Origin of the sequence: Pseudoalteromonas sp. NBT06-2, from assembly GCF_002276045.1 — a bacterium.
Lineage (GTDB): Bacteria > Pseudomonadota > Gammaproteobacteria > Enterobacterales > Alteromonadaceae > Pseudoalteromonas.
On record NZ_NQMR01000025.1, the window covers coordinates 1 to 57,671 of the forward strand.

Below are 57,671 nucleotides of genomic sequence, written 5' to 3' on the forward strand. Positions count from 1 at the left end.
GCACTTTTGCGAAGTTCAGCTCATAGCGAATAACGGCCGTTTAAAATTGTAATATCACCATGTAAAATACAAGACCTGAACCCATTTGAGTGTTCTCAGTTTTATGGGTTAATGATTTCTTTATTTAGCCACTGTTCGAAAAAAGTTAAAAATACATTTACCTGCATTGGCATATACTGTCTACTGGCATATATAGCTTGAACACCGACCACTTCGGTATCACTATGACTAAGTCCTCGTACATATTCATCTAGTAGCAATACGAGCTTGTTGTTAGATAGGTCTCTTTTTATGTCAATTAATGACTTAAAAGCAATGCCAAAACCTTGAACAGCCCAACGCCTAATGACCTCACCGTCTGAACATGACAAATGCGGCTCTACCTTTATTGATTGTCGTTTGTTATTAACTTCAAAATGCCAATCATTTAATGGTTGACCAGAGCGTTCGAGAATCAAACAACGGTGATGCAATAGGTCTTCTGGATGTCGGGGTGATCCGTTGTGTTTTATGTAGTCAGGAGAGGCGCACAACACTCGCCGATTTTGAACTAAAGGTCTGCTGATAAGATTACTGTCTGATAAGTTACCGAATCTAAAGGCAATATCAACGCCTTGATCAATGATGTTGATTAAGCCGTCAGATAACATTAAATGAGGAGAAATATTAGGATGGTTACTGGTAAATTCAGCAAGTGCTGGTGCAACATATTGTCGGCCGAAATCAGAAGTTGCGGATATTCGTAAGTGTCCTCGCAATGTGTTTTGCGAGTCTTGTATCATATTTTCAGTATTTTCGACTTCTTCAATTACCCTTAAACAGCCACTATAAAAACGCTCACCAGCATCGGTTAACGAGATACTTCGTGTATTTCGAGTCAACAACCTTGTGCCGTAACGTTTTTCAATTTGGTTAATGCGTGCCGTCATACTTGCAGGTGAAAGCCCTAATTTTCGTCCTGCTGCCGCTAGCCCTCCCGCTTTTACTACGTGAACGAACAACGCCATATCATCAATCTTCGTCATGATTCTTCAGTTTTTGTGAATAGTGATTTAACTCTACGAGCAATTATCAAATTAGTCAAAACAGTTAAACTGATTACATCGCTTTAAGGAGGTTGATATGCAATTAAATCACGCTTTACTGCTGGCATCTAATTTAGATGAAATGTCGCAGTTTTTAATACAGACACTTGGTTTGAAAGAGGGCCAACGTCCACCGTTTGGTTTTGCTGGTGTTTGGTTATATGACGAACTCAATGTGCCTTGTATTCATATTGTGGGGAGAAGTGACATTAACCCTGAGCAATCTTTTTATTTAGGACATGATAAAAAGCACAGTTCAACACAGAGCCTGCCAACGGTCGACCATTTAGCATTTTCCTCAAATGATTACCAAGGGCTTAAAGGTCGTTTGTTAACGTATAACGTGCCTTTTATTGAACGTGAGATACCCGAAGCCAACGAACACCAAATATTTATCACAGGTCCTGATGGCCTAAAAATCGAAATTCAATCTTCGAGAAACGACATTCATTAATGGGGTTAAGAATATGAAAAACGCATTATTTAACAAAGGCAAACTTGGAAACCTTAATACCAACAATAAAGTGGTGATGGCACCTATGACGCGTTCTCGTACAGCGCAACCCGGTGATATACCCACAGAGTTAATAGCTACTTACTATGCGCAAAGAGCAAGTGCTGGTTTTATAGTGTCAGAAGCGACACAAATTTCAGGGCAAGGTAAAGGCTACTCCTTTACACCGGGCATTTATACACAAGCACAAATTGACGGTTGGAAGAAAGTCACCAATGCTGTTCATGACAATGATGGCATTATTTTTTCTCAGCTTTGGCATGTTGGCCGGATGTCACACCCTGTGTTTCATCCTGATGGACTACCCGTTGCACCGAGCGCCTTAGCTCCAGATGCACAAGTGTGGGTAGTGGGTGATGATGGCATTGGCCGCATGCTCGACTGCCCTATTCCACGAGCGTTATCAAAACAAGAAATCAAAGGTATTGTTGAAGACTACCGCCAAGCGGCAGCTAACGCTATAGAAGCGGGATTTGACGGTGTAGAGGTACACGCAGGAAATGGTTATTTAATTGACCAATTTTTACGAACTACATCAAACAAACGCACTGACGATTATGGTGGAGGTTTAGAAAATCGCATTCGCTTTGCATTAGAAATAATTAAAACCATTAGTGATGAAATAGGCGCGGAGCGTACAGCGATAAGATTAGCACCATTTATTACCCAAAGAGGCATGAATGACCCAGAAGCAATCGATGCCATTTTGTTGTTAGCAAAATATTTTAATGAGTTGGGTATTGCTTATATTCACCTCGCCGAAGCAGACTGGGACGACGCTCCAACTGTAACAGAAACGTTTCGTCAGCAATTACGTGAAAATTTCTCTGGCGCAATTGTCGTAGCGGGTAATTACACATTAGATAAAGCGGACGAATTAATTAATAACAATTTAGTTGACTATGTTGCTTTTGGCCGGAAATTTCTAGCAAACCCTGATTTACCCTATCGACTAGCAAACAATTTACCACTCAATGACATTTCAGATCCAACTACCTTGTTCGGTGGTGATGATCGTGGTTACACCAATTATCCAGTTTATGGTAAGCAAATTTAAGGAGTTATCTATGAAAGCAATTGGCCTATATCGGTATTTACCGATAGAAAATGAGCAAGCATTACAAGACGTCGAAATCGCTAAGCCTTCAGCTTCTGGTTACGATTTACTGGTGAAAGTTAATGCTATTTCAGTTAATCCGGTTGATACCAAAATGCGAGCGCCTAAAGAAAAGCTTGAAACATCACCAAGAGTCTTAGGTTGGGATGCGGCAGGTATTGTTGAAGCGATTGGTGAGAAAGTAGGTAATAAAAAATAATAAAAAGGACAGACATAAAATTTAGCCGTCCAAAAAATGATTAGTCACAAAAATTTTGATCATTAATACCAATTAGGGGTGAAAACTAAGGAAGTTATTTTTTCATATCATGCTAATTTCAGTCAAAAGATTACTATAACTGGATTTTTGCCAACAAAACTCACCTTTAATCAAAAAGAGGGGAATATTTTTTGGTAGTATTAATTACTAACCTACGCCTTTATACCACTTATCTTTATGCTCATGTGCACATTTCAACAATGATGATCTTGAACCCGAAAAATTACCATATTGCCGCCTGAAAAACAAAATCGTATTTAACCAGCTATCTTGTTCAATATGCATCACTGTTAATATTTTAGGTTCACTCTCTGAAATTGAACCGCGTTTTTTTGGGTTGATCAGTCGCCCACTCCAATCTGCTAACTCTAAATAATCGTATAAAGTAAAAGGAATTGTACCATCATTCTGACTTGCCCCCTCATTCTGACTTGAACCAAATAGCAGTAATTTTAATGGTTGTTTAGGAACTGAAATTTCATTGTTTATATGCGATTTTTTTTCTTGTTTTTTAAAGGAAGCGAATTGCTTTATCCGCTCTTGAATCGATGTAAAATCGCTATCGGTCAGAGAGTTAGCCATTTTTGCCCTAATAGGGTTCAAATCAACATATATCATGCAACTCAGTATGGCTGTTTCATCTAGTAGTGCTTGTGACTTAAAACGCCCTTCCCAAAATTTACCTGTACAGTTATCTTCTTTATTTGCAGCTCTTGCAATGAATTCATTCAAGTTTTTCATAAACCAACTTATATCATAAAGTCGCTCCCGCCACTTTTGAACAAACATTTTAATACGATATAAACAAGCTGTATCTAGCTTTTCTCCTGCTAAATAGCGATTGACCAACACGTTACCATTATAAAGTTGGTACCAACGCTTAATAACTTCATCATCATCCCAGCTATTAGCTGCCAGCTTATTTACATTCAGAACAAGGTGATAATGATTACTCATGATAGCATAAGCTGCTATTTTAATTGAAAATACTGTTGAAAGGTGCTTGATACGATCCTGTATCCAAATACGTCTATGATCGAAGTTTTGTCCCGAATAACTATCATCACCGCATAAATACGAGCGACGTATACATCTGGAAATAACATGATAATAACTACTGGAAGTTAAATCTATTAAGTTACGCCTTGCTCTCGTCATGTTAGCCAACCAAACAAATTGAATACTATTCAATCATAGTTCAATATATCTAGATGGCCAAATTATATGCCTGTCTCTATATATTCTATTTAAAGAACCCCTCACCTTTTTTTAAGCTCATTTTTCAAAAAACTAGCTATTGAAATCAACCCTGCTTTATTTTTTATTTTATTCATTTCAGAAATAGTAAACCTTAAACCTATTAGTTCTGATTGCTTTTCAGCTTTTAGCTTAGGTTTTCTTCAAATTATACCTTTGATTTTGACATGTTTATGTAAATCCATATTTAATAAAGTTTGTTTTGAATTAACTTTAAAAGCAGCTAAATTATTTTTATTTGGCATATTTTGAATATATTAATTGGTAAATAGCATTAAATTGATTATTAACTTCTTTATATTGATATTTAGCTAATCCCGATAAATCCATTAATTGTGCTATAGACTTTTCTTGTTCAAAAATAACATCGAATACTGCAGAATATTTTAGAGGCAAAACTTTGATATCAGTTGAAAAGTGAGTTTTTATAGCATTTTTAATGTTTACTGCATCAATACTATTTCACCAATGGCTGAAATTATCTTTTTTACTTTTCTTTTTAAGCTTGGTAGTTATCACTATAATATTTTTATTTAACTGCATCACTTCAGCAATAGTGTTTAATCAAGCTTTTATTGACTTAACCTCATTATAAATAGGTATTAACACTAAATCTGATTGTTTTATTGCTGAGCTAATACTGAGAGATGATTTAGATATAGATCCTGCAAGATCAAATACTATATCAATATCATCAGGGATAAATGGGAATTCATCATTTAAATCTAAGCTTAGAAAATCTTCTTCAGGCAAGAAACCATCATAAATATGATAAGGCTCATTAGTCCCTATGCAGTAACCTTTATCTAAAGCAAAGTTTGTTGCTATAGGCGTTTTACCTGCAGATCACTTAGTACTATAAATTGTAATTTTCATAAAGTTGATTTTATTAAATAAATCACATTACTAGATATACTCAGAAATATTGATTTAGCAAATTAATTTATAAATATCAGTTGTTTTTGTTATTTCGAGTTACTAGAAATAATTGCTTTACTTGAATTTATAAAGTAGCTTACAATTTGTATTTTAAACGTACAAAATTATTTTATTATTGATAAATAAAGGACAATTACTCATGAGTAGATTAATTTTACCAATATTAATGTTCGCCTCCATTCCAGCCCTATCATTCGATATTAATATCTCCGCTACAACACCATTAGAAAATGAAAAGTATAAAGACAGTAAACTCTCAAATGCAACTCATGAGAATTTAACCTTAGAAGCTATTCATAACTTAAAAACAGAAACTTTAAACGGTAGAAATAAAAATGATTTATTGGAGCAAATTATTGCAGGAGTTCGTTGGAATGATGATCCCCAACGCCAATTAAAAAATCACAAACTAGACTCTCTTGCTTCATTTCTAGATTCTTGCAGTTCAAAAGTAAACTCAAAAATAGATGTTAATTGGGATATGTTTTATCGTTCTCACTGTGGGGATATGCAGTTTTTACATTCAATGGCCTCAAATAAAAATGAAACGGCTGATATAACAAAAAAACGCATGATGCTATGGGCTGAGTTTGCATATCAAATTGCCGTTGGCAGAATGCCTGATTCTTATCCTAAAAGGGATGATATGCCTCATGAGTTTTATTTCAAAAGTTTAGACTATATATTACCCGAAGATAGTGCTGCCCGATTAACCGATTTAATGATTAAACCTAATGGAGGTCGCAAACTTTGGAATGCGCGTTTAATGTTTTCCTTAGAATGTGATAGAGATTTAACCTTTTTCAATTTTAATAGCTGGACATCTGTTTCATGTGAACAAATATACTTAGATAAAGAAGAAGTTATGAATATGGCATTAGGTTCTCTTCTGCACATGATCGAAGATTCATACTCAAATAGCCATACTAAAAGACAGAATAATGCAATTACACAATTTGGATTTTATACAATGCAGAGTTCAAGTAAACATGGTAATGCCGATGAACAGTATTCAAAAGAAAATCATGGTAATAATTTAAATCAAGCTTTAATTAATGTAATAAATTTTGTTTTAAATGAAAGAGATTTTGGGGAAAAAAATCAATGGCCTAAATTACAAAGTATATTAAACAAAGTATTTGTTTTACATCCTAAAAATTATAAAGGTGAACCTAACCATCTCGGGTATGCTAAAAATTAATTAAGCTAATATATTCTAATTTTTTTTAAACTCATGTCTACCATGAGTTTTACCCTTATCAATATGACTTAATTGGTTAAGATCAGACTTTGCTTTCAATACTTTGATCTGCTTCGCTTCCTCTTGCGATAATAGCCCTAAAGATTTTGCTTCTTGGAGATCTGCGTAATTTAATGATTTAAATGCTTGTTTCAAGCTCTGCTCATTGATTTTTTGAGCTAGTTTTACTTCTTCAGATGTACCTAGTCTGTCAGACCATAGTTTATCATTATTATATTTAAGACTAAGCTCAATATTATTATTTGCATATAAAACAGATTTAAAAGCAACAATACGCTCTTCTAATGAATTATCTTTAGGATTAAAAATACTTGCTGAATTTGGCATAAACAAATATATATTGATTACTGTATAAACAATATTGAGCCTTTGCTAAGATAAATTCAAATACTTTTATTCTTTTTAATAAATATTTAGTGGTGTGATGGATCAACCTTTTTCAAAACAGCTTTGCGAATTGGCCGATAATATGGGTATTGCTCTTTACCAGCGATTTACTCAAGTTGAAGCTTCTCTATTTTTAAGGTGTCCTTTAGTTGAATTAGAAAACTTACAAAAGAAAAGAAAAATTGAGTTTATTCAAATAACAAATAATCAAACTGAGTTTTTTGGATATCAATTAATAGATTACGTACTAACGAATATAAAAGAGAAATCATCGCCTACAGGCCAACCATCAACTTCCGAGCGAATTCTATGCTCTAAAGAAGTTCAGGAGCTTACAGGGTTATCTCGAACTACAATTTGGCGATTAGAAAGAGCGGGGAAGTTTCCAGCCAGAGTTCCGTTACAATCAACACGAGTCGGTTGGCGAAACACAGAAGTACAACAATGGTTAATGCACCTAAAGTAACTTTTTGTAATTTGCTATTTCGATTTGTTAAATATGCCAGTCATAAGAATCGCCAAATTAATTAAGCAATCAAATTGCTTTTCACTTAATTTTTTGATTATAGTTGTACCTAATTCAACATGATCAAGGAACTTTCAAAATGAATAAAAAAAGAATAAAAAAATTAGTTGCCCTAAGTTTATTTTCATTTGCTACTAATCCTGTTTTCGCAGATGATTTAAAAATACCGAATAAAGAAGAAAGTCCTTCTAAAACAATCGAAGATAATGAAACTCCTGCAGAAAACACTACTTTTTTAAAAGAAATTGATTTTCTAAAAAGTATAACAACTAAGTCTACTCCATTAAATAAAGCGATTGAAGTGTTTGCTGATTATGCAAAAGAAGCTGTAGAAACAACCCGTGAAGATCAAGATAAAATTGAGGCCATGGCCAATAACCTTCTAAAAATCACTATTGAAATGCAAGGGTTAGATAATATAGATGATCTATTTATAACAAACATAAGGGCTAGATTACATTATTTAATCGATTGGTCATACAAGATAACACTAATAAAAAACAAAAAAGTTAGTAGAGATATTAAGACAAAAATGGTTCGTATGGCTACTTTAGCAGCAGAGCTAGTCGTTGCAGGAGAGAAAAATGAAACGCCTGAAAAGATAAAGTTTCGAAAAGAAGATTTCCAAGTTAATTTTGATAATTTCTCAACCTCTATCCTTAAAGCAAAACGATTCAATTTAAGTATAGGTGCATCATACTCATATATGCCTGATATTAATTTCAAACTTAATAACTCAATTGATTTATCAACCTATATGCCAGCAAATTCAAACTCAGAACAATTTCAATCATTGGATTTACACAGTGAAATAGTTGGTGCACATAACTTCACAAATGAAGGATATCTATCGATCGATTTTACTGCTCAAATACCTTATGCCGCTGTAGATATATCTATTCCACTCTATGATGAAAAGTTTAATACTAACTATCAAGTAAACTTGCATGACATGCCTAATAGTAATAAAAATTTGATGACAAAATCTGATGTAGAGACAAATATTAGCTTAAAGTATGACTCTCACATCAGGTTAAGTCTACGAGATATTTATCAACGTTATTGGCGAGGCAGTGCAATAAATCAGTTTGATTTTGGCTTAGGCTTAGGAGTGACAGGGATAGAAATAATCGAGAAAATTAAAACAGATGTTAAATTAGCCGATGATGGACAATCATTTCTAGACGTTACTGAATCTACTAAAATTGAATCTTCTTCAAAAAGAACTCTTACACCTTTTTATTGGTCGTTATTTACAAGGTTTGAAGTAAACGACGAATTAGAAGTTGGATTTGACACTAAATTTTATAATTCAGCATCTACAGAGGATTCCCATATTAAAATTGATGGGACAACAATGAGACTTTCTTTATCTTATTCATTTTAATTAAAATTGAATATATAGAGCTATTTAGTCGCTATATATTCAACTTTCGCTATTCATGCTTGTTTAGATAAAAGTCAAACCATGATAAAGTAATTTTTAGTTAACTTTTATTACAGTCAAACGTCCTACACTTTCACCTAATGGTGACAGAAACGGTGACAGATTTTAAAATCACAAGTTATAATTCAGTGTAACAATTTGATATATTGATAATTACTGACTCTAATCCATGAGCAGATCCATTACACTCCATAATAATCCGCTACAGCCCAGTAATACTGGGCTTTTGTATTTTAAACATCCAATTTCATTCAATTGATTTAGGGTAAAAACCGCAAAAAGTGGTAGCTCGGGTCACCAATGTCGTCCAAATACCCCTATTATTTTGGAGGATCTAAATGTTAACTGAATCTTTATTAAAATCTATCATCACAAAGGCTGGAATAGCCGATGAAAGAGTTCTATTTTTTTTCACTGTCTAAAGCCGACCATGCATACTTTAAATTTCGTTATCAAATAAATCTAAAAAGACCTTTAGATAACCGCTCTATCACTGATATTAATAGATTAGAAATTTCGGATATATTACAAAAGATCAAAAAAGGGATTCGTACACAAGCACCCCGCCCCTCAATTGCTAACAAATCTTTATATCTACTAAAAGCACTTTTTAAGCATGCAGTGAAACTAGATCTCATTCGACACAATTTGGCATTATCTTTTACCGCCATGGATGCTGATCAAAAGAAACCTATAAACAAGAAGTAACTTGCTGGGGTGTTAGTGCCACTATCAATGGTTCTGCAACATCTTACAGATTTTCATTCAAGTATTAGATTGGAGCATAAATTACGAGTTAGGAACTCTGCAAGGTATAGCAGAGTTCCCATCAGTTTACCTGCGTACTTAATCTCTTTTAGACAACTAATATGATCATACTTCTGCGATAACTTGCAGAGTTAATCCCAATTTAGTTTTACTTCTCTATCGCAGGATAACTAACTCTCTGCGAGGAATAATATGCAGATAATGAATTAGTCACAGTTAAGTTTTTATAGTAAGTTAGCATGCCTTTGTAACTATATAGAACGTTTTATAAACCTAGCACTGATTTTAAACCCTCCTGGCGCCAATAATTTATTGAGTACTGACAAGCGAGGATCTGTATTCCCTTTTTCAATATCACGTAATGTTTTATCTGAAACTTTAATAAATTTTGCATACTGTGTTTGAGTCATACCATATAATTCTGTGCGAATAGTTTTGATCACTTCACCATGGGAAATAGTGTTTTGTTCTAAATTACTTTCTAGCTTAGCTAAAATTTCTTTTCGTTCTGCAACAGATAAATTAGCCATCGTAAACTCCCATATCCTTTAATTTATTTTTTATGTTGTAAAAACCTATGGCTGGAAAATTTAAAATATCTTCAGGACAATTTAGCTTCTCCAACATAGTGGGTAGCTCAATCAATTTTTGGGCAATTGGCTTTATAAAATTAATCAATTCTGCTGGTTCACAAAAATCAGAAAGCTCTTTCGATACGTGTGCAAAGTTTACTTGCCCACTTCTTTCACAATCCTTTTCCCACTTAAATAAACGAGTCACTATTTCAGGATCTGCTTTCATTGGCGCAAAATCATAAATAGGAGCAAATTGGATATCGCCTTCTAATTTTAAAAACGAAATATTTCGACCATGATTATCCGAATTACCAAAAACTAAATTTAAAAAATCTCTCACGACATATTGCTTTGCAAATTCAGCACTAGTCATTTTTGTATCACTTTTTATTCGACTCCAAACTTTTTCCATCACCTTAAAATGATCATGATAGCTGCCTGGCCCTGCATTAATGATTGAGTAAATGCTTTCTAATCCAACTCTGGTTGCTTCATTATTTTCGACGCGAATATCAAAGCGAGGTAACCATAAGCTAACTTGTCCTTTATGTTCTAATATTTTCAATCTAGACACTTCAATGGTTTCAATTTCAGTCTCTAGTAAAATATCAGTTAAGACTTGATAATAAATACCTTCTGCTTTTAATAGATTATTATCCCTAGACGTTCGATTATTTCTCGCAAATTTGGTCAAATAAGGTGTAGCCGTTAATGACTTACCGGCAAAATCACCCTCTATATAAACTTCCTCATCTTCTAACATAAGTAATAACTTAGGTGCTACTCCACCAGCACCAGTTGCCCCACCAACTGCTGCCCCTTGCTCATTGGCATACTCAAGAAAGTCGTGCTGTAATTGAATTACATCATTTATTGGAAAGCGAAAGTTATTATCTGCAAGCTTCTTAGGTACAGACTCTTTAACTCTAAGGTTACCCACTGGCGACATACAGGCATGTGTTAATAAAGTGAAATTTTGCTCAAACTCATCGGCACGGCTTACATTTAAAAACTTCAGCCACCAATCTCTAGATTTTCCTACAGGTAAAATATCATCAAGTAATGCAGGCCAATTCGGATATTCTGTTGGAATAATGCTGATAGGAGCGTTAATAGAACATGCCCAGCAATCTTTAATTTCATAACTAGCTACAGATGCAATATAATCAGGATAGTAAGATAAAGTTACACTTGAACTTACTTGTTCATATGTAAAACTTAGTTCAGCAGCATCCCACCACTTACCTTGATTGAATAATTGAAGTGTTACATTTGGCATATATCGACCAGTAGTTTGTTACCGTTAATATACAAATAGTAGCACAATAACGGTAGAGTACTACCGTTTAAATTAAAAACACCACCAAAAAACGGTAACAAACTACCTTTATTTGTATCAGCTATTATGGGAATAGTGAGCAACCCTCAAAACTATATAGTTTTACTTATCTTTTTAACGACTTCTTATAGCTTCTGTATTTAAACTTCTTACAGGTTAATTAACAGCGGGAATAAGATGAAAAACTTTACCGAAATAAAGCGAATCGCAATCGCTATTTTTTTAGTAACAAAGGGCGTTAAAAGTGAAGAACTGGAACCTCTAGGGATAACAAAAAGTCTGAAGTGGTCAAGTAAAATTGGCCACTTCATTGCCTCTGTTACAGGGTCTATTCGTAAAGAAAATAAAACAAATAAACTTGAGTTAAATTAAAACTCAATCCCTTGCTGCTTTAAAATAGATTGTGCTTCAAGTGTATTGTTTTGATATTTTTTCCAACGCCCTAAAGCTTTTTGATTAATTGGTTCTCGCACTTGTACTTTACTGGCTGTAGAAACAGGTGCTTTATTTGTATGAAATTCAAGACAACTCTCTTGCCATGGTAAATCACAAAAATCTATAATTTTTTTAATTTGACTGGTTGGTTCAGTAACTAAATTTTCATAGTTTAGCAACATGAAATTGGCGTTTTTTTGTGATTGCCAATGATGTACTAATTTATAAAATTCAGTATAAAATTGTGCGGTAATATTAAGATCAAGTGAATAACCATAATAGGGGTTATTTATAGTGAATAGCTGCCTGAAATTACCGATACAAGTATCCATTGGATTACGTAATAAACAAATAATTTTCGCATTAGGTAAAGCACGTTTAATTAAGTCGACATAAAAAAAATTAAATGGCAGTTTGTCAATAAAATGAGGTGTATCGCCTGTTATTGTGCGTGTTCTAGTTAAATAAGTCTTGCCTAGTTTTTCAAAGTCTAAATTATAAGCCGCTGTAATTGTTTCACTATCTAACACTTTATTAGATTTTGTTTGCGTGAGCTCTTTGATACTCATACCAAAATCTTGAAGTTCTCCAGCTGAAGTCACTAGGTCATGACTTGAAATAATACGTTCAGCAAGTGTTGTACCTGAACGTGGCATACCTAAAATGAAAATAGGTTCTTTGGTATCTGCGCCTTTACTTGTATTTTTTTGTGTACTGATAGATTTAATGTGATGAAATAGTTTTTGATATTCTAAAAAATCATAATGACTATTTTTTAATTTGTTATTTTTGCTTTTTTCTAAATAACTAAATGCATTTTCATAATCACCTAAACATTCATACTCTTTTGCTAATGCATGACCTAAGTGTAATATAGCATCGGGATGAGTTTGTTTATCAAATGCGACTTTTAACCGTGAAATATGATTTTTATTTTTGGAAATATTGCCTATATCACTTAAAGCAAAATGTGCCTGATAATGTATAGGATTAATTTCTATGGCATTTTCAAAAGCTGATTCAGCAGTTTTAAAATCACCAATAAACTTACAAGATACACCATAATTATAATGAAATTGTGCTTTGGTATTATCTAGTTTTAAGGCGTGTTTAAAAAATAAAATAGCGCGTTGGTGATACTCTATATGGCTTAAAGCAACGGCAAAAGTATCTGCCACTAAAGCGGATTTTATATTTTGTATATCTACATCAATAGTACATTTCAGTGCCTTTTTTAAATCTCCAGATATAGCGTAACATTTAGCAAGTTGTGCCAAATATTCATCTTGTTTATCAAATGAAAGTGCTTTAGTAATTAATGCAATGGCTTTATTTAATTGACCAACTTGAAGATTAACCATAGCTAACAGAAAGTAAGCATCGGCATGGTTAGGGTTTAATTTTAATAAAGCAACTAAAGCACCATGTGCCGTTTTTATATCTGATTTGTTAAGTGCAACTTGTGCAGCACGATGAAGAGTTAAAATTTCTTGTGTCATTGCAAAAATCTTATATAAAAAGCCTGAAATAGTATTTCAGGCTTGGTATTTTAGAATTACAGTTCAAATTGATAGTTGAACTTTAGTCCTAGGGTACGAGGACGGTTTATAAAATGTCCATAATTTCTTTGAATTTGCGCGCCATTAGCTGATGTAATATCTGCATTGTCACGCCTAACTGATGTATAGGTATATTTATCAAATAAGTTATTTACATAAAAAGTGACAGCCCAGACATCAGCGGATATTTTTGCAGATAAGTTACTTAAGCCATATCCTGGTAATGTTTCTGCACTGTTACGTAAACCCACTTTAGTGATCACATCACTTTGTGCCGTAATACCGTAATTTACATCTAGCATTTTGTTATTCATCACTTCGGTTTGATAGTTTAACCCTAGTGAAAATTGGTTTTCTGCAGAGCCTGGTAATCTATCGCCATCTTGACCACCATCACTACCGTCTTTATTAAATAAATATGGCGCATCACTAGTAAGTTCAGCTTGTGTATATGCATAAGTCGCATAGGCTGTTAGATTATCGCTTACAATAGCGCGAGATGAAATCTCAACACCTTGAGCGTTTGCAGAACCTGCATTTGATGTTATAGGAAGCTGGCCTACATCTGTTACACCAGCTACTTGGGCATCATCCCAATCAACATTAAATACCGCGGCGTTAAAGTGTAGTTTATTTTTAAACCAAGTGCTCTTAAAGCCTAACTCATAGTTTGTCGTTTTATCTGGACTATACAATAAATCATCTGCGGTACCACAACCAGTTTGTTTATCTGGTAATGGATCTGGACACTGAGTAATACCATTTGAGCCACCAATTCTAAAGCCTTCACTGACAGTTGCATAAGCCATTACGTCATCTGAAAATTGATAGTTAGCATTAAACTTAAATAAATTACCATCATCTTTCGCATTGCTTTCAACAAATTCAAAGTTAATAGCATCTGGTGCAGCGCCACTAAATACTGTATTTGCTCATGGGAAGTCCTCATCTGATTCTGCCCATACTTTATATTCATAAAAACGCGCACCAAAAGTAATATTTAGCTTTTCATTTACCGCATAACCTAACTCTCCAAAAATGGCTTGTTCTGTGGTTTCGCTTCTGCTAATTGAATAATATTCTAGATCATCAGGTCGAGAGCCACCTAAAAACTCATCGTAATGAGGTGTATATTCTCGGCTAGAGGCATCGCTTTCATATTTGTTATAATAGCCACCAACAATCCAGTTTAAAGCTGACTCATTTTGAGATACTAAACGGATTTCCTGAGTGAAGGCCTCATCATCTGTTAATTCACGTGTAAAAGCTGAAAATGATGGAAATTCTTCATAACCATAATCTAAACGGATCAGTAAATCGGTTTGGTCCCGTTGGCCATCGGATTCAAATGTTGATAAACCTGTAGCTGAAACTAATTCTGCAAATCCAAGATCTGCTTTTATTTCAAGGCTTAATAGTGAATCTTCTTTTTCTCTTGGTTCTTCATAACGGTATGCGGATTCATATTTATCTAATACTGAGTTTAAACCATTATTTGGGTTTAATGCATTATGGTGAACGATGGATCGGCCTTTTGTATCTTGCTTTTGATAAAAATAATTTAAAGTGCTATCTAGCCAATCAGTTGGTTGCCAACGTACAGAAATACGGGCCGTAGTCGTTTGCTCACCGTTTGCATCTTTTACTTTTTTTAAGTTGTCATTTATTGCTGAATTATTTGCCCAGTCAGGATCTGGCAATGATACACCGCCTTCTTTTACAACATACCCGTAATCAATAAAACCAGGATCATCAAATACATTTAAGCTAGTACGTATTGCTAGCTGATCTTCAATTAATGGCAGGTTAAAAATAAAGCCAGCTTCACCACCGGTACTATCACTTTCATTTACTGAAAATATATCTCCGTATACTTCACCTGTAGTGATATCAAGTTGTGGTGCTTTTAACATGTAGCGAATTGCACCACCTAAAGTGCCCGCACCATACAGTGTACCCTGCGGACCAATTCATACTTCAACACGCTCAACATCAGTTAAGCGCATATCAATAGATACTGGAATTTCATTTATATAGGTTGCTACTGTGCCACCATCTGAACCAGGCCCAGAGGAATTTGTATTTAAACCACGTACGATAATAGGAGAACCTGAGCGACCCCCTTGATCTGTTACTGTCAGACCTGGCACCCAACGAGCCACATCAGCAAGCTCACTGATATTTTGGTCTTTCATCACATCACCATCTAAAGCGGTAATATTCAGTGGTGCCTCTTGAACTGTTCCTTTTCGTCTTGTGGCTGATATTTGAATAACTTCAATTGATTTTTCAGCACCAACTTCTGCTGCTTGAATGGTAATTGGCGTAGCAAGCGAGCTTGCAATTGCCAGTGAGATCACACTTGGTTTAAACATTAAATCCCCTTTTACATTTACTGTTTCTTTATATTTATTACATTAAATAAACATTAAAAAAACTGTAAAACAATTGAGGAAAAAACATTCTGAATGAGTATTCACTCTTTAGTGCATAATATGCAATGATATTGTTGTTTATATTGACTTTGCTAGGAATATATTTCCAAAATTAATTTTTAATAAAAAGTTAAAAATACATAATTTATTGCTCAAAACATCACTATTAACAATAATTGAAAATTAAATTTATGGTTATTTTGAGATATCAAATACCCTTAAATATGGTGATAGCATATCGGCATTAAAACCTTTATCAAAAAAATTGACTATAAAACTCAATTAATAAAGGCGTACCTCATTGGGCGTTTTTCGGAGCAAGGGAAGACTTTGATCCATATCATGACTAAAAAATTTGGTAACGATTTTAAACTAATAATGTAATTTACTTGATAGCTATCTCAATTTATAACTTTTGTAACTCAAAAATACTTAAATCTCTTAAAAAGAGGCAAACACTATATAGGTATACCAAACCAATAAGCTAACTTTGATTGTTTACAAAAATGGTAGCGCGAGTGGAAGCTCGCTGATAGTCTGGTTAAGATTACATAACTGAACCACCTTATTCTACTGAGCTACAAGACACTGATGGATGATATCCTACGTTGAAATCCACAATATTAAATAATTAAATTCAGCATGAATAAAAACCGCTTTTACATCAGTTTTATCATTTATAGCCATTCAACCAAAATGCATTTAAAATAGGGAAAAATTTATAGCTTTATTTAGTTTTGTAGCTATAAAAATATCTAACATAGAAAGTCGAGAAGATTGATGTCACAAGTTCGCGGAAATTTATTTATCTTATCAGCACCTTCTGGTGCGGGTAAATCTAGCTTAATTAATGCTTTATTAGAGCGCCATTCGGATATGAAAGTATCAGTTTCTCATACTACTCGCCAACCTCGTCTAGGCGAAAATAACACAGAGCATTATCACTTTGTTGCTGTAAATGAGTTTAAAAAGCTAATTAAAGCGAATGACTTTTTAGAATGGGCTCAAGTTTTTGAAAATTATTACGGCACTTCAAAACAAAGTATTGAGTCTCAGCTTGCTCAAGGCATTGATGTATTTTTAGATATCGATTGGCAAGGTGCCCGACAAATGAGAAAAGTGCTACCAGAAGTACAAACTATCTTTATTTTGCCTCCTTCGAAACAAGAGTTAGAGAATAGACTTAACTCACGTGGTCAAGATTCTAGCGATGTAATAAAATCTCGTATGGATAAAGCACAAGCTGAGATGTCTCATTACAATGAATTTGATTTTTTAATCATTAATGATGATTTTGATACTGCATTATATCAACTAGAAACTATCGTTTTTGGTCAAAGATTGAAGCAAATTAACCAAGCTTTGAAGTTTAATACCTTAATTAACGATCTTTTACCTGCATAAAGTAAAAATTGTTTGGCTAAATCTCGCTCTTAAAGTAGACTACTCGACTTGCGTAAATTAAATTTTTTGAATTTTGGGAGTATTCGATGGCTCGTGTAACTGTTGAAGATGCGGTAGATAAAATTGGTAATCGTTTTGATTTAATCTTGGTTGCGGCACGTCGTGCTCGCCAAATAGCTACTGGTGGCAAAGATCCGATGGTAGAACCTGAAAACGATAAACCTACTGTTATCGCACTTCGTGAAATCGAAGCTGGTTTAGTAACTAATACAAGTTTAGATAGCATTGATCTTGCTGAAGAACAAAATCAAGAAGCTGTTGAACTAGCTGCTGTCGCAGCTATTGTTGGTGGAAACCAATAAGTAAAGTATACTTTTTAGCAGTCTTTAACTTTTAATACTAAAGGCTGTTAATTCCCCTCTTCACATCTAGCTTATTTCATCGTATATTGTAAGACATACCCCTATTATCTCACCTCATAATGCATTGGAGCGTGAATGTATCTTTTTGAAGGTTTAAAAAAGAAAATCTCAGAGTATTTATCTGAAGATCAAGTTGAATTAGTGCAAAAAGCTTATGTTGTTGCACGAGAAGCTCATGAAGGGCAAACTCGCTCAAGTGGCGAACCTTATATAACTCATCCAGTTGAAGTAACTCAAATACTGGCTGCTATGAATTTAGATCATGAAACATTAATGGCAGCATTAATGCATGATGTAATTGAGGATACAGATTTCAGCCAGCAGGATTTAGCTGAAATATTTGGTGAAACAGTAGCTGAACTTGTTGAGGGAATGAGCAAACTCGATAAGCTAAAATATAAAAACAAAAAAGAATTCCAAGCTGAAAACTATCGGAAAATGATTATGGCTATGACGCAAGATATTCGCGTTATATTAATCAAACTAGCAGATAGAACTCATAATATGCGAACATTAGGTGCATTACGCCCCGATAAACGACGCCGTATCGCTAAAGAAACTCTTGAAATTTTTGCTCCTATAGCCAACCGTTTAGGTATTCATGATATAAAAAATGAACTTGAAGATTTAGGTTTTCAAGCACTCTACCCTATGCGCCACCGCGCTTTAACCTCAGAAGTTGCTAAAGCACGCGGTAATCGCAAAGAGATAATTAATAATATCCAAGATGAAATCATTACGCGATTACAAGAATCAGGCATTGAAGCTGAAGTATCAGGTCGTGAAAAACACAGTTATAGCATTTACCGAAAAATGCTAAATAAAGAACTGATGTTTAATGAAGTGATGGACATCTATGCATTTCGCATAGTTGTTGATTCTTTAGATACATGTTATCGCGTATTAGGTGTTACCCATAATTTATATAAGCCTATTGAAACACGATTTAAAGATTATATTGCTGTGCCAAAAACCAACGGTTACCAGTCACTACACACTTCTTTAGTAGGCCCTCACGGTATTCCTGTTGAAATCCAAATTCGAACTAAAGAGATGGATCAAATGGCTGATATGGGGGTTGCTGCTCATTGGACATATAAAAAGTCAGGCGACAATTCAGGTAATACGGCACAACAACGTGCACGCCAATGGATGCAAAGTTTATTAGAACTACAGCAAAGTGCAGGTTCTTCTTTTGAGTTTATTGAAAATGTCAAAACAGAATTATTCCCGGAAGAAATCTACGTATTTACACCTGATGGCCGTATTGTAGAGCTCCCAATGGGTGCTACTGCAATTGATTTTGCTTATACAGTACATACAGATGTTGGTAATTCTTGTGTTGGTGTTCGAGTTAACCGAAAGCCCTATCCATTAAGCCAGCCTTTAGACACCGGACAAACGATAGAAGTGATAACAAGTTCAGGTGCTCATCCAAATGCGACTTGGCTCAATTTTGTTGTTACGGGTAAAGCCCGTTTAGGTATTAGAAATTACCTTAAAACACAGCAAAATGATGAAGCCATGAATCTAGGTAAGCGTTTATTAGAATCTGCTTTAGGTGAAACTTCTCTTGAAGAGTTATCGCAAGATAAAATTAATCAAGTTCTTGAAGATAATCAAGTTTCAAGCTTATTAGAGTTATTAGTTGAAATTGGACTCGGTAATTTTATGAGTGTTATGATAGCCAGACGGTTATTATCCATCGATTCTGAAGACTCTGATAATGTAAATGAAGTAAAAGATGATTCCAAAGCCGCCTTAATTGGTACTGAAGGCATGTTAGTGAACTATTCTAAATGTTGCCGACCAGTTCCAGGTGATGATATTGTGGCTCATGTAAGTCAAGGAAAAGGACTTACAGTTCATCGACATGAATGTAAAAATATTCGAGGATGGGAAAATGAACCAGCTAAATTCTTTATTGTTAAATGGGAAGATGCACCAGAAAAAGAATATATTGCAGCGTTTAGAGTTGAGTTAATAAACCATCAAGGTTCAATGGCTAAGCTTACAAATTTGATTTCAAGTACTTCGGCAAATATTGTTGAAATAACAACCGAAGAAAAAGAAAGTAATTTATACATAGTAGATATGTCTATTACGGTAAAAGATCGTATTCATGTTGCCAATGTAATGAGAAAAATAAGAGTTGTACCAGAAGTACAAAAAGTGTATCGCAAAAAATAGCGGCTAATTTATTTATAAAAAATAAAGCAGCTAATTATGATTAAAGGAAATAAAATGGCAAAAGTAATTGTAAATACAGATCAAGCGCCTGCGGCAATTGGCACTTATAACCAAGCTGTGAAAGTGGGAACAACAGTATATTTATCAGGTCAAATTCCGTTAGTACCTCAGAACATGGAGATCATTTCACAAGATTTTACAGAGCAAGCACATCAAGTATTTAAAAACCTTGTTGCAGTATGTGAAGCTGCTGGCGGTGAATTACAAGATATGGTTAAAGTAAATATATTTCTAACTGACTTATCTAACTTTGCAATTGTAAATGATGTAATGAGCCAATACTTTAAAACACCCTATCCAGCTCGTGCTGCGGTACAAGTAAGTGCGCTACCAAAAGCTGTACAAATTGAAATTGACGGTATTATGGAGATACCATCAACTAACTAAATAATAATTAGTTAGTTGGTTAGTTTATAAAATGATGTAAAGCACGGCTCACTTTGATTTTTTGCTACCTTAGGTATCGATAGTGAACCTAATTAATCGTGTTTTAAGATCATGAATTAGATTATCTTTGTGATATTTTTGACATGATTATACAATTATGTCAAAAGCCAAATAAACTTTTAAAGAGCTTGACATACGTTACCTCAATAAAGCTGCACTGAAAATTTATTGTTACAGAATTTCAGAAACCTCAGCTTTTAATTGCTCTGACCATACACCCACCTGTACTTGGCCTATATGCTGTTTTTGTAATAACAGCATAGCGAGTCTTGATTGACCTATGCCACCGCCAATTGTTTGCGGCAACTTAGACTGTAATAACATTTTATGCCAATCTAACTCTAACCTCGCACTGTCACCTGTAATTTCAAGTTGTTTCTCTAACGCTTCAGGGCTAACGCGAATACCCATAGATGAAATTTCAAATACATCTTGTAATACAGGGTTCCAAACTAAAATATCACCATTTAATCCTGCATATTTCTCACATGTCGCACTAGACCAGTCATCATAATCTGGAGCACGAACATCATGAATATCACCATCGGATAACTCACCGCCTATACCAATTAAAAATACCGCACCATACTCTTTTACAACGGCTCTTTCACGATCTTTTGCTGATAAATCAGGGTATTGCTCAACTAACTCTTGTGAATGAATAAAAATGATAGATTCAGGTAAAAATGGCTTTAATTGATATAATTTATCCAGCTCAAATTCTGTTGCTTTTATTGCACTATAAAGTGTTGTTACTGTCGCTTTTAAATAATCTAATGAACGCTCACTTGATTCACAAATTACTTTTTCCCAATCCCACTGATCAACATATACAGAATGAATTGGACTAAGCTTTTCTTCATCTGGTCTAAGGGCTTTCATATGCGTATAAATACCCTCTCCAATACTAAAAGCGTGCTCGCCTAATGTTTTTCGCTTCCATTTTGCCAACGAGTGCACAACTTCATACTCTTTTTCTGGTAATGATTTCACTTTAACTTCTACGGCTTTTTCATACCCACTTAAGTTATCCTGAATACCATCACCTACTTGAGCTAAAATTGGTGCTTGCACTTCAATTAGCCCTAGTTGTGATTCTAGTTGTGCTGAAAATAATTGCTTTACTTTGCTGATCTGTACTTGGCTTTTTATGTATTGGCTACTCATGGTAATTCTCATTAAATTTACATTTCTTACCTATTATCCTCACTTAAATCACAATAATATTCAACATACCTCATTAAAAATAGCTTTACATTGAATTTATTAACAATAAAATAGTTCTTAAGCTAAGAGATCAATAATAAGAGCGGTAAAATACAATGCAAAATTATGAGATCGATAATCTAGATAAAAACATTCTTAAGGCTTTAACTGAAAATGCGCGTATCCCTTATGCTGAATTGGCTAAAAAATTAGCAGTCAGTGCGGGGACAATTCATGTCCGAGTAGAAAAAATGAAAATTGCAGGCATAATTAAAGGTACTAAAGTATCAATTAGTGCAAAAAACTTAGGTTATGATGTTTGTTGCTTTATCGGTATCAACTTAAAAAATGCTAAAGATTATCCTACAACAATAAAAAAACTCGAAGAATTTGAAGAGGTCGTTGAGGCTTATTACACAACCGGAAACTACAGTATTTTTATTAAGTTAATGACACGTTCAATTGATCATCTTCAAATGGTGTTGATCAATAAAATACAAACAATTGAAGAGATACAATCAACAGAAACCTTAATATCATTACAAAACCCAATTAATCGAGATGTTTTACCTTAGTAGGCAGAACTCTCATGTTTAGGTATAATCTCAGCCGATTTTCAACTACGAGTATTAATGAGTCGCAGCATGCCAAACAATCGCTATAAAAGAATCAAAAACGTTTTAGATAAAAGACAAACTGATTTAACTGTTTGTTTAGATGAAGTACATAAACATCATAATCTATCTGCGATTGTACGCACGGCAGATGCAGTTGGTATTCATAGAGTTCATGCTGTATGGCCAGAAAATCAAAAACGTGTAACAGGCAATACTTCAGGTGGTAGCAAAAACTGGGTTGAAACCCATATGCATATAACAGTAGAAGATGCCATTAAAGATATTCGTACTCGAACACCTGGTATTCAACTATTAGCCACAAATTTATCTGATACAGCCGTTGATTTTAGAGAAATTGATTATACAAAACCAACAGCTGTGATCGTTGGCCAAGAACAAACGGGGATATCAGATACTGCTTTAGCTTTAGCCGATCAACATATTGTGATCCCAATGGAAGGTATGGTGCAGTCTCTTAACGTATCTGTTGCGACCGCTTTAATCTTATTTGAAGCACAAAGACAAAGAAAAATTGCAAAGATGTATGATGACTCAGATTTATGCAACAGTATTAAACATAAATTATTATTTGAAGGCTGTCATCCTGTCATAGCAAAACAATGTAAATTAAAGGACTTAGATTACCCAGCCATTGACGAGCAAGGCGAAATTATAGCGACTGAAGCTTTTTGGAATATACTAAGATACAAAGCAAGTTAAATTAGAGTTAATAATCTAGTGAACTTTTACCCTTAGGTTGAATTCATAAGCCATATACCTCTCGCAGCTATCTTTGCCTTAACGCGGTTTAATATCTGATAACTATCCCTTAAACCGAGTTGTGGTTAACCTAAAATTCTGGCAACATTTCATATTATCACTTTGATGAATCTAATTGAGCAATAAATGAGTCAACTTCCTAATTTAAGCCAATATCCTATTACAGAGCTTAAAGGCGTTGGCCCAAAAATGGCAGAACGTTTATATAAATTACATATTCATACTGTACAAGATATGTTATTTCATTTACCTATGCGTTATGAAGATAGAACAAAATGCGTGCCTATCTACGAATTGCAAATTCATTCCCATGTCAGTATTCAAGCGACAATAGAAACAAGCCAAGTAACATTTGGCAAAAGGCGCATGTTTATTGTTAATGCTAACGATGGCACCGGTAGCATCACTTTAAGATTCTTCAATTTTACAGCCGCACAAACAAAAAGCTTAATTCAAGGTAAAACGATTCGTTGTTTTGGTGAAGTTCGCCGTGGTCATAGTGGTTTTGAAATGGCGCATCCTGAATATAAACTAGTACGAACTCATGATGGCTATTCACAACAAGAAAATGAAGAAGAAACTCTTACGCCTGTTTATCATACTACAGAAGGGCTAAAACAGCTCAGTATCCGTAACTTAAGCGATCAAGCTGTCGATTTATTACATAAATATAATATTGAAGAATTATTACCCGTTGAGCATCAAACCAATGGTTTAAGTTTAAAACAAGCTTTGCTCTCATTACATCGCCCTTGCGCAGATACCAATCAAACTTTATTAGAGTTTGGTACGCATCCGGCACAGCAACGCTTGGTTATGGAAGAGCTATTAGCCCAAAATATCAGCCTGTTAAAATTAAGACAAAAAGGCCAAGATCATCAAGCGATTAATTTACCACCAACAAATCAATTAGAAGCTCAGTTTTTATCGAGTCTGCCTTTCTCACCCACTCAAGCACAACAAAGAGTTGTATCTGAAATTAAAAATGATTTAGCACAAAACTATCCTATGATGCGTTTGGTTCAAGGGGATGTTGGCTCAGGAAAAACTCTAGTGGCAGCACTCAGTGCGCTTTGTGCTATTTCTCAAGGATATCAAGTGGCATTAATGGCACCAACTGAGATATTAGCTGAACAACATGCCACTAACTTTAGAGATTGGTTTGAACAACTTGATATAAAAATTGCTTGGCTGGCAGGTAAAACTAAAGGAAAACTGAGAGAAACAACTTTAGAGTCAATTGCTTCAGGTTCAGCTCAAATGATCGTAGGTACACATGCTTTATTTCAAAATCAGGTTGTTTTTAATAATTTAGCATTAGTCATTATTGATGAACAACATCGATTTGGTGTACATCAAAGGTTAGAGTTAAGAGAAAAAGGGAAATTTGAAATTGATGAAAATACTGTTTGCTATCCACATCAATTAGTTATGACTGCAACGCCTATTCCCAGAACATTAGCTATGACAGCTTATGCAGATTTAGAAACATCTATTATAGACGAACTACCACCAGGAAGAACGCCAATTACCACAGTTGCCTTACCTGACACTAGGCGAGATGAAATCATAGGTCGAGTAGAAAAGGCCTGTAAAGATCAAAATAGACAGGTTTACTGGGTTTGTACATTAATTGAAGAATCTGAAGTACTGCAATGCCAAGCAGCAGAAGATGCCGCCGTTTATTTACAAACTTGCTTGCCAGATCTTAAAATCGCTTTGGTACATGGCAGAATGAAACCAGCTGAAAAGCAAGCTGTGATGGCACAATTTAAAAATGGCGAATTTCAGGTTTTAGTCGCTACAACAGTAATTGAAGTCGGTGTTGATGTACCTAATGCTAGCCTTATTATTATTGAAAACCCTGAACGTCTGGGTTTAGCACAATTACACCAGTTGCGTGGGCGTGTAGGTCGAGGCCATATTGCTTCGCACTGTGTATTGCTTTATCACAGCCCATTGTCTAAAACCGCACAAAAGCGATTAGGTGTATTAAGAGACAGCTCTGACGGTTTTGTTATCGCACAAAAAGATTTAGAAATTAGAGGGCCAGGTGAAGTACTTGGCACAAAACAAACTGGATTAGCTGAATTTAAAATTGCAGATTTAGTACGAGATGCTTATTTAGTAAAACAAGTTCGCCCCATCGCACTCAATATGTTGCATCAGTATCCAGAGCCTAGTAATAAATTAATTAAGCGCTGGTTACCTGAAAGAGAACGATACGCACAAGCATAATATACCCAAACTAGTAATTCAGGCCCTAAAAACAGTTAAGGTCTATAAACCTTAACTGTTTTATAACCTTGCTCATGTAATATTAAAGCTTGTAACTGACTCATTACGCCTTTATCACAGTATAAGTAATATTCTATATCTTTTGGCAAGTCACTAAACTTAGTTGCTAAACGGAAGAAAGGTAAATGCACAACATCATGGCCTGCTACATCTAAAGGATTGTTGTCTTCTTCTTCAGAAGAGCGGATGTCAATAATGACTGCATCTTGAGGTAAATCTGATACAGACTCTGCATCAGCCACTTCTTCTTGGGCTTCTTTAGCTATGTCACGTATATCCATCACACGTGCGTTTTCGATGACCGTATCTAAGATGTCAAAATCAAACTTTTCTTCTTCCGCTAAGATTTTGCCAATTTTAGCTTTAACTGTCGGTTTTTTAGAGATCACACCACAATATTCAGGCATTACTTCAGCCATATCAGCAGTACCAATAGCACGGGCAATATCGATAATTTCTTGTTTATCATGCTGAATTAATGGGCGTAAAATTAAGGTATCAGTAACACGGTCAATTATGCTTAAATTTGTTAACGTTTGGCTTGAAACTTGCCCTAAACTTTCACCTGTTACAATAGCATCTATGCCCATTTTTTCTGCAACAACAGAGCCGGCACGCATCATCATACGTTTTAAAATAACACCCATCTGGCTGTTTTCAACATTTTCTAAAATCTCAGCAACTACCGGATCAAAATCAATTGCAACAAATTTAACTTTATGTGTAGAGCTGAATTTATTCCATAGATAATAACTGGCTTGCTTAACACCAATCTCGTGCGCAGTGCCACCTAAATTAAAAAATAAATAGTGTGTACGCGCGCCCTTACGTATCATTTGATAAGTCGCGACACCTGAATCAAAGCCACCAGAGACAAGTGATAACACACTTTCCTGACTCGGAAGCGGGAAGCCTGCAACACCAAAGTGCGTTTCTTTTACGATGTAAGCTAAATCTTGTTTAATTTCTATTTTTACTGTTACTTCAGGTTTAGATAATTTAACACTTGCACCTTCAACGTTTTGATTTAAACCACCACCAACATAACGTTCTACTTCCCCGGAGCTAAAATCATGTTTGCCAACACGCTTACAACGAACGCAAAAAGTCTTACCAGCAATAACATCTCTATTTAATTCTAAGGCAGCCTGGTATATGTCATCTACCGTTTCAAAAGGCGTTTCAGCAACTTCTATAAATTGCATTATGCCTGGTATATTTTTTAAGATATCAATTAAAGCTAAACGTGATTCATCATCGCTACTATCTGATACTAAAACTAAATTATCCCAATTGTTGTGTACCTTTATTTTTTCATCGAAACGCTGACCAAGGATTCGGATATTATTTTCCAAAAGCTTTGTAAAACGCTTACGAACAGAACGACTTTTAATCGCTATTTCAGGGTGTAATTTGATGATAAATTTAATCATTAGGATCTCAAAACATAACGAAAGTAACAGGCGCGGCATTATATCAAATAAACCTTCCCTTATAACAATTTTTTATGAAAGTTAACGTATACCTGTGCTACTTGGAAATGCAGGCTTCAGAGTTTCGGTAAGATACGAGTACAAAGCATGATTTGTAATTCTTGGTTATTCCCTGATTATGAATCATATCGCCTTTTTCTAAAGCGGTAACAACTTGTAATTTAAAGCCTAGTGAATAATCACGTTAGGTACGTTTAGTATGCATAGTGTTTGAGTTGTTCATAATAAGTCCTAAATATGTAAACACATTTCAGGACAAGGCATATATAACAATTAAAAAAGGCTTCTGTTCAGAAGCCTTTTTAATATTTTTAAAATACCATGAAGTGGTCTTAATAAAGCTGCGCAGCAGGTTTATTATATGCCAAATGCAGTTCTTAAAATAAAAAATATACCGATAGCTAAGAATGCACCGATTGGTAAAGTAATAACCCAAGAAATTACGATATTACGAATAACACCTAAGTTTAATGCACCAATACCACGGGCCATACCTACACCTAAAACAGCACCAACAAGCGTTTGTGTTGTAGAAATTGGCATACCAGTACCTGAAGCAATAACGACGGTAGATGCCGCAGCCAATTCCGCAGCAAAGCCACGACTAGGTGTTAAATGCGTAATACCTTCACCTATGGTTTTCATTACATTTTTACCAAGTGTTGCTAAGCCAATCACAATACCAATACCACCTAAAGGTAATATCCACCATACAAGCGCTGTTTTCTTAACAATTTCACCATTGTTTTCAACAATACCAACAACAGCAGCTAATGGACCGATTGCATTAGCAACATCATTTGAACCATGAGCAAATGCCATACATGCCGCAGTCAGTATCATTAATACACCAAATACTTTTTCAACATTGTTAAATTGCATTTCTTTATCAGCTTTAGGATCATATTTTAAACGCTGAATCACTACCTTACCTATAATTGCAACAAGCACTGCAATCGCAATAGATAATAAGTAACCTTCAGTTGCCCCCATATTAATACCAATATGTTTTAAACCTTTTTTGATTGTCACTAAAGACATAACAAAACCAGCTAACCCCATGTATATAGGCACATAACGCTTTGCATTCTTTAATGGCTCAGCTGTATCAAAGATTAATCTTTGCGAACTCATAAATATGAAATAAGCAATAATACCTGATAATACTGGTGTAACAATCCAACTTCCAACAATACCGCCTACCTTGCTCCAAGTAACCGCATCAGTACCTACTGCAACTAAGGCAAAACCAATAATGGCACCAATAATTGAGTGAGTTGTTGATACAGGCCAACCTAAAGCTGAAGCAATTAATAACCAAGCTCCCGCAGCAAATAACGCAGATATCATACCTAATACAAAAATATCAGGCGTTGCTGTGAAATATGAAGCATCAATAATACCTTTTCGTATCGTTGATGTAACTTCACCACCCGCTAAATATGCACCTGCAAATTCAAAGATCATAGCAATGATAATTGCTTGTTTAATTGTCAGTGCTTTAGAACCGACAGATGTACCCATCGCATTGGCAACATCATTTGCACCAATACCATAAGCCATAAAAAAACCAACTGCCGCAGCAATCAGCACCAACATAGTGCCGTAGGATGCAATAAAATCCATAGGAATACCTTTCGCTTTTAATTTTTATTAATAACTAACGAGCTAACATTAACTCAAGACGAGCACCAACTCGCTCAGCAATATCGGCTAAATCACCAACCCACTCAATGATCTTATATAAGAACATTGCATCAATCGGACTCATCTGGCCTTCAATTTCACGTAGTTGTCTGCGTAGCTTGATCTGCATCTCATCAGTATCTTGCTCAATGGCATCCAATTCCACTAACATCTTTTCCACTAAAACAACTTCACGACCTCTGAAGCCTGTTTCTAATAGTTCATCTAATTCATTGATTGCATTAGATGCTTGTTTAGTTGCATCTATACAACGAGATAAATAAATAAGGAAATCATCTTGGATCTCTCTTGGTATATCCATCTCACGGCCAATAATACGACCTGCAATATCTTTTGCTTTATTCGCTATTTTATCTTGCTGAGTGATCAATTCTAATAAATCGGTACGCTCAACAGGTAAAAATAACCCTCTTGGTAACTGAATTCTGATATCTCGTTTCATCACATCAGCTTGACGCTCTAGCGTTCTGATCTGTAAACGAACTTGCTCAGCTTGTTGCCATTCTTTTTTAAACACATGTTGAAAAAAATCCATTAATGTAGCACTTGCTTCGTGAACTTTTGTTATGTGTTCTTCTATTGGTTTGATCGGAGACTTTGCAAAGACTCCAAAAAACGCATTTCCAGACATCACTTACCCTTCATTTCTTATTTGCAGCGCGGATTTTACAGTATAAATGTCGATTGTGAATCGATTTTTATCATCTTAAATCCATTAAATTTCAATTTGATCAATATTGTAATTAAAGTCGATTACATTTTTAAAATATCTTTTGCTATATCTTCTTGAGAAATATGACGAATGTCTTTTCCTTTTACAAAATAAATTACATATTCCGCTATATTTTGACACCTGTCTCCAATACGTTCAAGTGAACGAACAGACCAAACTAATGCCATTATTTTTGGTATTGAACGAGGATCTTCCATCATATAGGTCATGATTTGTCTAATTAATGCTTCATATTCGCGATTAACCTTAGCATCTTCTTTATGTACTTTAAATGCAGCATCAACATCCATACGTGCAAAAGCATCTAAAACATCATGTAACATTCTAGATACTAAACGACCCATATTATCAATCATAACTAACAAGCCTTGTTGCTCTTTAGAGAACGAATCAAGGGCAACTTGTGCAATTCTACGTACTTCATCACCAATACGTTCTAAATCTGCAATCGTTTTCGCAATGGCAACAACTAAACGTAAATCACTCGCTGCGGGTTGGCGTTTTGCAATAATACGAGTACATTCTTCATCTATACTCACTTCCATTGCATTTACCTTGTAGTCATCTTTTTTTACTTTTTTTGCTAGTTCTGAATCACCAGAAGAGACGGCATCTAATGCTGAATTTAATTGCTGTTCAACTAGTCCACCCATAGCTAATACATGATTTCGTACATTTTCTAAATCTTGATTAAATTTACCAGAAATATGTTTGCTTAAATTATGTTCCATTTTCTTTCCACTTAAATTTTTTATTAACCTAGGTCATAAAACCCAGCACGCTAGTTTTTAGCTTTAAATTAAAACCTAACCGTAACGACCTGTAATATAATCTTCTGTTTTCTTTTTAGCTGGAGTCGTAAATAAGGTATTGGTATCTGAATATTCAATTAACTCTCCCATATACATAAATGCCGTTTGATCTGATACACGTGCAGCTTGTTGCATATTATGTGTCACAATAACAACGGTAAATTTATCTTTTAAGTCGCCAATTAATTCTTCAATAACTAAAGTTGAAATAGGATCGAGCGCCGATGTAGGTTCATCGAGTAATAATACTTCAGGTTCAATTGCAATCGAACGTGCGATTACCAATCTTTGTTGCTGACCACCTGATAAACCAAATGCACTATCATGTAATCTATCTTTTACTTCGTCCCAGATTGCTGCTGAACGTAATGATTTCTCAACAACTTCATCTAAACGGCGCTTATCTTTAATACCTTGTAATCTTAAGCCATAAACAATATTTTCATAAATAGATTTTGGAAATGGGTTTGGGCGTTGGAATACCATGCCGACATTTCGGCGTAATGAGGCAACATCAACTTTTTTATCATAGATATTTTCACCATGAAGCTGAATTTCGCCTTCAATACGACAAATATCAACTAAGTCATTCATACGATTAATGCAACGTAATAAAGTTGATTTACCACAACCTGAAGGCCCGATAAACGCAGTTACTTGACCTTTTGGGATTTTCATATTGATATTGCTTAACGCTTGTTTTTCACCATAAAACAAATCAAGATTTTTAATTTCCAATGCTGTTTGTTCTGGCATTAAGTTTTCAAGATCTAATTTTAAACCACTTGTTGAATTTGAAACTTTTGGTGCAACTGTAATCATTTTCTTTACCTAAATATTGGATTCTAATTAGCGAGCTTAAAAGCTCACTACTTATCACATTAACTTGTTGAGCTATTAATGCTCTAATACTTTAAATTTTTCACGTAAATGGTTACGCACACCAATCGCTGTAATATTTAATGCAATAATAACAGAGACTAATAAAAATGCAGTGGCGTAAACCAATGGTCTTGCAGCTTCAACATTAGGGCTTTGGAAGCCAACATCATAAATATGGAAACCTAAATGCATAAACTTACGGTCTAAATGCATAAATGGGAAGTTGCCATCTAATGGTAGTGTAGGTGCCATTTTTACAACACCCACTAACATTAATGGTGCAACTTCACCTGCAGCTCGGGCAACAGCTAATATCAAACCAGTCATAATAGCAGGGCTCGCCATAGGTACTATAATACGCCATAACGTTTCGAATTTAGTCGCACCTAAAGCCAACGAACCTTGACGAATTGAGCTTGGTATACGAGATAGTCCTTCTTCTGTTGATACAATCACAACTGGTAGAGTTAATATCGCTAAAGTTAGTGCAGACCACATTACACCTGGCGTACCAAAAGTTGGACCTGGTAATGCTTCAGGGTAAAATAATTGATCTAAACTCCCCCCTAGCATATACACAAAAAAACCTAAGCCAAAAACACCATAAACAATAGAAGGTACACCTGCTAAGTTGATCACCGCAATACGTATCATTTTTGTTGCTGCATTTTTTGCTGCATATTCATGTAAATATATAGCAGCTACCACCCCAAATGGCGTAACAATCACAGCCATCAACATCACCATGAAAACTGTACCAAATATTGCTGGGAATACACCACCTTCTGTATTTGCTTCTCTTGGATCGTCAGATACAAACTTACCAAGCTGAACAAAATATTGACCTAATTTAGCAAAGAAACTCATATTATTTGGAAACGTAAAATCAAGTACTTGGTATAAAGGTATTGTCACCATTTCACCACGCATATCTTTTACTATTACTTGGTCACGTTTAGCTTCATCACGTAATTTAAATAGCTCAGCCTCTAATACATCATACTTGTCTTTTTGCTCTGCTTTAAATTGCTCATATTCTTGGATACGTTCTTGCGTTAATTCTCCATCTAATTCATAGGCACGTTGCTTTAAGCGAGCACGTTCTAATTCATAATTAATGTGTCCAATAGCACCATTTTGTAAATCAAGCGCTTCATCATTAAGAGATACCGCTCGATCTACCAATACTTCAAGTTTCTCAATTTTACCTGATGTATGAGCTTGGCCATTTTCAATAACTTTTTCCACATAACCATAAAAGTTACCGTTTTTACTTCGTTCAAAAACGGCCATATCTTGTGGTATAGATTGAGACTTAATATCTGTTGTTAATATCCAACGAAAATCTAACTCAACAAACTCACGATTACCTGTTTTGACAAGTAAACGATCAATAAATTCTTCTTTATAGTCACCTAAATCCACTCCTGTTGCTAATATACGAGATGTAGGTACTTGCTCTCTATCATAAATTTCACCGATAACAGTACTTTTAATACCTGCTTTTTCAATTTCTAATTGCACCACTTCTGATGGCCAAAAGAAGCTTAATCCACGCCAAGCGATAAGCGCGAGCAAACCTATTACTGAAATCAAGCTGATACTAACTGCGCCACCCGTTAACCATATCCAAGGTGATCCTGATTTAAACCAGTTATTCATACTTATAACCTTTAATAATTCTATATTTAAACATATTAAATTTTTGTAATATCATCTTAAAACACCTTACATTGAACTATATTTATCACGTAAACGTTGGCGAACAAATTCAGCTATTGTGTTGAAAATAAAGGTAAAAATAAATAAAACAAATGCAGCTAAGAATAAAATACGATAATGAGAGCTTCCAACCTCAGATTCTGGCATTTCTACTGCGATATTTGCAGCTAAAGTACGCATACCTTGGAAGATGCTCCAATCCATAATGGGTGTATTACCCGTAGCCATAAGTACTATCATCGTTTCACCTACAGCACGTCCTAACCCCATCATAATTGCTGAGAAGATGCCTGGACTCGCCGTTAACAATACAACTTTCACTAAGGTTTGCCATTGAGTTGCACCTAAAGCTAAAGAACCGTTAGTAAGGTGCTTTGGTACACTAAACACGGCATCTTCAGCAATTGTAAATATGGTAGGAATAACCGCAAAGCCCATTGCAATACCTACAACTAATGAATTTCTTTGGTCAAAGTCAAGCCCTAAATCATTTGTCAAGTATTGACGAACATCACCGCCAAATAATAACTCTTCAATAAAAGGGCTCACGCTGAAAGCAAATACACTAACCAATAAAACAACGGGTATTAATACTATTGAGTGTGAGCCTTCAGGTACTGAGTTACGAATTTTTTGTGGTAATTGACTCCAACCAAATGCTGTAGCTAACATAGCGAGTGGTAAACCAAATAATAAAATAAGAATTGCAGGCAAGTGCTCCTCAAATATAGGCGCTAACCACAGCCCAGCTAAGAAACCCAAAATAACAGTTGGCAATGCTTCCATAATTTCGATAGTCGGTTTTACAACTTTACGTAACTGAGGAGACATAAAGTAAGCAGTGTAAACCGCTGCAGATAATGCAATGGGTACTGCAAATAACATGGCATAAAATGCAGCTTTAATGGTACCAAACGAAATTGGTATTAATGAGAACTTAGATTCAAAATCATCGCTTGCTGATGTTGATTGCCACGTATAACCAGGTTCAGTATAACCTTCATACCATACTTCATTCCATAAACCTGACCAGCTTACCTCAGGATGCTCATTAACAATGTTCAGCATAGAGACTGTATCACCAGCAATAATTAAGACTGCATTTGAACGTGGTGAAATCGCAAAGTTAGTTATCGCAGAATTAGTAACATTACCTAACCAAAGTGTACTTTCACTTGTTGTATAATAAAGACCTAGATCACCTTGCTCATTAACCGTATAAAATGTACGACGATAGAATTCAGGATACATAGCTGTAATTGAATGATCTTGTGTATTAAAAGTACGTACTTTAGTAAACCCTCTGCCTTGATCAGTATTAATTTCAAACCATTGTGAAATTTCACCATTATCATTATTAAATAATAGAGAATTGGCCCCAGCTAATAAAACACTCGACACTAAATTCGCATTTTCTTCATTTGCCGCTAACACTTGAATTTGAGAAATTTCATCAATATTACGTGTATTGTAGATATAAACTTTATTTGCACTTCTTACAAATGAACGTGTGCCATCTGGAGAAATCAGTAACTCATCAATACGACCTTGAATATCAAATTGAGCATATTGTGCCACCCATTCAATTTCATCAGTCATAAAGTTTTCTTCGGCAGTAAAAACGGTAAAGACGATTTTATTTGTTTGCGTTAAGGCTAAAACAGAAATTTTTCCTTCATCAACACTAAATGCAAAGTCTTTAATTGCTTGTTCATTTTCATCAACTAATAAAGCACTTTCACCAGTCGGGTAAGAAATCCCAGGAGTAATAACACGCTTATCATTAGGGAAAGTCACAGCAAATTTAGGGTGCACTATGGTTATACCACCATTTGATAAGCCATAGGCATATAAACCTAAATGCGGTGCACTTTGCGCGAAACTTGTCATTCGACTATCTAAATTTACTTTATTACTACTTAATTTTTTACCAAAGTCGGGACCTTTAACATTATAAAAATCGATACTCCCTGATTTATTTAATAAGTAAGCAATTTCAGTTTGTTCTTCCATGCCAACGGCTAAAACTTCTTGTCCAGCAGGTAATTTAAATTCATTTCTAGGTGTTACCGACGCAGATTCAAAAATTGGTGCGACAACGTAAAGTAAATAAAAGAAAATCATAAGTAGTGCAGCCAATACCATGACTCCACCTGAAAAAATACTAAACTGTGCAATTTTATCTTTGATCAAACGGCCTTTATCCGTATGAAAGTTAGATTTTTGCGAATGTGAAGCCATCAAAGTTTCCTTCAGCATTAAAGTTGGTCATATTATATTGTGTCAAGATGACAGTTTTGTTACATGAAGAATAAATTATCAATTATTCTGACATAAAAATGTCATACAAAGGTAATGTTGCTTCACATCAAAATTTCAATTACAAATAATTAATTTTATTATTCAATAACTGGACAAACTACAAGGCTAGAGCAATACTTTAGTTTCAAATCATATTAAATAATAATTATTACTTTTCGTGATACAGAGAGATACCTATGAAGCAGTTAGTACTAACATTAATCGGGCAAGACAGACCAGGTCTTGTAGAAGAAGTTTCATCAACAGTTTTACTACACAATGGTAATTGGTTAGCTAGTAATTTAAGTCATTTATGTGGGCATTTTGCAGGTATATTACAAGTTGAGGTACCAGAAGAGCATATAGAAATACTACAAAGTGCACTACATAATATCAAAGACTTAGAGATAAAAATTGAAGATGGTGAAGATACAGTCCATTGCGATCAAAGCCAGATAAATTTAGTGATCACTGGCAATGATCGACCAGGGATTGTGCAAGAGCTATCAAGTGTAATAAGGCATAAAGGCGCTAGTATTATTCACTTTACTTCTAAACAACAAAGTGCTCCTAATTGGGGAGTACCTTTATTTAATGCCATTGCTACTGTGCATTTACCAAGTGGATTAGATAAAAGTGAAATTATTAATGCATTAGAGTCCATTACGTCTGATGTAATTGTTGATGTGGAAGAAGCTTAGGCTTGTTTTTTCCATACTAAAAATCAATCAAAATGCTCGTTCTTCGGGCTTTTTTTCGTGCTATTTATTCTAATTGAAGTTACTTATGCTTCGCACTCTAACTGCTGGTTGGTAATAAAGTGGTTAAATTCTTTTTTTGGTAAAGCTTTACTATAAAAATATCCTTGAATGATATTACAGCCAATACCTTGTAAAAAACGCAGTTGCTTTTCTTTTTCAACACCTTCTGCGACTAACTCTAAACCTAAACTTTGTGCTAATGCAATTATTGCCTTAACAATTTGACTATTACCATACTCATCTGGAATTTTAGCGATAAAACTCGCATCTATTTTAATGGTATCAATAGGTAGTTGGGTTAAATAACTTAATGCCGAATATCCGGTACCAAAATCATCTAAAGCAATATGAACATCTAATGCTTTTAATGCCTTTAAAACTTTTTTAGCCTCATCCATTGATGATATAAAACTAGTTTCAGTAACTTCAATTTCCAAAAATTGAGCAGGTACTTGCCATACAGTTAGGGAATTCTGAACTGCTAAAACAAGGTTTCCTTTAGTTAAATGTAGCGCTGAAATATTGACTGATATGCGACCAAATTCAATGCCAGTTTCCATCCATTCATTTATTTGTTTACATGCTTGATTTAATACCCAAATATCTAAATCAATAATAAGTCCTAAGTCTTCAGCTAAAGGAATAAAACTAGCCGGAGAAACAACACCTAACTCATTATCATGCCAACGGATCAGCGCTTCAACACCAACCACTTGTGAGTTTAAAACATTGACTTTAGGTTGATAATAAAGCTCAAAGCTATTATTTTTTAATGCTTTACTTAACTTTTTTTCCATTAGCATTCGCTCTAATGAACGGGCATTCATTTCAGGTTTATATAACTGAAAAGAGTTCCGGCCTAATTCTTTACTGCGATACATGGCAACATCAGCATGTTTGAGTAACTCATCTGAATCGCTCCCATCATCAGGAAAAACTGCAGCACCAATAGAAGTTGTTATTGATATTTCATGCTCTTGAATTTTAAATCTCTCTTCTAAGCACAGAATCAATTGATTGGCAAAATCTAAAATATCATTAACCTCATCTACTTCAGTTAATAATAACGTAAATTCATCACCTCCTAAACGAGCCAGTGTATCACCTGCTTTTACATATTTTTCTAATCTAGATGCAACTTGTTGAAGCAATAAATCCCCAATAGTGTGCCCTAATGTATCATTTACTTGCTTGAAATGATCTAGATCTAAAAACATAACAGCTAAAATTTGATCATCTCGCTTTGCTGTTGCCAACGCCATTTCTAACCTATCACTAAATAAACGCCTGTTAGGTAAATGCGTTAGTTCATCAAAGTAAGCTAATGCTGTTATACGTTTTTCTGCTTTTTTTCTTTCCGTTATATCACTAAAAATGGCTGCATATAATAAGTCTTCATCTTCACTTTCTTTTATCTCTATGATTGTCAACCATTCAAGAAATAATTCACCATTTTTCTTTTTATTATAAATTTCACCTTGCCATACACCTTCTTTACGTAAACTTTGCCACATCTCATCATGAAATTGTTTATCATGATGACCTGAATTCAAAATCCTCGGTGTTTGGCCTATCGTTTCTTTTTCGCAATATCCAGTTAAAGCCGTAAATGCAGGGTTTACTTGTAAAATAGTACTTGAACTATCAGTGATCATAATACCGTCTAAAGAAGCATTGATAATTTTTTTAGCTAAAAAGAGGTTTTTTTGTGATTTTTTTAATGCGACATCTCTTTGCTCTAACACCATTTCAAGTTCGTTCATATACGCCACTTCAATATCCGACATAATATTATGTAATGACAATACACCAAGCACTTCTAAATCATCACTTTCTACAACCAGATGTCTGATTTTTCGAATTTCTAATAATTGATACGCTTTATATAAACTGGTTGTTTCTTTAACCGTAAGCAAAGGCCAACCGGCAGATTCCCAACAACTAGCTTTAATTTCACCTTTTTTCAGTAAATTAAGTAAGTCCCTTTCGGTTATTATGCCCTTTTGCTTTAAAGTTTTATTCTCAACTAAAACAGCATTAACTCTTTTTTCTCTCATCACCTTAGCGACTAATGTCATGCTATCGCTTGCATCGAGTAAGGGAATATTCGCATTATAACTTTTATCAACTAGTCTAAAATGAAGGTAATGTTCAAGTCCTTGGCTTTTTATGACATCAGATAGACTCACGACCCCTTGTGGTGTATTAGTTTCATCAACAACAAGTAAATGTCGAAAGCCATAATTATGGAATAGTACTGTCAATTCAGAAGTTAACATAGTACTTTGTACTTGCTTTACTGGGCTGCTCATAAAGTTAGAAATAGCTTGCTGATAAAATTTGGGTTGTGAAAAATCTAATTTAGCGCAATCAGCTTCAGTCCACACACCAATCAACTTATTTTTAAACATAATAAAAATAGCACTTACATTCCTATTTCCCATCATATTGGCAGCTTCCAACAATGAGGTTTCCGGCTTGCAGGATAAAATGTTTTTCGACATTAAATCAGCAACTGTTAACATTTTATTACTGGATTTTAAAACCATCATTGAAGCTCCATTTTAATGATAAATAGAAAAGTACAAACAAGATGAGAATTTTATCAAATAAGAAATAGCAGTAACTTGTTTTAGATCAAAGTAGATTTAACTAAGTCCATTTTTGAGATTTTATTTTAAACTAAATTTAAATGTGTTTTTTATGAACACCTAATATACCCATGCTCTGAAACCTGCATTTCCATGTAACATGGGTGTATCTTCTTCGGTCCCTTTAGGTGTCATAATTTGCGGAGAAACAACATCTAAATCTGAGGCTAACAAACTATCTTGGCATCTACTTAGGCACTCAAAGATACAACTAACACCCCATATGACGCTTAGTTTTTTACTTTTTTTCTATTTATAATTTTTAACCACTCATACCAATATGAGTAAGTTCGTGATCAAATTTATGCGTTTAACTATTCACTTTATCAAATACAGCTAATAATAGAGGGTTTGCCGATTTTTTTAATTCATTATTTAGTGTTTTATCTGCTTTTTTAAACATACTTCGTAGATGCGGCTTTAAGTGAGGTAATATTTTATTTTTATTTTCACCTTTTAGCTTAACAATCAAAGCGAGATTAAAAATAAGCTCAGGCTCTGGTAAAGCCGGTTGTCTGTTAGCGTAAGCATTAAAACAAGAGCCACAACCACCTTTAAATTGATAAGCAGTATTGCTCAGCATCACACCAAACCCTAAAAATCCTGCGATTAATTCACTCACTTGGGGTAATAACTCTTCACCACCAGGAGGCAACTCCCTACCATGATGAATTAAAATTAATGCTAGTGTTTGTGCAAAAGAAGCCACTAAATCTTGAGGCTGATTTATTTGATTAGGATTATATGAAACATAAATCACTTGCTCGTTCATATTATCATTAACTAACTTTGCGTCTTCACCTCTTAAACGCGGTGCAAACTGCCAATGAGGAAATACAACAGATTCCATTTGATTTGGTTCAACTAATTTTAATGGCCAATTTTGCATGCCTGCATAATTTACAACGTGATTAAATACGTTTTGAGCCATACCAAAGACACTATTAACCTGATCTGGAAAATAATGATTGTTAGGTAAAATAATTTCTGTTTTGTCTAAAAAATATTGCCCATCAAAACATTCAAAAGCCCAAACAAAAGTATCTAATACCCAGCTTTGCTCTTCGGTTGCTAATAATGGTCTAGATTTAAAAAGTGATAACATAATTAGTTCTTTGTAAGTTGATTCGCCCATTGCCAAGCTTGAGTATTATAAAGTGGCACAGTTGATAAAGCATGGTGATGACTACCGCTTGATTCTTTTGTTGAGTATGATAAATACATTAATGTTTTTGTATCTTTATCATAAATACGTCTTACCTTTAGGCTTTTAAATAGTATGCTTTTAGATTCTTTAAAAACCACTTCACCATTTTTAGAAAAATCTATTTTTTGTAATTGTTCAGCTAAAATAGGGCCTGTTTGACGACATGCAATTGACATATCAGAGGGATCAGAAAAATCTAAATCAGCTTCAACATGGCTAATATGACATGTAACACCTGGTATTTTTGGATCACTTTTCGCTTTAATTACCACATCTTTTGTGGTGAACAAACCTAAACTGACTTTACCTGCATCGTCTGAACATGCCGATAGCATAATTACACTTAACGCTAAAAATAAAACTTTATATTTCATAGTTTGTTTTTCTTATATAAATATATACCGTGAGCATAATGAACATTACGACTAAGTTAAAGCTTATTTTAATTTCCCAAGTTTGATACTCTTAAATCAAAGCTTTGCACTAAGCTTATTTTATCAAAGGAAATTAACATGACTAACCCTCTTCTCTCTCTCATTTCTGCCAGTGTTTTATTCGCTTTTTCACCTATATCTCATGCAAAAATAATTATTGGCAGCTCAATAGGTCAAACATTTAGTCAAAGAATGGAAACGCAAGAACTACAAAAAGTTGAAGTTAAAAATGCTAGTCACTTAAATATAAGCGTAGAAAAAAGTATTCCTAATGCAAAATATGGTGTGTTTTATTCTAATATGTCTACCCATTTAAAAAACATACCAAACAAAAAAGCCGATTTTAATTATCTTTTATTTCAAAGTGCAATAGACGTACCGCTAGGCCAAGATATTTCAGGCTATTTTGGCGCACAAATCGGGGTTAATAACATCAAACCTAACTGGTTAGAGTCTGATACATATTTTGCAACGGGTTTATATGGTGGGGTTGAATATCACTTATCAAAAGCGACGAGATTCTCTTTTGAAACTCGCTGGCTAACGACTATAGTTGATAACAATAGTAAAATAAAATGTGAAGCCGAAAACAAGGCTGAAGACGATAATTGTTTATGGCATTTTAATGGTGATTTACTAAATCAATTTCAAACAAGTTTAGGTTTTAGTTACCGCTTTTAGCTATCACTTTATTCATCTTTAATAGGCTCATCGATTTAGGTATAAATTTCTTTTAATGCCTTTTCGATTTTTTATCTTTTCTACATGCCGAATATTTTTTATTTATTACTTTAAAATCAATGAAATAAGTATTTTATTTTTATTTTTAATCAAATATAAAATGCCAATATAAGGTATATTACCGCATAATTAATACACGTTTTAACTTCAAATTTAAGGTAAATATGAATCAACTTCTCAATGCTAATAATCAAGGTATTCCGCTTAGTATTTTATCAACAGATAATTTCGACTCTTGGCTATCACAACAAAATGAGCTTGTTCGAACATGGTTAAAGCAAACACAATATAAAGGCTGTGGTTTATCTTTGATACCAAATCACACAGGTGCTTTAACACAAGTTGTATTTATTGTTGAAACACCAGAGCATTACTTTTCATGTGGTGAGTTAGCTAAGCAATTACCTGCAGGACAATATTCATTAAAAGCAGATACAAAGCATCACGAAGCCATTGCTTTTTCATGGGCAATTGGTTGTTATCAATTTGATGTATACAAAACGGTTGAAAAGCCACAAGTTACTTTAGGCTTAGCAAGCCAAACACTTGCTGATAAGGTTTTAAAGCAAGTTGAAGCAACGGTACTCGTACGTGACTTAATTAATATGCCGCCAGCAGACATGATGCCTGAACACTTAGCGCAAACCATGAGTGATTTAGCCGAACAATACGATGCCAATATGTCTCAATTAGTGGGCGATGAATTATTAGAGCACAATTATCCTACTATTCATGCAGTAGGGCGTGCAAGTTGTCATAAACCTAGATTACTTGATTTAACTTGGGGTGATGAAAAACACCCTAAAGTGACCCTAGTGGGTAAAGGCGTATGTTTTGACTCAGGCGGCTTAGATTTAAAACCTAAAGTGGGCATGCGTAACATGAAAAAAGATATGGGCGGTGCAGCTCATGTCATTGGTTTAGCCCAGTTAATTATGACTAACAATTTACCTATTAGATTACGTGTATTAGTGCCTGCAGTAGAAAATGTAGTTTCTAGTAATGCTTTACGCCCAGGCGATGTTGTAAAAACACGTCAAGGCTTAACCGTTGAAATTGATAATACTGATGCAGAAGGCCGTTTAGTTTTATGTGATGCGTTAAATGAAGCTCAAAATGATGATCCTGAGTTATTAATTGATTTTGCAACATTAACAGGTGCAATGCGTATTGCTTTAGGTACTGAGCTTCCAGGTTTTTTCTCTACTAATCGTAAAATTGCTAATGATATTATTGATGCCGGTGAGGATGTATTTGATCCAGTATGGCAAATGCCACTATATCAACCATATAAAGAACTTTTCAAAAGTGAAATCGCTGATATGACAAACTGCCCAACAGTACCCCAAGGTGCGGCTATTTGTGCCGCGTTATATCTACAATATTTTGTTGATGAAAAGACTGATTGGTTACACTTTGATGTAATGGCGTGGAATAACCGTAAGCTGTCAGGCCGCCCATTAGGCGGTGAAGCATTTGGTATTCGTGCTGTATACACCTATTTAGCATCAAGGTTTAATGCTTAAATTATTTATGGAGAACAGCTATGATCAGCAATCCAGAAGCGTTTCTAATTGATCTTTTTCATACAGCAATCAATGCTGCACATCCTAAAGTAGTTTTAGCCAAATATTTACCAAAAAACACCAATAAACGTGCCGTTGTTATTGGCGCAGGAAAAGCAGCGGCCTCCATGGCACAAGCCCTTGAGCAACATTGGCAAGGCCCATTATCAGGTTTAGTTGTCACACGATATGGTCATAATGAGACATGTAAACATATTGAGGTTGTAGAAGCAGCACATCCAATACCTGATGATGCAGGGCAAGCCGTTGCTAAACGTATTATGCAGTTAGTTGATGGTTTAACTAAAGATGATATTGTTGTTTGTTTATTATCAGGCGGCGGTTCATCTTTATTATCTTTACCTCCTGAGGGCATTAACTTAAGTGACAAACAAGCAATCAATAAATCGTTATTAAAATCTGGTGCTGCCATTGATGAAATTAATTGTGTTCGCAAACACTTATCTGCTATTAAAGGTGGTAGATTAGCAAAAGCTTGTTTCCCTGCAACTGTTCATACTTATGCGATTTCAGATGTACCAAGTGATGAAGCGACAGTGATTGCTTCTGGCCCGACAGTTGCCGATCCAACAACATCGATTCAAGCGTTATCAATCCTTGAAAGTTATCATATTCAAATACCAAATAATGTAAGAAATTGGCTGAAAAGCCCAGAATCAGAAACCTTAAAACAAGGTGATCCAGCACTTGAAAATACGCATTTCACTTTAATTGCCACACCAAAAGATGCACTTGATGCGGCTCAAACACAAGCTGAAAAAGCCGGAATAAAATCGCTAATATTGGGCGATAAAATTGAAGGCGAATCAAAAGAAGTTGCCAAAGTTCACGGCGCTATTACATTAAATATTGCTGTTCATGGCCAACCACTCTCTCCTCCTTGTGTCATTTTATCTGGTGGTGAAACCACCGTAGCCGTAAAAGGCAGTGGCCGAGGCGGACGAAATGCCGAGTTTTTATTAAGCCTCGCCATTTTCTTGCAAAAACAGCAACACTTTTATGTCATTGCAGCCGATACCGACGGTATTGATGGCTCAGAAGATAACGCTGGCTGCTTATTAACACCACAAACTTATAAAAACGCAAAACTAAAACAATTAAATCTTCAGAGTTATCTTGATAATAATGATGGCTATGGTTTTTTTGAAGCGACTGAACAACTTATAAAAACAGGGGCAACTAGAACTAATGTAAATGATTTTAGAGCTATTTTGATTTTATGAATAATTTAAAGTTCATATTTAAAAGTCTAGTTTACTAAGAATAACATCTATGGAATTGGTTGATTTTCATACTTTTCATACTTTTCATTCTACAGATAAAAATATATTTTGTATGAAAATTAAATTGACCTCTCGCAACTTGACACTAGTGACAACAAAGCATAATGTTAATGTTGCAAACTTGTTAAAGTTATTTAACTAATACAGAAATAAATAACTATAACAAGTAAAGAGAAATATATATTTTAGTAATATAGGCAAATTAAAAATAAACATCTCAATACTCGTTATGGATGAATTAATGTTCATTAATTTAGTGAAAATAAAATATATAAAAGTGGACTATTAAATATCGGTTTTTTCAACTCTTTTAGATGAGATCTCGCCGATTATCTCAACCATTGAGGAAATTAAAATAGTATAATTACACTAATTCTAACTTTAAATTTAATAATATCAGCCGTAATGTTTTTATTGGCTATTAAAAATCAAACAGGGGAAAACCTATGTCTGCACAAGTATATTCAGCGTTATTAGCAACTGCGCTTTTATCAACTTCTGTAAGTGCCAAACAATATTGGAGCGATACTAGCTTTAGCTTACTTAAAGGTAATAATTATGAAGTTGGAGATAATGAAAAAAATGTTTTCACACTAGAACATGCCAGCGGTCATAGCTGGGGAAATATTTTTACTTTTGTAGATAGGTTAAGTCCAGTAAATGATGACAATAAAGAACTATATGGTGAAGTAGGTATGACTTTTAACCTAATTCAGCAAAAAGACAGCTTTATTAAAGATGTTTACCTTGCTTCTCAATGGGAGTTCGGCTCTGATAAATTTGCTCAATTTGATAACTTATTATTAGGTGGCGGTGTTAACTTAGCTGTGCCTGGCGCAAACTTCTTTAATGTAAACCTCTACCGTCGTAATAACGAACATCGTGAGGCAAGCAACCAACTAACTCTTGCTTGGGCTTTCCCTTTTGCTGATGGTTTTGTTTACGATGGTTTTATGGATGCTGTTGATAGTACAGACAGCACATCTTCTAGCTATAACTTCACATCACAACTTAAATATGATTTTGGTCAGCATATGGGCATTGAAAAGAGCAAATTATACGCTGGTATTGAGTACGTATATTGGCATAACAAATTTGGTATAGAGGGCGTCACTGAAAAGAATGCTAATTTATTGCTTCAATGGCACTTTTAATATTAGCTTCAACTCAGTTTTAAATTCTAACTTGCAATCAAAGGGTAGCCGGAGGTTTCTAACCTCCAGTCCCACACCACCTATCATTAATTGTATTAAGCTGATATAAAGTTTTACCTATCCCTATATACCACCACTTATCCCTATGTACCATTCGTTAAGCCTTTCAGGCTTTTTTTTGTTTGTAGGAGAGGATAGTTTCACACTAATTTCTACGCACTACAAATGGTGAAACTTTGACTAAAACTACACCCCATTCTACGTCTAAAACTATCAATTCAAGACGTTATGATATTGACTGGCTGAGGACATTAGCTTTTATTTTATTGATTTTTTATCATATTGGTCAGTTTTATGTCGCGGATTGGGGATGGCACGTAAAAAGTGCTTACCTAAGTGATTTTTTGAAAAATATTATGTTACTAGTTAACCAATGGCGAATGCCGTTAATTTTTTTAATATCTGGAATAGCCTTATCGCTAGTAGAAGTAAAACTTAATCGTAGTAAATTATTTAAAGTGAGGTTTACGAGAGTAATACTACCGTTGGTTTTCGGTACTTTTCTAATCGTACCGCCACAAGTTTATTATGAGCTTGTGCAAAGTGAGGGTTATTCATCTAGTTATTTTGAATTTCTAAAGTTATACCTAGATACTAATAATCATCAGTACGCAGAGCATCAATTACTCACCAGTAGAACAGGATTTTCTCTGGGATTGATAACTTATAACCACCTGTGGTATTTACTCTATTTATTTACTTATACCTTAGTTTATATGGTGATTAAACCTTTATTAATCAAAGTTAAGTGGCAACAAATAACTAAAAAAATTACTGAGACTTATATTTTAGCCATACCGTTTATTTTAGTTTTTCTCTACGATTTTATATTATTAGAATACTTTCCAGATGATACCTTTGTATTGATTGGCGATTGGTATAATCATGCGCTTTATTTCACTATGTTGTTGCTCGGTTACGCACTCGCAAAGTCACCTACTGTTTGGCAAACTTTAATCAATAACCGTAAAACTTGGTTAGTGCTAGCAATAATCAGTTATGTCTTAGTTGTCATTCGCTTTAACAGAGCTTGGGGCTTTGATATTGATTATAATACTGCGTCAGTACTTACTCAGGTTTTGATTACTGCTCTGTGGTCTGCTAATAAAGTTTTGTGGTTACTAACTATATTAGGTTTTGCAGGGGCTTACCTCAATAAAAAACATCCTGCACTGACTTACATGAATGATGCTGTCTTACCTTGGTATATTTTACATCAAACGGTAATCATTATTTTTGCTATATGGCTAGCCAAATTTGAGTTAGGTCCTGTATTTGAACCCATATTATTAATACTTTGTACTTTTGTTGGTTGTGCTATAGGTTATGAAGTAATTAAGCGTTTTATTGTAACACGCTTTATCTTTGGCTTGAAAATTGAAACGACTGCTTTGGCTACTACAGAAATAGAACACGCTAAATAGAGCTTATATCAGCTTTCGTAGCCTGATCACTTTTACACTTTTCGGATATACAGGCATAGCTTGAAATATTACTTATTGAGTTATTTCACATATTTTTTTAATATTTAAAGCACAGTATTTTTTTGATATGAACATTATTTATTAGTGTTAATTCACACGGAAGTTTTTTATGAATTTTTTTGTCACGTACTATACACCTGTTTGGGTTATAATAAGACGTTATACCTTTAAGGGAACACGAATATGAATGAACAGGAATACGCAGGCTTTTGGATTAGAACTGGTGCAGCAATAATAGATTCAATATTAATACTCATCATAATTTTACCAATACTAACTGCAATATATGGCACAAATTACTGGATAAGTGAGTCTTTTATCCAGGGTTTTGGGGATGTTTTGTTCAATTATATATTACCAGCAATTGCAGTTGTTATTTTCTGGATTTATAAGTCAGCTACTCCTGGAAAAATGGCAACAAAGCTAATCATAGTAGATGCAAAAACCGGTGGAAAACCATCTACAGGTCAATTCATTGGGCGTTATCTTGGTTATTATGTTTCAATGATCCCATTATTTCTTGGAATTATATGGGTTGGAATAGACAAACGAAAACAAGGTTGGCACGACAAAATTGCCGGTACAGTCGTAATTAAAAGCAATAAATCTAAGCCAATTAAATTTGAATATAAGATGTAAGTAAGTAGTTACACTTGAAAAATACAGCTACTTAGCCTCCACCATGCAACTTTCTTTTTCCGATGAAGCTGTCGTTATATTACTTATTCCAGCACATCATAAACCGAGGTATTTGTGAGTTTTTATAAAAATATTAATGTAGTCGGAACTAGCGCTAGTGGTAAATCTACATTTAGCAAAGAATTAGCGGCTAAGTTAAATGTTGAATATATAGAAATGGATCAACTATTCTGGAAGCCTAACTGGGAAGAGTCGAATAATAGTGAGTTTCTTTCCAAACTAAAGGCAGCCATCTCAAATAATGGTTGGGTTCTTGACGGTAATTATTCAAGAACATCATCATTAAAATGGGCCAAGGTCAACACCATTGTTTGGATTGATTATTCGCTGAGTCGTACTGTATTTCAGGCTTTTAAAAGAGCAATCCAACGAATCTTAAGTAAACAAGAAGTATGGCCTAATACTGGAAATGTTGAATCGTTTCAAAAAACCTTTCTCAGTAGAAAGTCGATAATTCTTTGGACATTGCAAAATTATCACTCTAATCGTAAAAAATATGTTGAAATAATGACGTCTGATAAGTATTCGCACATTGATTTTGTTAGGCTAAACTCGCCAAAAAAGGCAAAAGAATTTATTGCTAAATTTACTTTGTAATCAGTAATATCAAACCTATAATGGCTCTTTTATTACGATCTCACAGCAACCTGTTTTTTTAATCCTTTTAAGTAACAAAGGCACTGCGACTCAATAGACTTAGAAGATAGAATGAAGCAGGATGCCGGAATCGAGATGTTTATCGGTTAACTTCAACAGACACGATTCAAGTCATTGGTACTTTTTGTACCGTTACTCCTCTAATAAATGATGGCTCAGACAAGGTGTAAGCGACTTTTTAAATTTTATTACCGCTTTTATTACCCTAAGTACCATAGGTTTTACCTGTAAATTCTGCTTTGCATGTAAAAAACACCAAGTAAAACAGGTCCGCCAGTCCAATTTTTAATGGTAGTGAATTAAAAAAATTTTCATTATTTACGTTCGAGTTATACAAAATACAAATCAGCAAAAACGTAAACATTTTTGATTGTTAAATAATTTAATATCAGTAAAGTATTCAGATTATAATATATTAATTTAAAACGAGTAATTCTACAGTCTCGTTATATGCAAAGGAAAGTTTGTGACACTTGAAGCTACTTGCTGTTGTAAGCAAATATCAATAACTCTTTCAGACAAACCTGAAATGAACTCAGTTTGTAATTGTACTAACTGTAAACAACGTACCGGAAGTGCTTTTGGAATATCTACTTATTTTAAAACTAATGCCGTATTAGAAAAATCTGGCGAAACAAAGATTTATAAGTTTTGGCATAAAGAGCAAGATCACGAACAAAATCGTCATTTTTGTACTCAATGTGGTACTACGTTGTATTGGACTATATCAACTATGCCCAATTTAATTGGTGTTGCTGGTGGTTGTTTTTCAGCTTCTGAAATTGTAGAACCAACTCATACATTAAATAACTCCAATAAATGTCAGTGGATTAGCTTTCCTTCTAACTGGCAAGTTCAAGAATAATTTGTATATACCCATGCTACATGAAAATGCGTAATTTCAGCAAGCGGACAAGCGAACCAAATGTTAGGTATAAGATTGTCGTTAAGTTATTCTCAACAAATATCTTATAGCAACGCAGTTGGCCGCTTATCAACTTACCCTACGGGAGTTGGGGTAGAAAACAAATTTAATTTTATCTTAGTTTATAAATTTAACTTTTACTAAATCGCTTTATTTTTATGGTAAAAAAATAAACTTAGCTACAAACAATGCAGTTAATGCCCAAACACCTGCTGAAATTTCTTTATGTTTACCTGTGCCCGCTTTAAGCACTGTGTAAGTAATAAAACCGATAGCAATACCATTTGCAATAGAGAAAGTAAACGCCATCATAACTGTTGTTAGTACTGCTGGTGCAAATTCAGTCATATCAGACCAATCAAGCCCTTTAAGTGATGTCATCATTACCATAGCAACATAAATCAACGCACCATCTACAGCAAAACCTGGAAGCATTTGTGCAAGTGGTAAGAAGAACACACCTAAAGCAAACAATACACCAATAGCAACAGCAGTTAAACCTGTACGACCACCAGCAGATACACCTGCAGCCGATTCAACATAAGATGTTACCGGAGGACAGCCAAAAGCCGTACCAATTACAGAAGAGATAGAATCTGCTTTTAAAGATTTCTTCAAACCTTTAATGTTACCTTTTTCATCTTGCAGGCCTGCACGCTCTGCAACGCCCATCAAAGTACCAGCAGTATCAAAAATATTTACAAATAAGAAAGTAACTATAACAGGGATCATTGCCACTTCTAACGCCCCCATAATATCAAGCTTCATGAAAATAGGTTCAATTGCAGCAAAGTCTGGAATAGCTAATAACCCGCCAACAGGATAAGACACAAATCCTGTTGCAGGTGCAAACGATTTTGCTTTTTCTGCAACAGTAAAAAAATCAACAGGCATTATGAATGTCATCATAAAGGCAACGATTGTGGTTATCGCAATACCGATAATCACAGCGCCAAATACTTTACGATAACTTAATACAGCAATCAGTAAAAAGCTTAAGAAACCAAGGGCTGGCGCTTCAGGTCCAAATTCACCAAAACCAAAGTGAGTCATATCTGCTAGTGCAACAACATTATCTGGGTTTGGCACAACTATGCCAGTAAAACGCAAACCTATAAATCCTAAAAATAATCCAACACCTGCGGTCATCGCAAGCCGTAAACTCATAGGTATGCTCTCTAACATCCATTCCCGAAGCCGGGTTACACTCATAATGACAAACAAACAACCTGAAAGAAATACTGCTCCTAGTGCTATTTCCCAGCTGTAATTCATTTGTAAAACGACAGTAAAAGTGAAAAAAGCATTCAGCCCCATACCTGGTGCCAAGCCTACTGGCCAATTTGCATATAACCCCATGAAAATTGTTGCAATAGCCGCACCTAGACAGGTGGCAAGGAATAACCCATCAAATGGCATTCCGGTTTTAGACATAATAATTGGATTTAAAAACATAATGTAAGACATAGTGACAAAGGTTGTTAGTCCAGCCATAAGTTCGGTTTTAACATTTGTTTTGTGTGCTGATAGTTTAAATAATCGCTCTAATAACCCTAGCCGGGCAGACTGATTATTAACTGACTGATTTACTTGGTCCATGATTCAGTTCTCTCGTTGATGTTATCAATGTTAGGTTTATTATTTGACAGTTTTATTTTATTAACATAATATCAACACTAATCACAATTGACACAAGTGTCAACTTTTAATTGATTGAATTTAGCGCTATTGATAATTATTAATGATGTAAATAAACACAAAAATATACGTACCGAATCTGTTCTATACCCAAGCCACTTCAAGATGCGTGTTTCAGGACTGCTGAAAAAATCATGATCTAGGCGCATCTTTGTATTAATGGTTGCTCCCTTAAAATAAGATGGAACAACGAGCATGATTTGCTCAGAAGTCCCCAGATGGGTTGGTTTAGAAGCGCATTAAGCTGCGTTATTGATCTTGAAAAGGGAATACTCCAGCACCAAACAAAAGCTTTGGTGCCGAATAAAAGAACTACTTAGTAACTGAAGTCGTTTTTAAGCTTAATGATATTTTTGGCTTTTCTACTGTAAAACCCGCTGCGTGAAAGTGTCCACCACCGTCAAATAGTTTAGCTATATTGGCTACGTCTACACCATCTACATCAGATCTCAATGAGAATATGCGTTTGTCAGATGAATCACAGTACATTGCTGAAAATGGTTGGCCTTTAGCTAATTCATTACCTATTTCACTGGTTAAGCTATTGGTATTTACACAGGGTACTTGATAGCCTGCTATATCAATCATTTCTACATTTTTAGATTTAGTCGCTCTGTCGATTTGTTTATTTTGATATTCAACTATGGCTTCGCCTTTGCTGATCAAATCTAATAACTTAGTTTCGTCTAAGTATTGTTCCCATACATCAAAGGTCATGACGCAAGTTTGTAGTGCCGCTGATACTTCTTTGCTGTTGGGTAGTTGCCAATGCCATAAATCGCGATCTTGGATATAAGCTAATAATGTTGGTACTGGACGATCTGGTAATAAGTGCTCCCAAGTGAGTACTGCACCAGAGCGTTCCATATCGAATACGCAACAGTTTAAGCCAGCTAGGGCTTCTTCTGCTGTTTTATGGTGATCTATGACTAATAAAGATTCAGCTGCTTTTTCTAACTTTAATATCACTTCGCGTGAATATGAAAAGTCGACAATAAAAACATTTTTATTGCTTACATCTGGCGCTTGATCGCCATGTTGTGCAGCAATAAACTCACAATCAAAGTTGTTTGCATCACAATATTGTTTTACAGCTAAAGCAGCACCAAAGCCATCAGAACAGTTTTTGTGATAAATACATAAATATTTCATTGAGTTTCCGTTTGTGATTTCTATTGTCATTTCTTATTATACTCAACCCACTTCAAAATGTAGAATTCAGTTGGAATTATAAACGCTTTATACAAGGCATTGATTGCAAAAAATAGTTATTCTCTTTTCTTTTAAGAAAATAATATTAATACAAAGATGCGCCTATAACATAAGTATACTACTACCTTAAACCACAGCCTTTTAATATTAACTGAGTTAAAGTTTCTGTGATGTCTTCAAAGTCTTCATCTGATAACGATTCTTTATCCATAGCAGCCAATACTTGCACACCAAAATCGGCATAATGCTGTGTTGAGCCCCAAATAAAAAATAATAAGTGCATCGGGTCAATAGGATCCATTTTTCCTTGATCTATCCATGCTTGGATAGCATCAGCCTTATGTTTTATTGAAGTTCTGAAGTTATGGTTCAAAAAATGACTTAAATGTGGTGCACCGTGTACCATTTCACTGGCAAATATACGTGATGCATTTGGGTTATTTTTAGATGACATCACTTTCGCACGAATATAAGTGGTTAAAGTCTCTCTTGGGTCATCATCTGCATTAATATCAGATACGGTTGCATCCCATACTTCTACGATATCACCTAAAACAGCGCCATATAGGTCGAGTTTATTTTTAAAATAATAATGAATATTGGCACGCGGCAGTTCTGCTCGTTCAGCAATACGCTTCATTGAAGCACCTTTAAAACCAAAAGTAAGAAACTCTTCTTCAGCAGCAGCGATGATCACAACTTGATTTTGTTGGCGAATACGTCCAGCTGGTTCTTTTCGGCGGTTTTGTAATACGTCAATTTCACTCATAAACTTTTAAATATGCTTAATCAAAAAAATCAGTATAAGGAATTTCGCTTATATGGGCTACACCTAACAATATAATAATACCAATTCAAATAAATATATGATCAATCTAAATGGTCTAAATGGTCTAAATGGTCTAAATGGTCTAAATATATAAAAAAGAAACGCTATTTGAAATAACATCTCTTTTACTATTTTTGAGCAAAGTTTTATCTAACCTAAATAATTATTGACCTATTTAGATTTAACTATTAAACGTTGGCGATGCAACACAGGTTCAGTATAACCGCTTGGTTGTACACTGCCTTTAAATACTAATTCATATGCTGCTGAAAACGCATCACTTGTATTTAAGTTAGCAGACATCGCAATATAGTTTTTATCTTGGCTATTTTGCTGATCTACCACTTTAGCCATACGAACTAAGGTATTTTCTACTTGTTCATTGGTACAAATTCCATGATGTAACCAGTTAGCAACATGCTGGCTTGAAATACGTAATGTTGCACGATCTTCCATTAGACCGACATCTTCAATATTAGGTACTTTAGAACACCCTATTCCCATATTCACCCAACGCACTACATAACCTAAAATACCTTGAATATTGTTATCTAATTCCAGTTGAATAGATTCTGCGGTTAACAGACTTTGGTCTTTTAATAATGGTAAAGTTAACAGCATATCTATGCTTTTCAGTCCTTTATCAACAATTCCATCTTGTCGGGCTGCAACATTTACTTTGTGGTAATGCAATGCATGTAAAGTAGCAGCGGTTGGCGATGGTACCCAAGCACAATTAGCACCTGCTTTTGGATGTACATCTTTTTCTACCAGCATTTGCGCCATATTATCTGGAATCGGCCACATGCCCTTACCTATTTGACCTTTGCCTTTAAAACCACAATTAAGCCCAATCACAACATTACGACTTTCATAAGCTTGGATCCAATCTTGTGACTTCATAGCCTCTTTTGGTACAACTGGGCCAGCTTCCATACATGTATGAATTTCATCACCCGTGCGATCCATAAAGCCAGTATTGATAAATACCACACGCTCTTTAGCTGCATAAATACATTGTTTTAGATTAACACTGGTACGGCGCTCTTCATCCATTAGTCCCATTTTTATAGTATTAGCTTCAAGGCCAAATGCGTCTTCAATTAAACCAAATAATTTAACTGCAAAAGTCACTTCCTCAGGGCCGTGCATTTTTGGTTTTACAATATAAATACTACCAGCTGAAGAGTTAACTAATGCTCCTGTATGTTTTAAATCATGGATTGCAATAAGTGATGTCACTACGCCATCTAAAATACCTTCAGGTATTTCACTACCATCTTTACAGATAATGCTTTCATTTGTCATTAAATGGCCGACGTTTCTCACAAACATTAAGCTTCTTGCGCTTAAGGTTAGCTCTTTACCATTTTTTGCTGTGTAATATCTGTCTGTATTTAAACTACGATGAATCACTTTATCGCCTTTTGTCACTTTTTCGCTTAAATCACCTTTCATTAAGCCAAGCCAGTTTTTATAAACCTGTATTTTATCGTCTACATCTACTGCGGCTATTGAGTCTTCACAATCGTGAATAACCGTCACTGCAGATTCAATAATCACATCGCTCATATTTGCGATATCAGCTTCACCGACAGAGTCATTTGCATTAAATACTAATTCTGCATGTAAGCCATTATTTACTAATAAAATAGCACTTGGTGAGTCTTTATTGCCTTTAAAACCTACAAATTTTAATGTATCTAATAACTGTGTTGTTTCGCCATTTATTAATGTAATTTGCAGTTGTTCGTTAACGACTTGGTAGTTAGAAACCTCAGAGAAAGTACCTTGCTTTAATGCAAACGTCTCATCTAAATATTGCTTAGCATAAGCAACTACAGCATCACCACGTTTTGGGTTATACCCTTTAGTAATGGCAGTTTCCTCATTAATTTCGATTACATCCGTTGAATATAAAGCATCGTATAAACTGCCCCAACGCGCATTAGTCGCATTAAGTGCATAACGCGCATTCATTACTGGCACGACAAGCTGAGGGCCTGCTAAGTTAGCAACTTCTGGATCGACATTTTTAGGCGAGATTTTAAAATCAGCAACATCTGGTACTAAATAGCCAATTTTTTGTAAAAAGGCTTTATAAGCTACTTCATCGTACTTACTGGTTTGGTGTTGTTTGTGCCACTCATCAATTTGGGATTGCAGTTTTACTCGTGTATCAAGTAATTGCTTATTGATGGGTGATAATTCATTTACTATGGCTTCAAATAACTGCCAAAATTTATCCTGTTCTATCCCTGTACCAGGAATAACATCATGGTTTATAAAATTAAAAAATGCTTCAGCTACCTGAAATCCGCCAACAGTTATTCTTCGCTTTGTCATGTGGTAGATCCTACTTCTATACTTAAAATAAAAAGTAGCAGGCCAAATTGGATGAAAAGCCAACTACAGAAACTTTTTATGCTTTACTTAACGGGTGCGCCTTGCGCTATCCATAAAGCAATGTAATTACGTTCATCGTCTTCTATTTTGGTTTTATTCATAAAAGGCATATCTTTAGCATCAACTGCTCTGGCTTTAATTCTCGGTGCCCAACGACTCATTTGTGCTAAATTATCAAGTATTACACCTCCTTGCGCCACTTTAAAAATATCATCGGTTGGTGCACTTGAATGACACCCTGTACAACGACTAGTAATAATGTCGTTTACTTTTTTCAGATCAACCGTATGAACTTCACTGCCATCTTCATCTATAATAGGTGCTGCCGATTTAGGTGCGATTGCCACAGCTAAAACAATTGATAATACCACAGCACCAACTAATACTAATGGGCTTTGAGTACCTTTATGTTTTGCTACAAAGTATTGACGAATAGCCGCTGTAATGACAAAAATCACCATGAGAACTAACCAATTATATTCATGGTTAAAGATCATAGGGTAATGATTACTGATCATGATAAATACAAGCGGTAAAGTTGCGTAAGTATTATGAGTTGAGCGAAGCTTTGCTTTAGCACCCCAAGTTGGATCTACTGGTTCGCCTTTCTCTACTGAGGCTACTAATGCACGTTGTGATGGCATAATAGTGAAAAATACATTACCCGCCATGATAGTACCAATCACAGCACCTACATGCATAAATGCACCACGTGCACTGAATGTTTCACTTAATACATACGATAAACCAGTTATCAATGCCATTAAAATAATACCAAGCAATAAACCATGCTCAGCTAATTTTGTACGACATAAAACATCATAAACAATCCAGCCACCTACAATAGATGTTAAACCGATTACGATTGCTTGCATTTGGCTTAATTCTGCAATGTTAGGATCTATTAAATAAATATCGGCACCAACGTAGAACATTAAGCTTAACAATACAAAACCGGTTAACCATGTGCTATAAGCTTCCCACTTAAACCAATGTAACAGCTCAGGCATTTTTTCTGGTGCTTGCTTATATTTAGCAATTTCATAAAAACCACCGCCATGAATTGCCCATAGATCTCCGCCTATGCCTTTATCTGATTTCCAACCCGGTGGTTTTTCTAAATGATTATCTAACCAAACAAAGTAAAAAGATGCTCCTATCCAAGCGATACCAGTAACTACGTGGGCAAAGCGTAAAATTAAATTAACCCATTCTGTGATATATGGATCCATGTTGATCTCCGATACATTCTGCACGTTGAGATAACCGCTATCTCAAAGCATGTGAATTGTTATTATTTTTTATATTTTTTGATTCATGTGGAATTTAAAACCCGTTCATAAATCTATATTTCTGTTGTTTTTATAAAGCGAAAGCCTCACTACATTTAGTTATATACCCAAGCTACTGGAAATGCATGATTTCAGCGCGAGTTTAAATGGTCAAATACAATACATTTATTGCAGGTAATGGTTATTCCCTTATCAACATAAATAACGCGGTAGCTGACCATTTAAAACCATACAATATTGAATTATCAAGTAAGTAATCACTACGTTATATCAGTTTGAAAGACAATAAGCATTCCTAACATGATGTGCCTTGTGCTAACTCACCTGATAAATTCTGAAACAAGTATTATCAAGTGGTTTGGGTATAATCTCTACAACGCTGATGTTTTTTTATTATCTCTGTCATGGGCTAAATCCCCCATAACGTAGGTTTCACGTACAGTACGGTCATCACCTAATGTAGTTAATACAAATAAACGCTCTAGAATGTCTTTAGTATTGTTCATACGAACACGCATTAAATCTGTTGATTTGTAATCCAAAACAATAAAGTCTGCTTCTTTACCTGACGTAAAGTTACCAATTTTATCGTCTAAATCTAATGCAGAAGCACCACCTAAAGTCGCTAAGTAGAATGATTTAAGCGCAGTCAGTTTTTCACCTCTTAACTGCTGAATTTTGTAAGCCTCGTTTAGTGTTTGTAATTGAGAGAAGCTTGTACCACCGCCCACATCAGTACCTAAACCCACATCTACGTTATACTCTTCTGCTTTTTTCAAGTTAAATAAACCACTACCTAAAAATAAGTTTGAAGTTGGACAATAAGATAAAGATGAGTCTGTATCACTTAACCTTTGATATTCGCTATCACATAAGTGTATGCCGTGTGCAAATATACTACGCTTGCTTAATAAACCGTGTTTATCGTAAACATCTAAATAATTTTCACATTCTGGAAATAAATCGCTTACCCAAGCACATTCATTTTTATTTTCAGATAAATGAGTATGCATAAATACATCTGGGTATTCTTCAAGTAATTGACCGGCTTTATGTAATTGCTCACTGGTGCTAGTTGGTGCGAAACGAGGGGTTACAGCGTAATGCAAACGACCTTTGCCATGCCATTTTTCAATAAGCGATTTTGATTCTTCATAACTCGATTGCGCTGTATCAGTTAAGTTATCTGGTGCATTGCGATCCATCATGACTTTACCGCAAATCATACGTACATTGAGATCTTGGGCTTGTGTAAAAAACGCATCTACTGATTCAGGGTGCACAGTACCAAATACCAAAGCCGTTGTTGTGCCATTAGTGAGTAATTGATCTAAAAAGAATTGCGCCCTTGGTTTAGCAAAGTTTGTATTACCAAATTGCGATTCAGTTGGGAAGGTATAAGTTTCTAGCCATTCTAATAATTGCTCACCATATGAGCCTATAATTTCAGTTTGCGGATAATGAATATGTGTATCAATAAAACCAGGTATTAATAAACCATTATCGTGATGCTTTACCGCAGTATCGATTGATAACGTCGGTAAAATATCACTCGCCAAACCGACAGTTTCAACCAAGCCATCTTTCACAACAAGAACACCATCTTCAAAATATT

Annotated in this window: 50 protein-coding genes and 1 pseudogene (1 of these 51 running past the window's edge); 24 read left to right on the forward strand and 27 right to left on the reverse strand. The window is 34.8% G+C overall.

Annotated features, from left to right (window positions below; all coding sequences use genetic code 11):
• Nucleotides 1-101: 101 nt before the first annotated feature.
• Nucleotides 102-1,025 carry a LysR family transcriptional regulator gene (locus CJF42_RS07200; protein WP_095366029.1) on the reverse strand — a complete coding sequence of 308 codons (924 nt, stop codon included), beginning with the start codon at nt 1,023-1,025 and terminating at the stop codon, nt 102-104.
• A gap of 97 nt (nt 1,026-1,122) precedes the next feature.
• On the opposite strand from CJF42_RS07200, the gene CJF42_RS07205 reads away from it, so the two are divergent.
• From CJF42_RS07205 to CJF42_RS07215, 3 genes are read left to right on the forward strand one after another with little or no spacing between them, the layout of a single operon-like run.
• Nucleotides 1,123-1,539, forward strand: a complete 417-nt coding sequence (locus CJF42_RS07205) for a VOC family protein (protein ID WP_095366030.1) — start codon at nt 1,123-1,125, stop codon at nt 1,537-1,539.
• Between the two features lie 13 nt (nt 1,540-1,552).
• Nucleotides 1,553-2,656, forward strand: coding sequence for an alkene reductase (locus tag CJF42_RS07210; RefSeq protein WP_095366031.1), 1,104 nt, complete (start codon nt 1,553-1,555; stop codon nt 2,654-2,656).
• Nucleotides 2,657-2,666: 10 nt separating this feature from the next.
• On the forward strand, nt 2,667-2,915 hold the full coding sequence (locus CJF42_RS07215; RefSeq protein WP_141235505.1) for an alcohol dehydrogenase catalytic domain-containing protein: 249 nt from the start codon (nt 2,667-2,669) through the stop codon (nt 2,913-2,915).
• Nucleotides 2,916-3,122: 207 nt separating this feature from the next.
• Here CJF42_RS07215 and CJF42_RS07220 read toward each other — a convergent pair whose 3' ends face one another.
• From CJF42_RS07220 to CJF42_RS07225, 3 genes are all read right to left on the reverse strand, one after another.
• Nucleotides 3,123-4,133, reverse strand: a complete 1,011-nt coding sequence (locus CJF42_RS07220; protein WP_095366032.1) for a transposase — start codon at nt 4,131-4,133, stop codon at nt 3,123-3,125.
• Between the two features lie 333 nt (nt 4,134-4,466).
• Entirely contained in the window at nt 4,467-4,628 is a 162-nt protein-coding gene (locus tag CJF42_RS27315; RefSeq protein WP_170940517.1) for a hypothetical protein, read from the reverse strand.
• A gap of 168 nt (nt 4,629-4,796) precedes the next feature.
• Entirely contained in the window at nt 4,797-4,985 is a 189-nt protein-coding gene (locus CJF42_RS07225; protein ID WP_095366033.1) for a hypothetical protein, read from the reverse strand.
• Nucleotides 4,986-5,310: 325 nt separating this feature from the next.
• On the opposite strand from CJF42_RS07225, the gene CJF42_RS07230 reads away from it, so the two are divergent.
• Nucleotides 5,311-6,372, forward strand: a complete 1,062-nt coding sequence (locus tag CJF42_RS07230) for a hypothetical protein (protein ID WP_095366034.1) — start codon at nt 5,311-5,313, stop codon at nt 6,370-6,372.
• A 15-nt stretch (nt 6,373-6,387) separates the two neighbouring features.
• Here CJF42_RS07230 and CJF42_RS07235 read toward each other — a convergent pair whose 3' ends face one another.
• Nucleotides 6,388-6,759 (reverse strand): hypothetical protein, encoded by a 372-nt coding sequence (locus tag CJF42_RS07235; protein WP_141235506.1) that lies wholly within the window; start codon nt 6,757-6,759, stop codon nt 6,388-6,390.
• Between the two features lie 97 nt (nt 6,760-6,856).
• On the opposite strand from CJF42_RS07235, the gene CJF42_RS07240 reads away from it, so the two are divergent.
• From CJF42_RS07240 to CJF42_RS07250, 3 genes are all read left to right on the forward strand, one after another.
• A complete protein-coding gene (locus CJF42_RS07240; protein ID WP_095366036.1) occupies nt 6,857-7,285 on the forward strand; it encodes a helix-turn-helix transcriptional regulator in 429 nt (142 codons plus the stop codon).
• 139 nt (nt 7,286-7,424) lie between these two features.
• Complete coding sequence (locus tag CJF42_RS07245; protein WP_095366037.1) at nt 7,425-8,732, forward strand: hypothetical protein; 1,308 nt, start codon at nt 7,425-7,427, stop codon at nt 8,730-8,732.
• A gap of 450 nt (nt 8,733-9,182) precedes the next feature.
• A complete protein-coding gene (locus tag CJF42_RS07250; RefSeq protein ID WP_095366038.1) occupies nt 9,183-9,500 on the forward strand; it encodes a hypothetical protein in 318 nt (105 codons plus the stop codon).
• Between the two features lie 311 nt (nt 9,501-9,811).
• Here CJF42_RS07250 and CJF42_RS07255 read toward each other — a convergent pair whose 3' ends face one another.
• Both CJF42_RS07255 and CJF42_RS07260 read right to left on the reverse strand, forming a co-directional pair.
• Nucleotides 9,812-10,090: a helix-turn-helix transcriptional regulator gene (locus tag CJF42_RS07255; RefSeq protein WP_095366039.1), complete on the reverse strand. Its 279-nt coding sequence runs from the start codon at nt 10,088-10,090 to the stop codon at nt 9,812-9,814.
• Nucleotides 10,083-11,414: a HipA domain-containing protein gene (locus tag CJF42_RS07260; protein ID WP_095366040.1), complete on the reverse strand. Its 1,332-nt coding sequence runs from the start codon at nt 11,412-11,414 to the stop codon at nt 10,083-10,085. The genes CJF42_RS07255 and CJF42_RS07260 overlap by 8 nt, the downstream gene beginning before the upstream one ends.
• Nucleotides 11,415-11,651: 237 nt before the next feature.
• Between CJF42_RS07260 and CJF42_RS07265 the strand changes: the two genes are divergently transcribed.
• Nucleotides 11,652-11,846 (forward strand): hypothetical protein, encoded by a 195-nt coding sequence (locus CJF42_RS07265; protein ID WP_095366041.1) that lies wholly within the window; start codon nt 11,652-11,654, stop codon nt 11,844-11,846.
• On the opposite strand, the gene CJF42_RS07270 is transcribed toward CJF42_RS07265, so the two are convergent.
• Together CJF42_RS07270 and CJF42_RS07275 are read right to left on the reverse strand one after the other, a co-directional pair.
• Nucleotides 11,843-13,408: a tetratricopeptide repeat-containing sulfotransferase family protein gene (locus tag CJF42_RS07270; RefSeq protein ID WP_095366042.1), complete on the reverse strand. Its 1,566-nt coding sequence runs from the start codon at nt 13,406-13,408 to the stop codon at nt 11,843-11,845. The genes CJF42_RS07265 and CJF42_RS07270 overlap by 4 nt on opposite strands.
• A gap of 56 nt (nt 13,409-13,464) precedes the next feature.
• Nucleotides 13,465-15,843 (reverse strand): annotated as a pseudogene (locus tag CJF42_RS07275) (TonB-dependent receptor).
• A gap of 840 nt (nt 15,844-16,683) precedes the next feature.
• On the opposite strand from CJF42_RS07275, the gene gmk reads away from it, so the two are divergent.
• The 4 genes from gmk (at nt 16,684) to CJF42_RS07295 (ending at nt 20,366) form a co-directional block, all read left to right on the forward strand.
• On the forward strand, nt 16,684-17,307 hold the full coding sequence (gene gmk / locus CJF42_RS07280; protein ID WP_095366043.1) for a guanylate kinase: 624 nt from the start codon (nt 16,684-16,686) through the stop codon (nt 17,305-17,307).
• Between the two features lie 86 nt (nt 17,308-17,393).
• Complete coding sequence (gene rpoZ / locus CJF42_RS07285; protein WP_095366044.1) at nt 17,394-17,669, forward strand: DNA-directed RNA polymerase subunit omega; 276 nt, start codon at nt 17,394-17,396, stop codon at nt 17,667-17,669.
• Nucleotides 17,670-17,804: 135 nt separating this feature from the next.
• The gene (gene spoT, locus CJF42_RS07290) at nt 17,805-19,919 is read left to right on the forward strand and encodes a bifunctional GTP diphosphokinase/guanosine-3',5'-bis pyrophosphate 3'-pyrophosphohydrolase (protein ID WP_095366045.1); all 2,115 of its coding nucleotides are present in this window, start codon (nt 17,805-17,807) and stop codon (nt 19,917-19,919) included.
• Nucleotides 19,920-19,973: 54 nt separating this feature from the next.
• Nucleotides 19,974-20,366, forward strand: a complete 393-nt coding sequence (locus tag CJF42_RS07295) for a RidA family protein (protein ID WP_095366046.1) — start codon at nt 19,974-19,976, stop codon at nt 20,364-20,366.
• Nucleotides 20,367-20,597: 231 nt separating this feature from the next.
• On the opposite strand, the gene asnA is transcribed toward CJF42_RS07295, so the two are convergent.
• Entirely contained in the window at nt 20,598-21,593 is a 996-nt protein-coding gene (gene asnA, locus CJF42_RS07300; protein ID WP_095366047.1) for an aspartate--ammonia ligase, read from the reverse strand.
• 155 nt (nt 21,594-21,748) lie between these two features.
• Here asnA and asnC point away from each other — a divergent pair, with 155 nt between their 5' ends.
• From asnC to recG, 3 genes are all read left to right on the forward strand, one after another.
• On the forward strand, nt 21,749-22,207 hold the full coding sequence (gene asnC, locus CJF42_RS07305) for a transcriptional regulator AsnC (protein WP_095366048.1): 459 nt from the start codon (nt 21,749-21,751) through the stop codon (nt 22,205-22,207).
• A gap of 69 nt (nt 22,208-22,276) precedes the next feature.
• Nucleotides 22,277-22,969: a tRNA (guanosine(18)-2'-O)-methyltransferase TrmH gene (gene trmH, locus CJF42_RS07310; protein ID WP_095366049.1), complete on the forward strand. Its 693-nt coding sequence runs from the start codon at nt 22,277-22,279 to the stop codon at nt 22,967-22,969.
• A 186-nt stretch (nt 22,970-23,155) separates the two neighbouring features.
• On the forward strand, nt 23,156-25,267 hold the full coding sequence (gene recG, locus CJF42_RS07315) for an ATP-dependent DNA helicase RecG (protein WP_095366050.1): 2,112 nt from the start codon (nt 23,156-23,158) through the stop codon (nt 25,265-25,267).
• A 35-nt stretch (nt 25,268-25,302) separates the two neighbouring features.
• Here the strand turns inward: recG and thiI are convergent, their stop codons facing one another.
• The 7 genes from thiI to CJF42_RS07350 form a co-directional block, all read right to left on the reverse strand.
• Entirely contained in the window at nt 25,303-26,760 is a 1,458-nt protein-coding gene (gene thiI, locus CJF42_RS07320) for a tRNA uracil 4-sulfurtransferase ThiI (RefSeq protein WP_095366051.1), read from the reverse strand.
• Nucleotides 26,761-27,177: 417 nt separating this feature from the next.
• Nucleotides 27,178-28,446 (reverse strand): inorganic phosphate transporter, encoded by a 1,269-nt coding sequence (locus CJF42_RS07325; RefSeq protein WP_095366052.1) that lies wholly within the window; start codon nt 28,444-28,446, stop codon nt 27,178-27,180.
• A 34-nt stretch (nt 28,447-28,480) separates the two neighbouring features.
• Nucleotides 28,481-29,158 (reverse strand): TIGR00153 family protein, encoded by a 678-nt coding sequence (locus CJF42_RS07330; RefSeq protein WP_095366053.1) that lies wholly within the window; start codon nt 29,156-29,158, stop codon nt 28,481-28,483.
• A 122-nt stretch (nt 29,159-29,280) separates the two neighbouring features.
• Nucleotides 29,281-29,991, reverse strand: a complete 711-nt coding sequence (phoU, locus tag CJF42_RS07335) for a phosphate signaling complex protein PhoU (protein ID WP_095366054.1) — start codon at nt 29,989-29,991, stop codon at nt 29,281-29,283.
• Between the two features lie 75 nt (nt 29,992-30,066).
• Nucleotides 30,067-30,894 carry a phosphate ABC transporter ATP-binding protein PstB gene (pstB, locus tag CJF42_RS07340; protein ID WP_095366055.1) on the reverse strand — a complete coding sequence of 276 codons (828 nt, stop codon included), beginning with the start codon at nt 30,892-30,894 and terminating at the stop codon, nt 30,067-30,069.
• A gap of 75 nt (nt 30,895-30,969) precedes the next feature.
• The gene (pstA, locus tag CJF42_RS07345; RefSeq protein ID WP_095366056.1) at nt 30,970-32,616 is read right to left on the reverse strand and encodes a phosphate ABC transporter permease PstA; all 1,647 of its coding nucleotides are present in this window, start codon (nt 32,614-32,616) and stop codon (nt 30,970-30,972) included.
• Between the two features lie 66 nt (nt 32,617-32,682).
• Nucleotides 32,683-34,917, reverse strand: a complete 2,235-nt coding sequence (locus CJF42_RS07350) for an ABC transporter permease subunit (RefSeq protein WP_095366057.1) — start codon at nt 34,915-34,917, stop codon at nt 32,683-32,685.
• Nucleotides 34,918-35,174: 257 nt separating this feature from the next.
• On the opposite strand from CJF42_RS07350, the gene CJF42_RS07355 reads away from it, so the two are divergent.
• Nucleotides 35,175-35,678 (forward strand): glycine cleavage system transcriptional repressor, encoded by a 504-nt coding sequence (locus CJF42_RS07355; RefSeq protein WP_095366058.1) that lies wholly within the window; start codon nt 35,175-35,177, stop codon nt 35,676-35,678.
• An 83-nt stretch (nt 35,679-35,761) separates the two neighbouring features.
• On the opposite strand, the gene CJF42_RS07360 is transcribed toward CJF42_RS07355, so the two are convergent.
• The 3 genes from CJF42_RS07360 to CJF42_RS07370 all read right to left on the reverse strand — a co-directional run bounded on the left by CJF42_RS07360 (nt 35,762) and on the right by CJF42_RS07370 (nt 39,970).
• Nucleotides 35,762-38,290: an EAL domain-containing protein gene (locus CJF42_RS07360; RefSeq protein ID WP_252097549.1), complete on the reverse strand. Its 2,529-nt coding sequence runs from the start codon at nt 38,288-38,290 to the stop codon at nt 35,762-35,764.
• A 409-nt stretch (nt 38,291-38,699) separates the two neighbouring features.
• Nucleotides 38,700-39,494: a hypothetical protein gene (locus tag CJF42_RS07365; RefSeq protein WP_095366059.1), complete on the reverse strand. Its 795-nt coding sequence runs from the start codon at nt 39,492-39,494 to the stop codon at nt 38,700-38,702.
• A 2-nt stretch (nt 39,495-39,496) separates the two neighbouring features.
• Nucleotides 39,497-39,970: a CreA family protein gene (locus CJF42_RS07370; RefSeq protein WP_095366060.1), complete on the reverse strand. Its 474-nt coding sequence runs from the start codon at nt 39,968-39,970 to the stop codon at nt 39,497-39,499.
• 138 nt (nt 39,971-40,108) lie between these two features.
• On the opposite strand from CJF42_RS07370, the gene CJF42_RS07375 reads away from it, so the two are divergent.
• From CJF42_RS07375 to CJF42_RS07410, 8 genes are all read left to right on the forward strand, one after another.
• Nucleotides 40,109-40,711, forward strand: coding sequence for an outer membrane beta-barrel protein (locus CJF42_RS07375; protein WP_095366061.1), 603 nt, complete (start codon nt 40,109-40,111; stop codon nt 40,709-40,711).
• A 224-nt stretch (nt 40,712-40,935) separates the two neighbouring features.
• Nucleotides 40,936-42,297, forward strand: coding sequence for a leucyl aminopeptidase family protein (locus tag CJF42_RS07380; RefSeq protein ID WP_095366062.1), 1,362 nt, complete (start codon nt 40,936-40,938; stop codon nt 42,295-42,297).
• A 20-nt stretch (nt 42,298-42,317) separates the two neighbouring features.
• Entirely contained in the window at nt 42,318-43,580 is a 1,263-nt protein-coding gene (locus CJF42_RS07385) for a glycerate kinase type-2 family protein (RefSeq protein WP_095366063.1), read from the forward strand.
• Nucleotides 43,581-44,086: 506 nt separating this feature from the next.
• Nucleotides 44,087-44,794: a nucleoside-binding protein gene (locus CJF42_RS07390; RefSeq protein WP_095366064.1), complete on the forward strand. Its 708-nt coding sequence runs from the start codon at nt 44,087-44,089 to the stop codon at nt 44,792-44,794.
• Nucleotides 44,795-45,030: 236 nt separating this feature from the next.
• Nucleotides 45,031-46,278: an acyltransferase family protein gene (locus CJF42_RS07395; protein ID WP_095366065.1), complete on the forward strand. Its 1,248-nt coding sequence runs from the start codon at nt 45,031-45,033 to the stop codon at nt 46,276-46,278.
• Nucleotides 46,279-46,521: 243 nt separating this feature from the next.
• Nucleotides 46,522-46,977, forward strand: coding sequence for an RDD family protein (locus CJF42_RS07400; RefSeq protein ID WP_095366066.1), 456 nt, complete (start codon nt 46,522-46,524; stop codon nt 46,975-46,977).
• A 114-nt stretch (nt 46,978-47,091) separates the two neighbouring features.
• Nucleotides 47,092-47,634 (forward strand): P-loop NTPase family protein, encoded by a 543-nt coding sequence (locus CJF42_RS07405; protein WP_095366067.1) that lies wholly within the window; start codon nt 47,092-47,094, stop codon nt 47,632-47,634.
• A 526-nt stretch (nt 47,635-48,160) separates the two neighbouring features.
• Complete coding sequence (locus CJF42_RS07410) at nt 48,161-48,559, forward strand: GFA family protein (RefSeq protein WP_095366068.1); 399 nt, start codon at nt 48,161-48,163, stop codon at nt 48,557-48,559.
• Between the two features lie 216 nt (nt 48,560-48,775).
• Here the strand turns inward: CJF42_RS07410 and CJF42_RS07415 are convergent, their stop codons facing one another.
• The 7 genes from CJF42_RS07415 to guaD all read right to left on the reverse strand — a co-directional run.
• The gene (locus tag CJF42_RS07415; RefSeq protein ID WP_095366069.1) at nt 48,776-50,218 is read right to left on the reverse strand and encodes an NCS2 family permease; all 1,443 of its coding nucleotides are present in this window, start codon (nt 50,216-50,218) and stop codon (nt 48,776-48,778) included.
• Nucleotides 50,219-50,295: 77 nt separating this feature from the next.
• Nucleotides 50,296-50,514 (reverse strand): hypothetical protein, encoded by a 219-nt coding sequence (locus CJF42_RS27320; RefSeq protein WP_170940518.1) that lies wholly within the window; start codon nt 50,512-50,514, stop codon nt 50,296-50,298.
• A gap of 115 nt (nt 50,515-50,629) precedes the next feature.
• A complete protein-coding gene (locus CJF42_RS07420; protein ID WP_095366070.1) occupies nt 50,630-51,469 on the reverse strand; it encodes a DHH family phosphoesterase in 840 nt (279 codons plus the stop codon).
• A gap of 181 nt (nt 51,470-51,650) precedes the next feature.
• Nucleotides 51,651-52,298, reverse strand: a complete 648-nt coding sequence (locus CJF42_RS07425; protein WP_095366071.1) for a TetR/AcrR family transcriptional regulator — start codon at nt 52,296-52,298, stop codon at nt 51,651-51,653.
• Between the two features lie 231 nt (nt 52,299-52,529).
• Entirely contained in the window at nt 52,530-54,704 is a 2,175-nt protein-coding gene (locus CJF42_RS07430; protein ID WP_095366072.1) for a malate synthase G, read from the reverse strand.
• An 83-nt stretch (nt 54,705-54,787) separates the two neighbouring features.
• Nucleotides 54,788-55,996, reverse strand: coding sequence for a urate hydroxylase PuuD (locus tag CJF42_RS07435; RefSeq protein ID WP_095366073.1), 1,209 nt, complete (start codon nt 55,994-55,996; stop codon nt 54,788-54,790).
• A 431-nt stretch (nt 55,997-56,427) separates the two neighbouring features.
• Nucleotides 56,428-57,671: the 3' portion of a guanine deaminase gene (gene guaD, locus CJF42_RS07440; protein ID WP_095366074.1), read on the reverse strand. 82 nt of this gene lie beyond the right edge of the window; the window shows 1,244 of its 1,326 coding nt (coding positions 83-1,326); its start codon lies beyond the right edge, outside the window — the gene reads right to left on this strand; its stop codon occupies nt 56,428-56,430.

Bases quoted from the DNA above. Each gene is read 5' to 3' on its own strand.
- CJF42_RS07200 (WP_095366029.1), bottom strand. From the start codon at position 1,025: ATGACGAAGATTGATGATATGGCGTTGTTCGTTCACGTAGTAAAAGCG.
- CJF42_RS07205 (WP_095366030.1), top strand. From the start codon at position 1,123: ATGCAATTAAATCACGCTTTACTGCTGGCATCTAATTTAGATGAAATG.
- CJF42_RS07210 (WP_095366031.1), top strand. From the start codon at position 1,553: ATGAAAAACGCATTATTTAACAAAGGCAAACTTGGAAACCTTAATACC.
- CJF42_RS07215 (WP_141235505.1), top strand. From the start codon at position 2,667: ATGAAAGCAATTGGCCTATATCGGTATTTACCGATAGAAAATGAGCAA.
- CJF42_RS07220 (WP_095366032.1), bottom strand. From the start codon at position 4,133: ATGACGAGAGCAAGGCGTAACTTAATAGATTTAACTTCCAGTAGTTAT.
- CJF42_RS07230 (WP_095366034.1), top strand. From the start codon at position 5,311: ATGAGTAGATTAATTTTACCAATATTAATGTTCGCCTCCATTCCAGCC.
- CJF42_RS07235 (WP_141235506.1), bottom strand. From the start codon at position 6,759: ATGCCAAATTCAGCAAGTATTTTTAATCCTAAAGATAATTCATTAGAA.
- CJF42_RS07240 (WP_095366036.1), top strand. From the start codon at position 6,857: ATGGATCAACCTTTTTCAAAACAGCTTTGCGAATTGGCCGATAATATG.
- CJF42_RS07245 (WP_095366037.1), top strand. From the start codon at position 7,425: ATGAATAAAAAAAGAATAAAAAAATTAGTTGCCCTAAGTTTATTTTCA.
- CJF42_RS07250 (WP_095366038.1), top strand. From the start codon at position 9,183: ATGAAAGAGTTCTATTTTTTTTCACTGTCTAAAGCCGACCATGCATAC.
- CJF42_RS07255 (WP_095366039.1), bottom strand. From the start codon at position 10,090: ATGGCTAATTTATCTGTTGCAGAACGAAAAGAAATTTTAGCTAAGCTA.
- CJF42_RS07260 (WP_095366040.1), bottom strand. From the start codon at position 11,414: ATGCCAAATGTAACACTTCAATTATTCAATCAAGGTAAGTGGTGGGAT.
- CJF42_RS07265 (WP_095366041.1), top strand. From the start codon at position 11,652: ATGAAAAACTTTACCGAAATAAAGCGAATCGCAATCGCTATTTTTTTA.
- CJF42_RS07270 (WP_095366042.1), bottom strand. From the start codon at position 13,408: ATGACACAAGAAATTTTAACTCTTCATCGTGCTGCACAAGTTGCACTT.
- gmk (WP_095366043.1), top strand. From the start codon at position 16,684: ATGTCACAAGTTCGCGGAAATTTATTTATCTTATCAGCACCTTCTGGT.
- rpoZ (WP_095366044.1), top strand. From the start codon at position 17,394: ATGGCTCGTGTAACTGTTGAAGATGCGGTAGATAAAATTGGTAATCGT.
- spoT (WP_095366045.1), top strand. From the start codon at position 17,805: ATGTATCTTTTTGAAGGTTTAAAAAAGAAAATCTCAGAGTATTTATCT.
- CJF42_RS07295 (WP_095366046.1), top strand. From the start codon at position 19,974: ATGGCAAAAGTAATTGTAAATACAGATCAAGCGCCTGCGGCAATTGGC.
- asnA (WP_095366047.1), bottom strand. From the start codon at position 21,593: ATGAGTAGCCAATACATAAAAAGCCAAGTACAGATCAGCAAAGTAAAG.
- asnC (WP_095366048.1), top strand. From the start codon at position 21,749: ATGCAAAATTATGAGATCGATAATCTAGATAAAAACATTCTTAAGGCT.
- trmH (WP_095366049.1), top strand. From the start codon at position 22,277: ATGCCAAACAATCGCTATAAAAGAATCAAAAACGTTTTAGATAAAAGA.
- recG (WP_095366050.1), top strand. From the start codon at position 23,156: ATGAGTCAACTTCCTAATTTAAGCCAATATCCTATTACAGAGCTTAAA.
- thiI (WP_095366051.1), bottom strand. From the start codon at position 26,760: ATGATTAAATTTATCATCAAATTACACCCTGAAATAGCGATTAAAAGT.
- CJF42_RS07325 (WP_095366052.1), bottom strand. From the start codon at position 28,446: ATGGATTTTATTGCATCCTACGGCACTATGTTGGTGCTGATTGCTGCG.
- CJF42_RS07330 (WP_095366053.1), bottom strand. From the start codon at position 29,158: ATGTCTGGAAATGCGTTTTTTGGAGTCTTTGCAAAGTCTCCGATCAAA.
- phoU (WP_095366054.1), bottom strand. From the start codon at position 29,991: ATGGAACATAATTTAAGCAAACATATTTCTGGTAAATTTAATCAAGAT.
- pstB (WP_095366055.1), bottom strand. From the start codon at position 30,894: ATGATTACAGTTGCACCAAAAGTTTCAAATTCAACAAGTGGTTTAAAA.
- pstA (WP_095366056.1), bottom strand. From the start codon at position 32,616: ATGAATAACTGGTTTAAATCAGGATCACCTTGGATATGGTTAACGGGT.
- CJF42_RS07350 (WP_095366057.1), bottom strand. From the start codon at position 34,917: ATGGCTTCACATTCGCAAAAATCTAACTTTCATACGGATAAAGGCCGT.
- CJF42_RS07355 (WP_095366058.1), top strand. From the start codon at position 35,175: ATGAAGCAGTTAGTACTAACATTAATCGGGCAAGACAGACCAGGTCTT.
- CJF42_RS07360 (WP_252097549.1), bottom strand. From the start codon at position 38,290: ATGATGGTTTTAAAATCCAGTAATAAAATGTTAACAGTTGCTGATTTA.
- CJF42_RS07365 (WP_095366059.1), bottom strand. From the start codon at position 39,494: ATGTTATCACTTTTTAAATCTAGACCATTATTAGCAACCGAAGAGCAA.
- CJF42_RS07370 (WP_095366060.1), bottom strand. From the start codon at position 39,970: ATGAAATATAAAGTTTTATTTTTAGCGTTAAGTGTAATTATGCTATCG.
- CJF42_RS07375 (WP_095366061.1), top strand. From the start codon at position 40,109: ATGACTAACCCTCTTCTCTCTCTCATTTCTGCCAGTGTTTTATTCGCT.
- CJF42_RS07380 (WP_095366062.1), top strand. From the start codon at position 40,936: ATGAATCAACTTCTCAATGCTAATAATCAAGGTATTCCGCTTAGTATT.
- CJF42_RS07385 (WP_095366063.1), top strand. From the start codon at position 42,318: ATGATCAGCAATCCAGAAGCGTTTCTAATTGATCTTTTTCATACAGCA.
- CJF42_RS07390 (WP_095366064.1), top strand. From the start codon at position 44,087: ATGTCTGCACAAGTATATTCAGCGTTATTAGCAACTGCGCTTTTATCA.
- CJF42_RS07400 (WP_095366066.1), top strand. From the start codon at position 46,522: ATGAATGAACAGGAATACGCAGGCTTTTGGATTAGAACTGGTGCAGCA.
- CJF42_RS07415 (WP_095366069.1), bottom strand. From the start codon at position 50,218: ATGGACCAAGTAAATCAGTCAGTTAATAATCAGTCTGCCCGGCTAGGG.
- CJF42_RS27320 (WP_170940518.1), bottom strand. From the start codon at position 50,514: ATGCTCGTTGTTCCATCTTATTTTAAGGGAGCAACCATTAATACAAAG.
- CJF42_RS07420 (WP_095366070.1), bottom strand. From the start codon at position 51,469: ATGAAATATTTATGTATTTATCACAAAAACTGTTCTGATGGCTTTGGT.
- CJF42_RS07425 (WP_095366071.1), bottom strand. From the start codon at position 52,298: ATGAGTGAAATTGACGTATTACAAAACCGCCGAAAAGAACCAGCTGGA.
- CJF42_RS07430 (WP_095366072.1), bottom strand. From the start codon at position 54,704: ATGACAAAGCGAAGAATAACTGTTGGCGGATTTCAGGTAGCTGAAGCA.
- CJF42_RS07435 (WP_095366073.1), bottom strand. From the start codon at position 55,996: ATGGATCCATATATCACAGAATGGGTTAATTTAATTTTACGCTTTGCC.